This window comes from Prauserella flavalba (assembly GCF_003202235.1).
Classification (GTDB): Bacteria; Actinomycetota; Actinomycetes; order Mycobacteriales; family Pseudonocardiaceae; genus Prauserella_A; species Prauserella_A flavalba.
Genome location: NZ_MASU01000014.1, coordinates 114,688 through 168,213 on the forward strand (window position 1 = coordinate 114,688; position 53,526 = coordinate 168,213).

Below are 53,526 nucleotides of genomic sequence, written 5' to 3' on the forward strand. Positions count from 1 at the left end.
CGCGGCCCTCCGGTGTGGTGAGCGCGTCGTTGACGGCGGCGATGAGCAGGTCCGTGCTGCGCTGCGGGTCGGCGGCCTTCACCAGCTCGATGCCCGCGTCGGGCGCGAGCAGCTCCCGTACCACGAAGCCGAGGTCGAGGCCGGTGTTCCAGGAGCCGGCGAAGTCGTACTCGGCGCACTGGGCCAGCACACCGTCGATGCGGTGCGGGTTGCGCCCCGCCAGCACCGTCGCGATGCCGCCGCCCATCGACATCCCGCTCGACACCGTGGTGCGCGGCGTGCCGATGTTCTCCTCGAACCAGTCCAGCAGCGCGAGCTGGTCCTCGAGGGCCTCCTCGACGGCGAAGCCGACGCGGCCGCGGAAGTCCGACGCCGCGAGCGCGTAGCCGTGGTCCAGCAGCCACCGCTCGGTCGCGGGCACGGTCGACAGCGCGACTCCCGGCGGCAGTTCCAGCCCGGGCGGCAGGTAGCCGTGGCTGTACAGCACGAGCGTGCCGTTCCAGCGCTCCGGCACCTCGACGCGGTACTCCGCGCCGTCGATCCAGCCGTGGTGGCTGCCCTGCCGCGGTTCACTCGCGGCCGTGGTCGCCGGCACGGCGAGCAGCACCGCCAGCACGGCCGCGAGCGCTCCCCAGAGTCTTCGCATCGGTTCGTCCTCTCTGTGTCCGAACGTCCCTTCCGGGAATCAGTCGGAGCGGAGGACGAAACGTCGACACCTACGCCAGCAATGCGTCCAAACGGGCGCGCACGCGGTCGAGGTCCTCGCTGTACTTGAGCACGGCGCCCAGTGTCGCGGCGGCCGACTCGGCGTCCAGTTCGTCGCGGTCGAGGGACAGCAGCGCCCTGGCCCAGTCGAGCGCCTCGGCCACGCCGGGCGGCTTGAGCAGCTCCATCGTGCGCAGCCGCTGCACCGCCTCGGCGACCTGCTCCGAAAGCCGTTCGCCGATGCCGGGGATGCGGCTGCGCAGGATCGCGATCTCGCACGACAGGCCGGGGTGCTCCAGCCAGTGGTAGAGGCAGCGGCGCTTGAGCGCGTCGTGCACCTCGCGCGTGCGGTTGGACGTGAGCACCACCAGCGGCGGCACGGTGGCGCGCACCTCGCCGTACTCGGGGATCGTCACCGTGTTCTCGTCGAGCAGCTGCAGCAGGAACGCCTCGAACTCGTCGTCGGCGCGGTCGATCTCGTCGACGAGCAGCACGCACGGCGAGGACTGCAGCGCCCGCAGCAACGGCCTGGCCAGCAGGAACCGCTCGGTGTACAGCGACTGCTCGGCCACGTTGACGTCGAGCCGCCCGCCCTCGGCCGCCTCCAGCGCGCGCAGGTGCAGCAGCTGGCGGGGGAAGTCCCACTCGTAGAGCGCCTGCGCGGCGTCGATACCCTCGTGGCATTGCAGGCGGATGAGCGGCATGCCGAGGCTCTCGGCGAGCGCGACGGCCAGCGACGTCTTGCCGGTGCCCGGCTCGCCCTCGCAGAACAGCGGCCTGCGCATCCGCAGCGCCAGGAACGCGGCGGTCGCCACGCCCTCGTCGGCGAGATAACCGATGCCTTCGAGCAGCTTCGCCAGTTCCTCCGGTGAGCCGACCGCTGCGGTGCTGTCGTCTGTCACATCTGCAGAGCCTAGAGGGAGCTCACCGAATGCACGGAACTCACCGCGTCCAACCCCGGCTCGCGACCGCAGTGAAGGCCACCTTCACTGCGGTCAACGCAGTGAAGGTGGCCTTCACTGCAGCGGGGCCGACCAGCAGGTCACCGGCTATGATCGCACCTGGATATGGGCATTCCGAGCGCACCGGCATGCCAGTGACCCAGGCAAGGAGCGAGCAGCTCGTGGAGATCGACTTCGAAGCACTACGGCCGAGGCTCGTAGCGTTGTGCGAGGAGTACGGCATCGCCGAGCTCGCCGTCTTCGGGTCGGCGGCACGGGGCGAGCTGGAGCCGGCCAGCGACATCGACATCCTCTATGTGCGGGCCTCCGGCAACGACCTCGGCATGCGCTATTTCGATCTTCAGGACGCTCTGGCCGAGCTGTTCGGCAGGCCGGTCGACCTGGTGCCCAAGGATGGGCTGCACTGGGTCGTGCGCGACGAGGTGCTCGCCGAGGCGAGGGAACTCTATGCCGCGGCGTGAGGCTCTGTTCGTCGCGGATCTGGTCGACACCGTTCGCGATGTCGGGCTCTTTCTCGAAGGAGCCGATCGAGAACGCTGGATGGCCGATGATGCTCATCGGCGAGATCGCCGGCGCCGTCTCACCGGAACTACGCGATCGCTACCCGGACGTGCCGTGGCGCCGGATGAGGGGCTTTCGCAACATCGCTGTCCATCAGTACTTCGCGATCGACTGGGCCGTGGTCTGGCGTATCGCTACTGAAGACGTGCCGAAGCTGGAAGCGCAGGCCATGTCGATCCTGCGCGGAGAGTTCCCGGACATCGCGGCCCGTTACGAGGAACGGCCGGACGCGCCGACCAGCTAGCCGACTCCGTGGCCCGGGGTGTCCACGTCGGCGCCATCACCCAGGTCGCCGCACTCCACCAGGCGGACGTCCGTCCGGCCCGCCAGCCAGCCGCGGGCACCCCGGTCGCCGCTCGCCTGCGCCGCGATGTCCGCCCACCAGCGCCTGCCGAAGAGCACCGGGTGGCCGGGCACGCCGTCGTACGCCGCCCGCGCGACCACCTCCGGGGTTCCCAGCGCGGCCAGCCTCGCGATCACGTCGGCGCCTGCCCACGGCAGGTCCACCAGGTGCACGAGCGCCGCGTCCGGCGCCGGGTCGAGACCGGCCAGCGCGGTCAGGCCGGTTCTCAGCGACGCGCCCATGCCCTCCGCCCAGTCCGGCGCGACGACCGTGCGCACATGCTCCGGCACGTGGGCACGCGCTTCCTCGGCCCGCGCGCCCAGCACGACCAGCACCGGGTCGCAGCCGCCCTCGGCGAGCACGCGCACCGCACGCGTCACCAGCGCCTCGCCGTCCAGCTCGGCCAACGCCTTCGGCTTGCCGAACCGCCTGCCCGCACCGGCCGCGAGCAGCACCCCCGCGACGCTCACGACACGCGCGCCGGCGAGGTCGGCGACGTCGGCGAGGTCGGCGAGGTCACTGCCAGGTCCGCCTCGATCCGCTTCGCGGCGGCCAGCAGCGCGGGCAGCAGCTCGCCGCGCACCGACGCGGGCGTGTTGCGGCTCGCGTGCGTGGAGAGGTTGACCGCCGCCACCACGGCACCGTCCGCGCCGTGGATCGGTGCCGCGACCGAGCGCAGCCCCTCCTCCAGCTCCTGGTCCACGAGCGCGTAACCGTTGGCGCGCACCGTGTCCAGTTCGGCCCGCAGGGCGTCGGCCGAGACGATCGTGTGCGACGTCAGCCGCTCGAACGACGCCTTCTCCAGGTATTCGTCCAGTTCGGACTTCGGCAGCCCGGCGAGCAGCACGTGCCCCATCGACGTCGCGTGCGCCGGGAACCGGGTGCCCACGTTGATCGTCACCGCCATGATCCGCGAGACCGCGACGCGCGCGACGTACACGATGTCGGTGCCCTCCAGCACGGACACCGAACTCGACTCGTGCACCTCCGCGGAGAGGCGTTCCAGGTGCGGCTGCGCCACCTCCGGCAGCGACAGGCTCGACAGGAAGGCGTAGCCGAGTTCCAGCACGCGCGCCGTCAGCGAGAAGTACTTGCCGTCGGTGCGCACATAGCCGAGGTCCACCAGCGTCAGCAGGAACCGCCGCGCCGCCGCGCGCGTGAGCCCGGTGACCTTGGCGACGTCACTGAGCGTCAGCGTCGGTGAGCCCGCGTCGAACGCCTTGATGACCGCGAGCCCGCGCTCCAGCGACTGCACGTGGTGCGCGCCGCGAGTGGCTTCCTCTTCCATGACGTGACTCTAAGGCTCGTCCAGCTCGGCCAGCGTGCGCGACGCGATCCGGTACGCCTCGTTGGCCGCGGGCACACCCGCGTAGACACCCGTGTGGAGCAGTACCTCGGAGATCTCCTCCGGGGTCAGCCCGTTGCCGATCGCGGCCCGCACGTGCATGGCGAGCTCGCCGTGGCAGTGCAGCGCGGTCAGCACGGCGAGGGTGATGCAGCTGCGGGTCTTGCGGTCCAGACCGTCGCGGGTCCAGACCGAGCCCCACGCCGAACGCGTGATGTAGTCCTGGAAGGGCCTGGTGAACTCGGTCGTGTTCGCCACGGCGCGGTCGACGTGCTCGTCGCCGAGCACCTCGCGGCGCACCCTCATGCCCTCGGTGTAGGCCTCGTCGCTCATCGAACCGCCTTCAGGTGCCCGGTGATCAGCTCGGAGAACCGCTCCGGCTGCTCGACGTTGCCCAGATGCGCCGCCTGCTCCACGACCTCCAGCCGGGCGCCGGGGATGCCCTTGGCGATCACCTCGCCGTGCTCCTGCGGCGGCGTCGCCGGATCGTCCGCGCCCGCGATCACCAGCGTCGGCGCGGTGATCTTCGGCAGGTCGGCCACCAGGTCCATCGAACCGATCGCGTGGCAGCACGCCGCGTAGCCGCCCGCAGGGGTCGCCGCGGTCATGTGGTGGTACTCGCGGCCGAGGTCGGGGTGCGCGACGAGCCAGTCGGCGGTGAACCAGCGGCCGATGCTGCCGTCGGCGATCGCCTCCATGCCCTGCGCCCGCGCGTCCCTCGCCCGCTGCTCCCACGACTCCGGCGTGCCGAGCTTGGGCGAGGTGCAGCACAGCACGAGCCCCCCGATCCGCTCCGGCGCGTGCACGCCGAGCCACATGCCGGTCATGCCGCCCAGCGAGAGCCCCACGAAGTGCGCCCGCTCCACGCCGAGGGTGTCGAGCAGCTCCACGACGTCGCCGCCGAGCTCGTCGAGCGTGGCGGGATGGTCGGGGACGGGCGTGCGGCCGTGCCCACGCTGGTCGTAGCGCACCACGCGGTACCCGGCCGCCGTCAGCGGCCCGATCTGCGGGTCCCACATGCTGAGGTTGCTGCCGATCGAGCCGGACAGCACCACGACCTCACCGCCGGGCGGGCCCTCCACCACATGGTTCACCTTCACGACCTCTCCTTCCGCTCCTGATGCGCGGCCAGTGCGCGCTCCACGAACACTCCGGCGCTGCCAAGGTAACCCGAAGGATCGAGCAGCTCCGCGATGCGTTCCCGGGACAGCCGCTCGCCCACCAGCGGATCCTCCGCGAGCAGGTCGGTCAGCTCTCCCTCACCCGCGAGCGCGCGCCGGCAGCACGCGGTGACGGCGTCGTGCGCGGCGAGGCGGCCCGTCTCGGCGGCCAGCTCCGTGGTGACCCGCTCGGTGAGCAGCACTCCCCCGCTGCGGTCCAGGTTCGCCCGCATCGCCTCGGCATCGACGTGCAGCCTTTCGAGGCTCGTGCGCAGCCAGTGGACCGCGGAACCCGTGGTGCGCAGCAGTTCCGTGAGCGGCCGCCACTCCGAGTGCCACGCCCCGGCCGCGCGCTGGTGCTCCTGCTCCATCGCCGCGAGCAGGTCGGCGACCAGTCCCGGCGCCTGCTTGGCCGAGGCGAGCGCCGACACCGCCGCCACGGGGTTGCGCTTGTGCGGCATGGTCGACGAGCCGCCGCTGCCGGGCGGGCCCTGCTCGTGTACCTCGCCGACGTCGGTCTGCGCGAGCAGCACGATGGCCCTCGCGACGCCGGCCACCGCGCCGGCGGCCTCCCCCAGCGCACCGGCCAGCTCCGCGACGGGCGTGCGGTCGGTGTGCCACGGCAGCACCGGTTCGGCCAGCCCGAGCCGGGCGCTCAGCGCGATGAGGACGGCGGGTCCGTGCTCACCGAGGGAGGCGAGCGTCCCGGTGGCGCCGCCGAGCTGGGCGGGCAACCGCAGCGCGGCCAGCCGCTCTCCCGCGTTGCCGAGCGCGGTGAGCCAGCCGGCCGCGGTGAGCCCGAACGTCACCGGGGTCGCGTGCTGCAGCAGCGTCCGTCCCACTTGGACGGTCGCCGCGTGCTCCTCGGCGAGGCGGGCCGCCGCGTCGGCACACGCGCCGAGATCGGCGAGCAGCGGCGCGAGCGAACGCGTGGCGACCAGCATGGCCGCGGTGTCCACCACGTCCTGACTGGTCGCCCCGCGGTGCACGTGCCTGGCCGCCTCACCACCGACGCGGTCGGTGAGCGCCCGCACCAGCGGGCCCGCCGGGTTGCCGATCCCGGTCGCGGCCCTGCCCAGCTCCGCGACCTCGTAGTCCGCGGGACGGCAGGCCGCACCGATCGCGTCGGCGTGCTCGCGGCCGATGAGACCGACGTCGGCCTGCGCGGAGGCCAGTGCGGCCTCGAAGTCCAGCATTCCCTTGAGCCACGCGGCATCGCCGGTCTCCTCGCGCACGGGGCCCGCAGCGAGGACGGGGTCGAACAGCTCAGACATCGAAGAACACTGTCTCGCCCTCGCCCTGCAAGCGCACGTCGAACGTGTAGCCGTCCTCGCTCTTGCGGGCCACGAGCGTGTCCCTGCGCTCCGCGGGTACGGCCGCGAGCACGGGGTCGGCCGCGTTGGCCGCGGTGTTCTCCGGGAAGTAGATGCGGGTGACGACGCGGTGCAGCAGCCCGCGCGCGAACACCGACACGTTGATGTGCGGCGCCTCGCCGGGCAGCGCGCCCGGCACCACGGTGAGGATCCCGTACTCGCCGTCGTCGGTGGTCGGACAGCGGCCGAAGCCGCGGAAGCCCGGCTGGGCGCCGCGCGGGTCGTCGGGGTGGTCGAACCGGCCATGCGCGTCGGCCTGCCACGTCTCGATCAGCCCATCCGGCACCGGGGTGCCCGCGCCGTCGTAGACCACGCCGCGGATCCACACCGCGCCGGGCGTGCCCTCCTCCACCACCGTGGGGCCGTCGGCCCAGGGCAGGCCGAGCGCGAGGTAGGGGCCGACCGTCTGCGAAGGCGTGCTCATCAGTGCTCGTCCTCCTCTGTGTTCCGCGGGACACCCGCACCCGGTCGGACTCCGCGAGCGGAGGGGCGAAGATTGTCGCTCACTCGTCCTCCTCGTTCTCGAACACCGAGGCCTCACGACCCCGCAACACGATGTCGAACTCGAACGCCAGCGCCCACTCGGGCACCGTCCGGCTCAGGTCGAAGCGCGAGATCATGCGGTTGCGCGCCTTCTCGTCCGGCACCGAGTTGAAGATCGGGTCCTGGGAGAACAGCGGGTCGTCCGGGAAGTACATCTGCGTCACGAGCCGCTGCGTGAACGCCGTGCCGAACACCGAGAAGTGGATGTGCGCGGGCCGCCACGCGTTGTCGTGGTTCTTCCACGGGTAGGCGCCGGGCTTGATGGTGGTGAACTCGTACCGGCCCTCGTTGTCGGTGATCGTGCGGCCCACGCCGTCGAAGTGGGGGTCCACCGGGCACGGCCAGTTGTCCCAGACGTGCTTGTACCGGCCGCCCGCGTTGGCCTGCCAGATCTCGACGAGCGAGTTGGGCACGGGCCGCCCGTCACCGTCGAGCAGGCGGCCGTGCACGATGATGCGCTGCCCCTGCGGCTCCTCGGGATGCTGCTTCGTCAGGTCGTTGTCGAGCTCGCCCAGCCTGCCGGGACCGAGCAGGGGCCCGGTGATCTCGGTGAGCTTGTGCGGCAGCAGCACGAGCGGCTGCTTGGGGTGCCGCAGCCCGGTCGACTTGTAGCCGGGCGAGTCGAGCGGGGGATGTGTCCCCTCCGGGTCCCGCCGGTACCTCGGCAGGATGAGCCCGGACTCCGACAACGCGGTCATGAAACCTCCCTGGTTCACGCCTCGAGGACGACGGCCAGCCCTTGGCCGACGCCGATGCAGATGGCGGCGAGACCCCAGCCGCCGCCCCGGCGGCGCAGTTCGTGCGCGAGCGCGCCGAGGATCCGCCCGCCGGAGGCACCCAGCGGGTGCCCGATGGCGATCGCGCCGCCGTTGACGTTCACGATCTCCGGGTCCAGCTTGGGCCAGTCGGCGAGGCACGCGAGCGACTGCGCGGCGAACGCCTCGTTCAGCTCCACCGCCGCCAGGTCCTCCCAGCCGATCCCGGCCCGCTCCAGCGCGATCTCGGCCGCCCGGACCGGGCCGATGCCGAACACGTGCGGGTCGACCCCCGCGGCTCCGCGGCCCGCGATGCGGGCGAGCTGGGTCACGCCGAGCCGGTCGGCACCGGCCTGGTCGGCCAGCAGCACCGCGGAGGCACCGTCGTTGAGCGGCGAGGAGTTCCCGGCCGTCACCGTCCCCTGTGGACGGAAGGCGGGCTTGAGCTTCGCGAGCTTCTCCAGGCTGGAGTCGGGGCGGATGCCCTCGTCGCGGGTCAGCTCCGTCCCGGGCACCGGCACCACGTGGCCGTCGTAGAACCCGGCGTCCCACGCCTTCGCGGCGTTGCGATGGCTGCGCAGCGCGAACTCGTCCTGCGCCTCCCTGCCGATCCCGTAGCGCTCGGCGAGGATCTCGGTGCTCTCGCCGAGCGAGACCGTCCACTGCTCCGGCATCTCCGGGTTCACCATTCGCCAGCCGAGCGTGGTGGAGTACATCGTCTCGTGGCCGTTCGGGAACGCCTTGCCCGGCTTGGGCAGCACCCACGGCGCCCTGCTCATCGACTCGACGCCACCGGCGACCACCACGGACGCGTCGCCGACCGCGATGGTGCGGCTCGCCTGCATGGCGGCGTCGAGGCCCGAGCCGCACAGGCGGTTCACGGTGCTGCCGGGCACGCTCGTCGGCCACCCGGCGAGCAGCGCGGCCATGCGCGCGACGTTGCGGTTGTCCTCGCCGGCCCCGTTCGCGTCGCCGAGGAGTACCTCGTCGACGGCCGAGGGGTCGAGGTCGGCGCGCCGCACGAGCGCGCTCAGCACGTGCGCGGCGAGGTCGTCGGGCCGCACCCCGGACAGGGCGCCGCCGTAGCGGCCGAAGGGCGTGCGGACGGCGTCGAGCACGAAGACGTCGTTCACTTGCCCGCCTCCTTCAGTGCCCGCAGGGTGGCCAGCTCGGCCTCGCTGGGCGGGGCCGTGCGGGAGAGGTCGGGCGAGACCTTCAGGTCCCAGCCGGTCGCCTCCCGCACCTGCTCCACCTCGACGCCCTCGTGCAGCTGGCTCAGCACCAGCTCGGAGGTCTCCGGGTCGGGACGCAGGATGCCGAGGTCGGTGATCACCAGCGTCGGGCCCGCGCCACGCAGGCCGAGCCGCTCGCGGTCGCCCTTGCCGGAGCCGTGGCCAACCGAGGTCACGAAGTCGACCCTGTCCACGAAGCTGCGCTTGCTCTGCCGCACCACCACGAACACCTCGCGGCACGACGCGGCGATCTCCGGGGCGCCGCCCGCACCGGGCAGGCGCACCTTCGGGTTGGCGTAGTCGTCGCCGATCACGGTGGTGTTGATGTTGCCGAACTTGTCCAGCTGGGCGGCGCCGAGGAAGCCGACGTCGATGCGGCCGGGCTGGAGCCAGTAGTTGAACACCTCGGGCACGCTGATCACGGCGTCGGCGGTCTCGGCGAGGATTCCGTCGCCGATCGACGCGGGCAGGCGGTCCGGTTTGGACCCGAGCGTGCCCGACTCGTAGATCAGCACCAGGTCCGGCGCGTGCGTGCGGCGCGCGAGGTTCGCGGCGGTGGACGGCAGGCCGATGCCGACGAAGCAGCGCTGCCCGTCGCCGAGGGCCCTGGCCGCGGCGATGGACATCATCTCGTCGGAGGTGTACGTCTGCTGCGCTTCGGTCGTCGCGGTCACTTCCCCGTCACCTCCGAGTCCGTCCTGTCGAACACCTTCTCGCGAAGCCAGTCCTCGAACGAGTCCCTCTTTCGCCCAATGGAATCCCAATGCTCGTAGTAGGCGTTGTCGCGGTCGTAGTAACCCTGCGCGTACGAGGGGTGGGCGCCGTGCGGCACCTCGGCGACGCAGGTGACCGCCCAGCTCGGCAGGACCAGCTGGCCGGGAACGGGCTCCAGCTCGTCCACGACCTCCTCCACGGTCACCAGGCTGCGCTTGGCGGCGAGCACCGCCTCCTTCTGGACGCCGACCAGGCCCCAGATCTGGACGTTGCCGGCGCGGTCGGCCCGCTGCGCGTGGATGATCGAGACGTCCGGGTTGAGCGCGGGCACGGCGGCGAGCTGCTCCCCCGTGAACGGGCAGGTGATCTGCTTGATCGTGTCGGTGTGCTTGGGCAGGTCGGTGCCGGAGTAGCCGCGCAGCACCGCGAACGGCAGCCCGGAGGCACCGGCGACGTAGCGGTTGGCCATACCGGCGTGGCTGTGCTCCTCGATCTCCAGCGGCACGGGCCAGCCGTTCTGCACGGCGTCGCGGAAGCGGTGCAGCGAGCCGACGCCGGGGTTGCCGCCCCACGAGAAGATCAGCTTCCGCGCGCACCCGGCGCCGATGAGCTGGTCGTAGACGATGTCGGGCGTCATCCGCACGAGCGTGAGGTCCCTGCGCCGCTGCCGGATGATCTCCTGCCCGGCCGCGTGCGGGATCAGGTGCGTGAACCCTTCCAGGGCGACCACGTCGCCGTCATGTACGAGCCTGCCGACCCCCTCGGCAAGCGAAACGATCTCTGCCACGTTGCCACACCTCGTTGTTCGCATTACGCACACAAGTTCTGCATAAGAACATATCCGCCTCCTCCCGCTCTCGTCAACGGCAGTGAAGGCCACCGCAAGTAGGGTGGCCTTCACTGCAGTGATGAACAGGAGTGGTGGATGACGCGGCCACGAATCGTGGTGACCAGGAAGATCCCGGAAGCGGCGATGGAGATCCTGCGGGAGGCCGGGGAGGTGTGGGCTCCGGAACCGGACCGGGCACTGCCGGTCGAGGAGCTGCACCGGGTGGCGGCGGGCGCCGACGCGATCGTCGCCACCCTCCAGGACCGCGTCGACGGCGCGCTCGCCGACGCCGCCGGGCCACAACTCAAGGTCATCTCGACCGTCGCCGTCGGCTACGACAACGCCGACGTGCCCGCGCTCGCCGACCGCGGCGTCGTCTTCACCAACACACCCGGCGTGCTCACGGACGCCACCGCCGACCTCGCGTTCGGCCTGCTGCTCGCGGTCACCCGCAGGCTCGGCGAGGGCGAACGACTGCTGCGCTCGCGCACGCCGTGGTCGTTCCACCTCGGGTTCATGCTCGGATCCGGGTTGCAGGGCAAGACGCTCGGCATCGTCGGCCTCGGGCAGATCGGTCAGGCGATGGCGCGGCGGGCGCTCGCCTTCGGTATGGAGATCGCCTACTCCGGGCGCCGCCGCGCTCCCGAGGAGATCGAGAGCGAGCTGCGAGCGAGGTACCTGGACCGGGACGAGCTGCTGCGCACGGCCGACGTCGTGTCGCTGCACTGCCCGCTCACGCCCGAGACCCGTCACCTCATCGACGCGGGCGCGCTCTCGGCGATGAAGCGCTCGGCGTACTTGATCAACACCACCCGGGGTCCCGTCGTCGACGAGGCCGCGCTGGCCGAGGCCCTCGCGAACGGTGAGATCGCCGGCGCCGGGCTCGACGTCTTCGAGCACGAGCCCGACGTCCACCCCGGCCTGCTGGAGCTGGACAATGTCGCGCTCGCTCCCCACCTGGGCTCGGCGACCGTCGAGACCCGTACCGCCATGGCCGTGCTCGCGGCCCGCAACACCGCCGCCGTGCTCTCCGGTGGCGAGCCGCTGACCCCGGTGAAGGGATGAACGGGATGCGCGTGGTGATCGCACCGGACAAGTTCAAGGGCAGCCTGACGGCCGTCGAGGCGGCCGAGGCCATCGCGCGGGGGGTGCACGACGTGCTGCCCGACGCCGAGGTGACGCAGTGCCCGGTGGCCGACGGCGGCGAGGGCACGCTCGACGTCCTGCTCGCCGCGGGCGGCAAGCGCGTGGACCTGCGCGTGACCGGCCCACTGTCGCAGCAGGTCGACGCCTGGTACGTGGTGCTCGACGGCACCGCCTACCTGGAGTCGGCGCGCGCATGTGGCATCGAGTACGTCGAGCCCTCCCCCGAGGTCGCGCTCGCCGCCCACACCTACGGCGTCGGCGAGCTCGTCGGGCATGCGATCGCGGGCGGCGCGCGCCGCGTGGTGCTCACCGTCGGCGGAACGGCCAGCACCGACGGCGGCTCCGGCATGCTGCGCGCGCTCGGGGCCGTGCTGCTCGACCGTGAGGAGCGACCGTTCGAGTTCGGCGGCGGACCGCTCGGCGCGGTCGTCACCGTGGACCTCACCGCCGTGCGTGAGCAACTCGGCGACGTGGACGTGCGCGTGGCCACCGACGTCACCAACCCGCTGCTCGGCCCCGATGGCGCCGCCGCGGTCTTCGGCCCGCAGAAAGGCGCGGGCCCGCGCGAGGTCGAGGTGCTGGAGATGTCGCTGCGCGCGTGGGCGGACGCGCTCCAGCGGGCGGGCGCCGTCCCGGTCGGCGACGTGCCCAGCGCGGGCGCGGGCGGCGGTGTCTCGGGCGGCGCGATGGCGGCGCTGAACGCGCGGGCGGAGTCTGGCTTCGCGATGGTCGCCGAGCTCACCGGTGTCGCCGACGCCCTGCCGGGCGCCGAGCTGGCGATCACCGGGGAGGGCTCGCTCGACCGGCAGAGCCTCTCGGGCAAGGCCCCGGCGGGCATCGCCGCGATGGCCCGCGAGCACGGCGCCGCCGTGCTCGCGGTCGCCGGGCGCGTCGCGCTGGAACCCGAGGAGCTGGCCGCGGCGGGCATCGCGGGCAGCCGGGCGCTCATCGACCACGCCGAGTCGCTGGAACACGCCCAGCGCGAGGCGTTCCCCCTCCTGCGCGCGCAGAGCGCGGAACTGGTGAGGGAGTGGCTCACCACGCGCGCTTAAGGCCATTGCAGTGAAGGCCACCCTCACTGCGTTGACCGCAGTGAAGGTGGCCTTCACTGCGGTCGGGCATCAGGGCTTGAGGACCACCTTGATCGCGCGGTCCTGCTTCTTCTGGAAGATCTCGTAGGCGTGCGGCGCGTCGTCCAGCGGCAGCTGGTGCGTGGCGAGGTCCTCGACCCCGAGCGGGTCGCTCTCGCCGGTCACGAGCGGCATGACGTCGTCGATCCACGCGCGCACGTTGGCCTGGCCCATGCGCAGCTGGATCTGCTTGTCGAACAACGTCATCATCGGCATCGGGTCCACCATGCCGCCGTACACACCGGACAGTGAGATCGTGCCGCCCCTGCGCACGATGTCGATCGCGAGGTGCAGCGCGCTGAGCCGGTCAACGCCCGCCTTCTCGGTGAGTTTCGCGGCGACGGGGTTCGGCAGCAGGCTCGCGAACTGCTGGGCGAGCGCGCCGAACGGCGCACCGTGCGCCTCCATGCCGACGGCGTCGATCACCGAGTCGGTGCCCCTGCCGTCGGTGCGGTCGCGGATGTAGTCGGCGAGGTGCTTGTGCTCGCGCAGGTCGATCGTGTCGATCCCGTTCCGCCGGGCCATCTCCAGCCGTTCGTCGACGAGGTCGACGCCGAGAACCGTTGCGGCGCCACGGAACTTGGCGATCCGTGCCGACATCTGCCCGATCGGCCCGAGCCCGAGCACCGTCACGCTGCCGCCCTGCGGAATGCCCGCGTATTCCACGGCCTGCCACGCCGTCGGGACCACATCGGACAGATACAGGAAGCGTTCGTCCGGCTGCCCCTCCGGGACCTTGATCGGACCGAACTGCGCCTGCGGCACGCGCAACAGCTCGGCCTGCCCGCCGGGCACGTGCCCGTACAGCTTGGTGTAGCCGAACAGCGCGGCGCCCTTGCCGTGCTCGCGTACCTGCGTGGTCTCGCACTGCGTGTAGAGCTTCTGGTCGCAGTACCAGCAGTGCCCGCACGCGATGTTGAACGGGATCACGACGCGGTCGCCCTTGCTCAGGTTCGGCACGGCGCTGCCGACCTCCTCGACGACGCCCATCGGCTCGTGCCCCAGGATGTCGCCCTGGCTCATGAACGAGCCGAGCACCTCGTACAGGTGCAGGTCGGAGCCGCAGATGCCCGTGGAGGTCACCCTGATGACCGCGTCCGTCGGCTCACGGACCCGCGGATCAGGCACCTCCTCCACCCGGACGTCCCGCTTGCCCTGCCAGGTCACGGCTTTCATCTGGAGTCTCCTTCCGCGTCGGTCTCCCCGTGCGGCGGATACCCCGGGATGCTCAGCCCGACTCATCCGTCACCGTGTGAGAGGCGCCCACGGGCTTCGACTCGGGCGAGCCGCGCTCGCGCAGGTACACGCTCAGGATCGCCATCGACCCGATCGCGAGGAACTCCGACTGCCAGTTCTGCAGGGTGCGGCTCCAGAAGTCGGCGGAGGTCACGTACTGCGGCCAGGTGAGCGGATCGGTGAAGTCGGCGAGCTGCTCGGCGTTGAACGCGCTCATCCCGGCCACCGACTGCGCGAGCCAGGACGAGAGGAACAGCACGCCCATCACCAGGCCCAGCGAACGCGCGAACAGCACCGTGCGCCAGCCGCCGGTGCGCGCCCAGCGCGGAGAGCTCTCGGTGACGTGCCTGCCCACCAGCTGGTCCTCGTCGGATTCCCGGCCGATGCGGCCGAGCTGTTTCGACTCGGGTGAGCCGCGCTGGACGAGCCACACCGTGGCCATCACGTACAGGAAGAACTGCAGGTACTCGGACTGCCAGTTCTCGGCGACGTCGACGGCGAAGTCCGACGACGTCACGTAGGCCCAGAAGCTCACCGGGTCGCCGCCGCGCGCGAGCTGCCGGTTGACGTAGTCGGCGTGTCCCGCGAACGTCTGCCCTACGAGGGAGCCGAGGAACAGCAGCCCGAACACCACCGAGAGCCCGTTGTCCCGCAGGAACCGCCGCATGGCTCATCAACTCCCCGTCACCAGCGCAGCAGGCCGACCACGACGAAGTAGGCACAGCCGCCGAGCACCACGGCCAGGTAGAGCAAGAACATCAGCCGCGCTCTCATGGGCCGCCCACCTCGCAGTCGTAGGGCCGCTCGCCCTGGTGCTCACAGCCGGCACCGGTGATGCGCCAGCCCGACGCGAACTCGTGCAGGAACACGGTGTCGGCCTTGGTGCGGACCTGTGCCTCGGTGCCCCAGACCCGCACCGAGACCACCGGTTCCGCGGGCAGGTGCAGCGCCGGCAGCGCCGCTTCGCAGGACCGGCCGCTCGCCGACTCCAGGTCGGAGCTGACCTGCTCGGCGAGCAGCGCGCAGGCGGCGGCCGCATCGGGATTGCCGAGTGCGTGCAGGAAGTCGTCGGCGACGGACTGGGCGGAGCGCTCGGCCGCGGCACCACAGCCTGCGACGAGCAGTACGGCGAGCATGCCCACGGCGAGCGTGGGCCTACCGCGATGTCCTCCCACGAAGAATCATTCTACGCCGACTGTCCACTTGGGAGCATGCGGAGATTTTCACCGGCAGGCGAGGGCACCGGCGGCCACGGGCTGTGGTCCGCCGGTGACCGGCGCCGGACCTGATCAGGCTTCGGGCTGCTGCATCACCGCGAAGTTCAGCTGGCCCTGCTCGTCCTGCTGGACGTCCAGCACCTTGTCGTCGAGGAAGGAAGCCGCTTGTGGTTCAAGGAAAACCCGGGCACCGCTGTCGGTGCCGAGCACCTCGTCGCCGTCCTCCGGCGCCGGGGCGATCGACAGCGCGAGCTGCGCTCCCGCGTCACTCTCCTCCCGTACCGCGAACCGCAGGCCGGCAGCCTGCTGTCCGTCCTGGGAGGTCAGAGCGCTGATCGCCTCGACGGCAGCGTCAGTCATCGCAAGCATGTTCGACGTGTCCCTTCGGTCGCTGTCGTGCTGCCACCCCCCACCGTAGGGGGACCCGGCCGCGCGCGCCGCCCGGCCACCCCCGCGCGTCACGCCGCTTTCGTCGCTTTTGCCACGACCCGAAGGTCTTTCACGAGCTCCTGGTACGCCTGTTCTCGATCTTCGGCGGGCGCGCGCAGGATCGCCGAAGGGTGCGCCGTGGCGAGCACCCGTGCCTCGCCGCCGGGCAGGTCGAGCAGTTCGCCCCGCTGTTGGCTCACCCGGAAATCCGTGCCCAGCAAGGATTGTGCGGCCGTCGCGCCGAGACACACGACGACGCCGGGCGTGACGGCCTCCAGTTCGGCGACGAGCCACGGCCGGCACGCGACGATCTGCCCGCGCGAGGGTTTCTTGTGAATACGGCGTTTCCCCCGCTCCGCGGGGGTGAAACGGAAATGTTTCACCGCGTTGGTCACGTAGACGCCGCCGCGGTCGATCCCGGCGTCCTTCATCGCCTTGTCGAGCAGGCCGCCCGCGGGCCCGACGAACGGCTTGCCCGTCGCGTCCTCCCGGTCACCGGGCACCTCGCCCACCATGAGCACGCGCGCGTTCTGCGGGCCTGCCCCGAACACGGTCTGCGTGGCATCGGCATACAGGTCGCACCCTCGGCAGCGCCCGGCGGCCTCGCGCAGCTCGGCCAGCCCGCGACCCTCCGGCAGGTAACGTTGCGCGCCCTCGTACTTGACCACCGTCAGTCCGGACCTCCGCTCAACACGTCCGCCCAGAGCAGTACGTGCAGCGCCGCGTCGAGCCTGGCGAGCGGATCGGGGTCGCCGGCCACGAGGCCGAGCTGGAACCCGGCGTCGGCGGGGTCGTCGTTGAGGGAGGCGAGCACCGCGCGCAGCACAGCCCTCAGCGCAGGCTGTACGTCGTCGATGGGCACCGTCGTGTCCTCGTCGTCGAACACGTCGACCACGAAGACGCCCTCCTCGTCGCCGTCGGCGCCCGCCCGCTCGCGCAGGGCGCGCGCGACGATCGCCACGAGCTCGCGCAGCACGAGGTCGTAGAGGTGCCGGTGCGGGGCGGTCCGGCCCAGCAGCCGCGTGAGCAGTGCGGTCAGCTCGTCGAGGTCACCCAGCCTCGCCACGGTCAGCAGCTGGCCCGTGAGCCCGTGAACGCCCAGCCCACCCGTGCTCACCGCTGCTCACTTCCGGGGACCCTGATGGCGTCGGCGACCGAGCCGCCCGCCTGGTCGGCGTTCTGCCCCCGGCGGATCGCGGGCGTGCTCGGTTCGCCGGATTCATCCGCGGGCGCGACCGGTTCGACGTCCTCGGCGACATGGTCGATCGAGTCGTCCAGCTCGGTGGCCGGGGTGGCGGCCACCGGGCGCTCTGGCACCGGCGGCTCGTTCTCCCCGACGTCGGGGCGCTCCTCACTCAGCCGCTCGTCGAGGCTCTCGCCCTGCTGCTGCTCGAACGGCGTCGTTCCGGACCGGTTCGCCTCACTCCACCGCTCAGGGGGCTCGACGCCCTCCTCCAGCGGGTCGACCTTGAGCCGGTCCTCGTCGAGGTCCTCCGCGCTGTTCAGGGCCGCCGGATCGGTTTCGGCGGCGTCCGGCATCCCGGTGTCCTGCGGAGGCGTCGCGGAATCCTTGCCGTCGTCCATGTGGCCTTCCCTCCCAACAGCTCGGGTACGGCTGTACCCGTGGTGCCGAGCGGACAAACTCGAGCCGGGACGGTGTCGTGGCCCTCACTGAGCGAGGTTGCGAAGAACCTGGGAGGATTCCTACGGTTGGAACCACGGTTGAGCACACAGCCGAATACCCCGGGACGGGCCCCGCCACACGACGCGTGCGGCTCCGGCGGCTCCGTCGAGTCCGTGTGATCCCGATCCGAAACCCTGCGGAGGGACAACCGTGCCAAGCACCGAACCGAATGGCCTGACAGCGCAGTCGCCGGCGAACACCCGCACCACCTCACGGGACGCGCACGGCATGCGCATCGAGGCCTCCCACCGGGAGGACGGCGTGGTGCTGGCTCGCGTCTCCGGCGAGGTCGATCTGCTGTCAGCACCTGAACTGCGCAAGTGGATCCAGGACGAGGTCTCGCCGCCCAGCGGCCTCGTCCTCGACCTCGACGGGATCGGCTTCCTCGGCTCCGCCGGGCTGTCCGTGCTCGCCGAGCTCACCGAGCGCTCGCTGGGCGAACGCCTGCGCTGGGCGATCGTCGCCACGAGCCGCGTCGTGCTGCGTCCGCTCGAGGCGACGGGGCTCGCCGCGCAGATGCCGGTGTACGCCGGTATCGAGGAAGCCCTTGGCTCCGTGCGCGCCGCCGACTGAGCCGAACGCCACACGTCAGCAGGGCCTTTGGTAACTTCTGGGCTTGCTGAGGCCCGAGTAGCCTCGACTCCATGTCTTCGGTGTGTGCGTCGGCGGGCGAGCACCTGCTCGCCACGCTGACGCGCCTCCGGCACGAGTTCGGCAGGCACGCCCTGCTCTACGTCGCGGCAGGCACCGTGACCACGCTGCTGCAGGCGCTCGTGTACCTCGCCGTCCGTGCGCCCCTGGGCGCGCAGGCGGCCAACCTCGTGGCGATCGGCCTGACGACGGCGGCCAACACGGAGTTCCACCGGCTGGTCACGTTCGCGGGCAGCACGACACCGCCAGCCCGGCGGCACCTGCAGACCGTGCTGACCTTCGGCTACTACGCGGGCGCCGGTTCCGCCGCGCTCGTCCTGCTGCACGCGCTGAACGCCGCGCCGTCGCCGGAGCTGGAGACGGTGGTGCTCGTGGCGACCAGCCTCGCGGGCGGCATCTGCCGGTTCCTGTTACTCCGTTCGTGGGTGTTCGCGCGACCCGTCAAGATGATCAGGTGACAGAACGCGACGAGCAGCCGGCCGAGACCGAGCCCGACTACCGGTTCACGCTGGCCAACGAACGGACCTTCCTCGCGTGGATCCGGACCGCGCTCGGCCTCGTGGCGGGCGGGGTCGCGGTGCAGCAGCTCGTGCCCGGGCTGGCCACGGCAGGCGCCAGGACCGCGCTCGCGATCCTGTGCATCACGCTGGCCGCCGTGCTCGCCGCGGCCAGCTACCCGCGCTGGCGCACGGTGCAGCTGGCCATGCGCCGCGGCGCCCCGCTGCCGCGCAGCGTGCTGCTGATCGTGCTCGCGTGCGGCATCTCGGCGCTCACGGTCTTCGCCGCCGTGCTGGTGCTCGTCGGATGACGGACGGACTCCAGCCCGAGCGCACGGGACTCGCGTGGCAGCGCACCTCGCTCGCCGCTGGTGCGTGCGCGGTGCTGCTCCTGCACGCGGCCGCCCGCCACGGCTGGGGCACGCTGACCGCGCCGGCCGCCGTCGCGGGTCTGACCGCGATCGCGCTCGCGATTCTGGGCTGGCGGCGGGACCGGGTTCTGCGCCACCACGCGGAGCCACCCGCGGCCGGCCGTGGGCTGTACGTCGCCGTCTCCTCGCTGACGGCCGCCACGGCGCTGACGAGCCTGCTGGTGTTCCTGCGCTAACAGCGGATGGCGTTCGTGCAATCGGGGCAACTTTTGTTGATATCTGGATTACCCGGCTGGAGGCATCTAGCATTACGCTCAGTGGTCACCGAGCAGGCTGGCTCCCCGCACCTCCCGCTCGTGGCTGAAACCCCGACACGAAGCCGTCCTGGACCCCGGCGGCAGCAACCGCATTGTTCATGGTCTGGGAGCCGGCTATGCAAAGCGTCGCCACCACTCTTGCCCCTGTCGCCGCGAAGGCGGACGACGAACCGAACAGGGGCGAGCAGCAACTCACCAAGGCGGAACTCGATCCCGTGGTGCAATCCGCCGCCACAGGGGATCACGCCGCGGTGAGCAGGCTGCTCACGATGATCACCCCGATCGTCACGCGGTACTGCCGCGCGCGCCTCGGCAGACGGGACCTGTCGTACGTGTCCGCGGACGACGTCGCACAGGAGACGTGCGTCGCCGTCCTCAAAGCGCTGCCGAGCTACCAGGACCGGGGTGGTTCGTTTCTCTACCTGGTCCACGCCATCGCGTCCAACAAGGTCTCGGACGCGTTCCGGCTCGTGTCCCGCGAGCGGTCGGATCCGACGCCGGACGTGCCGGAGCCGGGCACCGGCGACAACGAACCGGAGCGGCACGCGCTGAACGCCGACCTGGGCCACCGGCTCAACAGCCTGCTCGGCTGTCTGTCGCACAACCAGCGCGAGATCGTGATCCTCCGCATCGTCGTCGGCCTCTCGGCAGGCGAGACCGCCGAGGCCCTCGGCCTCTCCCCCGCGAACGTGCGCACGTCGCAACATCGTGCGCTGGCAAGGCTTCGCGCGCTCGTCAGCCAGGACGGCGGGTTCTGAACCCGCGCCGGGGTGATCACAGCAAGGGCCGCCGTGCGGCCAGGTGAGCACCCTCTTTACAGTTGACGCAACAAGCGGTTGAGCAAGCAGCCGCAGCGCGCCAGGCGAGCATCCGGCCGGATCCGAGAGCCGCCTGGCGTTCGTGCGAAGCGAGGCGCTGCGTGCTCCGCACCAACCGCGGTCCTTCCCGGTTGGTCTGAACCGTGAGTGTCCTCGCGTCCGTGCCTGTCTTCGCGACTGCCGACCGAGGGAGCCACCATGACACCACAGCCGTTCCAGCCGATCCCGCCGCGCGCCCCGGCGCTCTGAGCCCGGCGGTCCGACGCGTGGGTCACACCCCGGACAACCGACGCTCCGGCTCTCCCGACGACGCGGATCTGCTCGCCCAGGTCACCCACCTGGAGAACGAACTCGAAGGCTTACGTCGCGCGTTGCGCACGCGCGCGACCATCGAGCAGGCGATGGGCGTGCTCGTGGTCTCGCACCGCTGCACGCCGCAGGAGGCCTTCCAGGTCCTCGTCCGGCTGTCGCAGCAGTACAACATCAAGCTGCACCGCATCGCGCAGGCGCTCCTCCAGCTGGCGCAGCGCGTCGAGCAGGCCCAGCTGGAACCGTTGCTCCACGAGGCTGCCGCGACGGGCTCGATCCCGCTCGACGGCGACGGCGCCGGTGCGCCGGCAGGGGGCGACCGGGCCGTGCTCGACCTGGTGCGGACGCTCGCCGAGGCGGACAGCGACGACGACATCGACAAGACCCTCACCGAGCTCTACCAGTCGCTGGTGGAACGCGGCTGGGTGCCGCCGTACGACGTGCTCAGCCGCCTGCGCGTGCGGAGCTGACGGAGCGGCTCAGGACGCTGCTTCCCGCAGCGCGGGCAGCAGCGTCCGCTTGGCGGCGTCGAGGAACTCGGCTTGGTGGTCGCCACCGATCTGCACGAGCGCGAGATCGGTGAAGCCCGCCTCCCAGAACGGGCGCGCGGCCTCGACGACGGTCTGCGGGTCGGACCCGCAGGCCAGCGCCCCCTCGACGTCGTCCTCGCTCACGAACTGCGTGGCGCCCGCGAAGGCGGAGGTGCCCGGCAGCTCCGCGTTGACCTTCCAGCCGCCCGCGAACCACCGGAACTGTTCGTGGGCCCTGCGCACGGCGGCCTTCTTGTCCTGGTCCCAGCACACCGGCAGCTGGCCGATCTTGCGCGAGGTCTCCAGCCCGGCGTCGGAGCGTTCGGTGTCCCACTGCGAGCAGAGCCGGCCGTCTGGCTCCACCGCGATCAGCGCGTCCGACACCGGCGCGAACCTGCCCACCGACTGCGCGCCCGATACGGCCACACCCACCGGGACCCTGCGCTCCGGCAGGTCCCACAGCTTGGCGGAGTCGACGCGGAAGTGCTCACCGGCATAGTTGGTGTAGCCGCCGTCGAAGAGGCCGTTGATGATCTGCAACGCCTCGCCGAGCATCTCGTGCCGGACGTTGGCAGGCGGCCAGCCCCGGCCGATGACGTGCTCGTTGAGGTTCTCGCCCGCGCCGAGCCCGAGCAGGAACCGCCCGCCGGACAGGAGCTGGACCGTCGCGGCCTTCTGCGCCACGACCGCCGGGTGGTACCGCACGATCGGGCACGTCACGAACGTCATGAGCTCGACCCGCTCGGTCGACTGCGTCACCGCCCCCAGCGTGCTCCACGCGTACGGCGCATGGCCCTGCTCGTCGAGCCAGGGCGAGTAGTGGTCGCTCATCACCTCGAAGTCGAAGCCGGCCTGTTCCCCCGCCGCCGCGTCGGCGACGAGCTGCCTCGGGCCGGCCTGTTCGGTGAGCAGGGTGTATCCGAAACGCAAAGCTCCCCCTTCGTCGCATGACTGCGCCGGGTGGTGTCAGTGGGCCGCCGGCTCCAGCTTCTTCCGCCGCGCGATCGCGTCCCGCCGCTCGGTCTCGTCCAGACCACCCCAGACGCCGAACGGCTCCTGGACGGTCAGTGCGTGATGGCGGCACTGGACGATCACCGGGCAGGTCCGGCAGATCTCCTTCGCGCGGGCCACCCGGTCGGCTCGCGCGAACCCGCGCTCTCCGTCAGGATGGAAGAACACGGAGCTGTCGAGATTGCGGCAGTTGCCATGCCGCTGCCATTCCCAGACCTCCGCGACCGGGGTAGGCAGGCGGGACGTATCGGTCATGCGGTCACCTCCGTGAAACGTGCGCTGCGCGCGTCGCGCGCGCGGTGTACCCCGGTTGCCCGGAACTCACACCTCATTCCGGGCCACCCGTGGTGGCCGGGCCGTCCTCCTCGTCGAACGGCACCGATGCGGCCTGCTCAGCGGCGTCGGCGGGATCCGCCTCGAGCGGCACGGCGACCTCCGAGGGCGTGCCCGCGTCGCCTTCGCCGACGGGCCGGCGCTGTTCGTCGGCATCCGCGTGGGGGACCAGGTCGTGGTTGTCGCTCATGATCGGGAGGTACCCCCACCTGTCCGATTCCAATCAGCAACGATCCGGGGTTACCGCCGGTATCCCGTACTTCGGGTAACCTCTACGCCGTGACGAGCAGTGGCAGCGGTCACAGCGACGGCCGCACCGAGCGCTGGCGGGAGCACCGTGCCGCCCGGCGCGCCGAGTTCGTCGACGCGGCGTTCCGTGCGCTCGACCGGCACGGCCCCGGGGTCGGCATGGCCGACATCGCCCGCGAGGCCGGTGTCGCCAAGCCCCGGCTGTACCGGCACTTCGCCGACAAGGCCGAGCTGCACGAGGCGGTCTCGCGGCGGACGTTCGCACTGGTCCGCGACCGGCTCGCCCCGGCGCTCACCGAGCCCGCTCCCCTGCGCGCACGGGTGCGGATGAGCGTGCGTGCCTACGTCGGAGTCCTCGCCGAGCACCCCAACGTCTTTCGCTTCGTGTGCGCGGCGAGGGCCGGCGAGCAGGCCAGCGCGGAGCGCACGGCCGCCGCGGGACCGATCGCCGCGATGCTCGGCGAGTACCTGCGGGCCTTCGGGGTCGAGTCGCGGGGAGCCGCCCCGTGGGCACACGGCCTCGTCGGCGCCGTCGAGGCGGCCGGGACCTGGTGGCTCGACCACCCCGGCCTGCCGGAGGAGGAGCTCGTCGACTACCTCACCACGCTCGTCGGCGGCGCCATCGAGGCCGCGCTGCGGTCCGAGGGCGTCGAGCTCGGGCCCGACGAGCTCGTGGACCTGCACAGGAAGGAAACGCATGGCAGCCAAGCGTGAGCACGACATCGTCCTGTTCGGCGCGACCGGGTTCACCGGCGGCCTGACCGCCGAGTACCTGGCGCGGCACGCGCCGCCGGAGTGCCGGTGGGCGCTCGCGGGCCGCGACCGCGCGAAACTCGAGCGCACGCGGGCCAGACTCGCGGAGATCAACCCGGACTGCGCGGAGCTTCCGCTGCTGCACGCCGACGTGACCGACCCCGGCTCACTGCGTGCCGTCGCCGCCTCGGCCCGCGTCGTGATCACCACCGTCGGCCCGTACCTGCACTACGGCGAGCCGCTGGTCGCCGCGTGTGCGGAGAACGGCACCGACTACGTGGACCTCACCGGCGAGCCCGAGTTCGCCGACCGGACCTACCTCGCCCACCACGCGACCGCGCAGCGCACGGGCGCCCGCATCGTGCACGCGTGCGGGTTCGACTCGATCCCCTACGACCTCGGCGTCTACTACGCCGTGAGCAAGCTGCCCGAGGGCGTGCCGCTCACCGTCACCGGGCAGCTCAGGGCCAGCGCCCAGTTCTCCGGCGGCACGTACTCCTCGGCGCTGACGGCGTTCTCGCGGGCCAGGCAGATGGCACGCACGGCGAAGGAGCGGCGCAGGGCCGAGCCGTGGCCGAAGGACCGCGCGATCCACACCCCGCTCGGCGTGCCCGCCCGCGACCGCGAGACGGGCCGCTGGCTCGTGCCGATGCCCACCATCGACCCGCAGATCGTCGCCCGCTCGGCCGCGGCACTGCCCCGCTACGGCCCCGCGTTCACCTACCGGCACACGGCGGCCGTCAAGCGCCTGCCGACGATCGTGGCTGCCGGGCTCGGCCTCGGCGCGCTCGCCGTGCTCGCCCAGATCCCGCCCGCGCGCACCGCCCTTGGCCGCCTGCGCAAACCCGGCGAGGGGCCGAGCGAGCAGCGGAGGGCGAAGTCGTGGTTCAACGTCCGGTTCACCGGCGAGGGCGGCGGAAAGCGGGTCGTCACCGAGTTCGCGGGCGGCGACCCCGGCTACGACGAGACGGCGAAGATGCTGTCGGAGTCCGCGCTGTGCCTCGCGTTCGACGACCTGCCCGCGACGTCCGGCCAGGTCACCACCGCGGTCGCGATGGGAGACGCGCTGCTGGAGCGGCTGCGCAAGGCGGGGCTGACGATCCGCGAGATCAGCTGACGAGCCTGCGCACGACGGCGTCGGCGAGCAGGCGGCCCCGGTCGGTCAGCACCGCCCTGCCCTCGGCGAGCCCGTCGCCGGTGAGCAGCCCCTCGGCCGCGGCGGCGCGTGCCTCGCGCACGCCGCCGGAGTCGAGCGCGGTCAGCGGCAGCCCCTCGGCAAGGCGCAGCTCCAGCATGACCCGCTCGAGGTGCCGGTCGGCGTCGGTGAGCACCTCGTGCCCCGCGACGGGCACCTCGCCGTCGGCCAGCACGGAGGCATAGCGTGCGGGGTGCTTGACGTTCCACCACCGCACACCGCCGACGTGGCTGTGCGCTCCCGGCCCCGCGCCCCACCAGTCGCCACCGAGCCAGTAGCCGAGATTGTGCCTGCACCTGGCCTGCTCGGACGCCGCCCAGTTCGACACCTCGTACCAGTGCAGGCCGGCCGAGGAGAGCGCGGCGTCGAGCTGCTCGTAGCGCGCCGCGAGCACGTCGTCGTCGGGCGCGGGCAGCTCGCCCTTGCGCACGCGCCGCGCGAGCGCCGTGCCGTCCTCGACGATCAGGGCGTAGGCGGACACGTGGTCGACACCCGTGGCGAGCACGGCGTCCAGCGAGTCCCGCAGGTCCTCCTGCCGCTCCCCCGGCGTGCCGTAGATGAGGTCGAGGTTGACGTGCTCGAAGCCGGCCGCCCTTGCCTCGCGCGCGGCGGCGACGGGGCGGCCCGGCGTGTGCACGCGGTCGAGAATCCGCAGCACGTGCGGCGCCGCCGACTGCATGCCCAGCGACACCCGCGTGTAGCCCGCGTCGCGGAGACCGGCGAAGAACTCCGGCGACGTGGACTCCGGATTCGACTCGGTGGTCACCTCGGCGCCCTCGGCGAGCCCGAACGACCGGCGCACGGCGTCGAGCACGGCCGCGAGCCCCTCGGCGCCGAGCAGCGAGGGCGTGCCGCCACCGACGAACACGGTGTCCGCGGCGGGCGGCGAGCCGAGCATCCCCGCGGCGAGATCGAGCTCGCGGCGCAGACCCTCCAGCCACGACGCAGGCGAGGCGGCCGTGCCGAGCTCACCGGCGGTGTAGGTGTTGAAGTCGCAGTAGCCGCACCGCGTCGCGCAGAACGGGACGTGGACGTACACCCCGAACGGCCGCGTGCCCAGCCCGCGCAGCGCGGAGGAGGGCAGGACAAAGGCATCAGGGGATACGGCGGTGCTCACCCCTCCAGTGTCCCACCGGCCGGGCGCGGCCCCCGATCCTAGCCGCCGAGCAGCGCATATGACCTTGCTCCCACCATGCGGGCGGCTATGGACCACATTCTGAGCAACATGGCACTCTGGGAGAATGACTTACGCAGGTGTCTCGCTCGTGGTCCGGCGCCACGTCGACTATCTGCGTGTCTCCAGCAGTCTCTGCCGGCTCTGACCGCCGCGTCATTTGCCCATTTTTCGGACAAACTGGCGCCGGTGTGCCGCGAACTGCTCCCACCATTGGCTCGTCCAGGGCGTTCCGGCACGCGTGGCGCCGTCCACCGCGAACACCGCCCTGGAGGACAGGACAGATGGCCCCGAACGCAGGCCGCCCCGCACGGACCAAGCAACGTCGCGGTGAGGGTCAGTGGGCCCTGGGCTACCGCGAGCCGCTCAACCCGAACGAGCGCTCCAAGAAGGACGACCACCCGCTCAACGTCCGCGCCCGCATCGAGAACATCTACGCCCGCGGCGGCTTCGACTCCATCGACCCGGGCGACCTGCGCGGCCGTTTCCGCTGGTACGGCCTCTACACGCAGCGCAAGCCGGGAATCGACGGCGGCCGCACCGCGACACTGGAGCCCGAGGAGCTCGACGACAGCTACTTCATGCTGCGGGTGCGGCTCGACGGCGGCGCGCTGACCACCGACCAGCTCGCGCTGCTCGGCGAGATCTCGCAGACCTACGCGCGCGACACGGCCGACATCACCGACCGGCAGAACATCCAGTACCACTGGATCCAGGTCGAGGACATGCCGACGATCTGGAAGAAGCTCGAGGACGCCGGCCTCACCACGATGGAGGCGTGCGGCGACAGCCCGCGCGTCATCCTCGGCTCGCCGGTCGCGGGCATCTCCAAGGACGAGGTCATCGACGGAACGCCCGCGATCGAGGAGATCAGGCGCCGCTATGTCGGTGACCCGCAGTTCGCCAACCTGCCGCGCAAGTTCAAGACCGCGATCTCCGGCCAGCAGGACGTGGCCCACGAGATCCACGACGTCGCGTTCGTCGGCGTCGAGCACCCCGAGCACGGCCCCGGCTTCGACGTCTGGGTCGGCGGCGGTCTGTCCACCAACCCGATGATCGCGCAGCGGCTCGGCGCATGGGTTCCGCTCGACGAGGTGCCGGAGGTCTGGGCCGGGGTCATCGGCATCTTCCGCGACTACGGCTACCGCAGGCTGCGCTCCCGCGCGCGCATCAAGTTCCTCGTCAAGGACTGGGGTGCCGAGAAGTTCCGCGAGGTGCTGGAGACCGAGTACCTCAAGCGCCCGCTGATCGACGGCCCCGCGCCGGAGGTGCCCGAGCGGCCCATCGACCACATCGGCGTCCACCAGCAGAAGGACGGCCTCTACTACGTCGGCGGCGCGCCGGTCGCGGGCCGCTCGTCGGGCTCGATGCTGATCGCGGCGGCGAAGGCCGCGGAGCGGGCCGGTTCCGGCCGCGTCCGCCTCACGCCGCAGCAGAAGCTCGTGGTGCTCGACGTCCCGGAGACCGAAGTGGACGGGCTGAAGGCCGAGCTCGCCGAGGCCGGCCTGCAAACCGAGCCGTCGCCGTGGCGGCGCAACGTCATGGCCTGCACGGGCATCGAGTTCTGCAAGCTCGCGATCGTCGAGACCAAGGCACGCGCCGAGGCGCTCGTCGCCGAGCTGGAGCAGCGCCTCGCCGGGATCCAGGACGGACTGGACAATCCGGTCACCGTGCACCTCAACGGCTGCCCCAACTCCTGCGCGCGCATCCAGGTCGCCGATATCGGCCTCAAGGGCCAGATCGTCACCGACGACGAGGGCAACCAGGTGGAGGGCTTCCAGGTGCACCTGGGCGGAGGCCTCGGCCTCGACGCGGGCTTCGGCCGTAAACTTCGCGGGCACAAGGTGACCAGTGCCGAGCTGACGGACTACGTGGAGCGGGTCGTGCGCAACTACCTCGCCGGGCGAGAGGACGGGGAAAGGTTCGCCCAGTGGGTAACCCGTGCCGAGGAAGCCGAGCTGAAGTGACGGATTCTACTCCCACCCGGGCCACCGCGTTCTACTGTCCGTACTGTGGCGACGAGGATCTCCGACCGGAAGAGAACGGTGCCTGGTTGTGTTCGTCCTGTCGGCGGGTGTTCTCGGTGACATTCATCGGCCTGCAGATACCGGAGGTGACTCGATGACCGCGGCGGCTTCGACCGAAGAGCTGAAGGCACTGGCGGAGGAGGCGTCCGAGCGACTGGCGAACGCGAGCGCCGAGGAGGCGCTGCGCTGGGCGGTCGAGCAGTTCGGCGACGATCTGATCGTCGCCTCGAACATGCAGGACGCGGTGCTGGTCGACCTGGCGACCAAGGTGAAGTCCGATGTGGATGTGCTGTTCCTGGAGACCGGCTACCACTTCGCGGAGACCATCGGCACGCGCGACGCCGTCGCGACCGTGTACCCGGACATCACCGTGGTCAACGCGCAGGCGGAGCAGTCCGTGGCGGAGCAGGACGCGGAGTACGGGCCGAAGCTGCACGACCGCGACCCGAACCAGTGCTGCCACCTGCGCAAGGTGATCCCGCTGCGCAAGACGCTCGCGAACTACTCGTGCTGGGTCACGGGTGTACGCAGAGTAGATGCCCCGACCAGGGCGAATACACCGATCGTGACATGGGACGATCGAAACGGCCTCGTGAAGGTCAACCCCATCGCGGCATGGACCGACGACGAGTTCAACAACTACATCGACGAGCACGGGATCCTGCAGAACCCGCTGGTCGCCGAGGGTTACCCGTCGATCGGCTGCGCCCCGTGCACCGCGAAGGTCGCGCCGGGTGCCGACCCGCGCAGCGGCCGCTGGGCCGGCAAGACCAAGACCGAGTGCGGGCTGCACGCCTGAGGAAGGATGTCATGACCACACTGGAGGCCGCGACCGACGCGGCGCGGGACAACCTCATCGCGCTGGAGTCGGAAGCCATCCACATCTTCCGTGAGGTCGCGGGCGAGTTCGACCGGCCCGTGATCCTCTTCTCCGGTGGCAAGGACTCCACGTTGCTGCTGCACTTGGCGATCAAGGCCTTCTGGCCCGCGCCGGTGCCGTTCCCGCTGCTGCACGTGGACACCGGGCACAACTTCGAGGAGGTCATCGACTTCCGCGACCGCGTGGTGGAGAAGTACGGGCTGCGGCTGGTGGTCGCGCACGTGCAGGACTGGATCGACGACGGGCGGCTCGTCGAGCGCCCCGACGGCACGCGCAACCCGCTGCAGACCCAGCCGCTGCTCGACACCATCACCGAGCACAAGTTCGACGCGGTCTTCGGCGGCGGCCGCAGGGACGAGGAGCGCGCCCGCGCCAAGGAGCGCATCTTCAGCCTGCGCAACGCGTTCGGCCAGTGGGAACCGCGCAGGCAGCGGCCCGAGCTGTGGAACCTCTACAACGGCAGGCACCGCCCCGGCGAGCACGTGCGCGTGTTCCCGCTGTCCAACTGGACGGAGGCGGACGTCTGGAACTACATCGCCCGCGAGGGCGTCGACCTGCCCTCGATCTACTACGCCCACAAGCGCAAGGTGTACCGGCGCGACGGCATGTGGCTCACCGAGGGACCGTGGGGTGGCCCCCGTGAGGGCGAGAAGGTCGAGGAGCTGACGGTGCGCTACCGCACCGTGGGCGACGGCTCGTGCACCGGTGCCGTGGAGTCCACCGCGTCCACCGTGGAGGACGTGATCGCCGAGGTGCAGGCCAGCAGGCTGACCGAGCGCGGCGCCACCAGGGCGGACGACCGGCTCTCCGAGGCCGCCATGGAGGACCGCAAGCGGGAGGGGTACTTCTAGTCATGAGCTCTTTGCTGAGGCTCGCCACGGCAGGCAGCGTCGACGACGGGAAGTCGACGCTGGTCGGCAGGCTGCTCTACGACACCAAGTCGGTACTGGCCGACCAGCTCGACGCCGTGCAGCGCGCCAGCGTCGACCGCGGCCTGTCCACTCCGGACCTTTCGCTGCTGGTGGACGGCCTGCGCTCCGAACGGGAACAGGGCATCACCATCGACGTGGCCTACCGCTACTTCGCCACGCCGAAGCGCAGCTTCGTGCTCGCTGACACGCCCGGCCACGTGCAGTACACCCGCAACACGGTCACCGGCGCGTCCACCGCGCAGCTCGCCGTGCTGCTCGTCGACGCCCGCAAGGGCGTGGTGGAGCAGACCAGGCGGCACGCCGCGGTGCTGGCGCTGCTGGGCGTTCCCCGGCTCGTGCTCGCGGTGAACAAGGTGGACCTCATCGGCTACGACGAGGCCGCGTTCACGGTCATCGCCAAGGAGTTCGCGGCGCATGCGGCGTCGCTGGGCTACTCCGAGGGCTCCGTGCTCGCGATCCCGGTGTCGGCGCTGGTGGGCGACAACGTGGCCACCCGCTCGGACAACACGCCGTGGTACACGGGCCCGACGCTGCTCGAGCACCTGGAGAACGTGCCGGTCGCGCCCGACCCGCACGAGGCGCCGTTCCGGTTCCCCGTGCAGTACGTCATCCGGCCGCGCACCCCGGAGTACCCGGACTACCGCGGCTACGCGGGCCAGATCGCCGCGGGCACCGTGCGGCCGGGCGACGAGGTGGTCGTGCTGCCGCGTGGCCTGCGCACCACCGTCGAGCGCGTCGACACCGCCGACGGCCAGCTGGAGGAGGCGGGCGCGGGCAGCTCGGTCACCGTGCTGCTCGCCGACGACCTGGACATCGCGCGCGGTGACCTGATCGCCTCGGCCGCCGACCGCCCCGAGGTGACCGACGAGTTCACCGCCGCGCTGTGCTGGCTGTCCACGAAGTCGCTGCAGGCCGGTGCGCGCGTGCTCGTGAAGCACGGCGCACGCACGGTGCAGGCGATGGTGGAGGAGCTCAACTCGCGCTTCGACGAGCAGGCCCTGTCCATTGTGGATGGACCGGATTCCCTGGAGCTCAACGAGATCGGCAGCGTCAAGCTGCGCCTCTCCGAGGAGATCCCGGTGGACGACTATGCGACGAGCGCCCGCACCGGCGCGTTCCTCGTGATCGACCCGAAGGACGGGGACACGCTGGCGGCCGGGCTCGTCGGCGAGCGCTTCAGCGCGCTGGGCGGTTCGGAGCAGGAGTGACCTCGGCGCCACTCGTCGTGGTCGCGCACGGTAGCCGCGACCCCAGGTCGGCGGCTACCGTGCGCGCGCTCGGCGACGTGGTGCGTGCGGCGGCCCCGGACGTGGACGTCCGGGTCGCGTTCCTCGACCTCTCCGAGCCTTCCGTCCCCGGCGTGCTCACGGACCTGCACTCCGAGGGTCACCGGCACGTCGTCGCGGTGCCCCTGCTGCTCGGCCGCGCCTACCACGCGCGCGTGGACCTGCCCGGCATCGTCGACGAGGTCGCCACGCGGTTGCCCCGCCTGCGCGTCTCGGTGGCCGACGTGCTGGGCGCCGACCCGCTGCTCGAAGCCGTCGCGCTCGACCGGCTGAGGGCCACGGGCGCCGACCTCGCCGACCACGGCCTCGGCGTCGTGCTCGCAGCGGTGGGCTCCTCCCACGCCCCGGCCAACGCCGTGGTCGCGCGGGTGGCCGAGCGCTGGCAGGCAAGGCACGGCTGCCTCGTCACGCCCGCCTTCGCGAGCGCCACCAAACCCGACGTGCCCGCCGCGATCGCCAAGCTGCGCGCCAAGGGCGCGGGCCACTTCGCCGTCGCGTCCTGGTTCCTCGCCCCCGGCCTGCTGCCGGACCGCATCCGGGACCTGACCGGGCAGGCGGCGCCGGGCTCCCCCATCGCCGCTCCGCTCGGCGCCGAGGCCCGCGTGGCCGACGTGGTGCTCGACCGCTACGTCGCGGCGTTGTCCGCCACGATCCGCTCCGCCTGACCTCGCGCTGTGCGAAGGTGTCGGCATGGCTGACGAACTCGTGCACTACGACGTGACCGGCGGCGTCGCGACGATCACACTGGACTCCCCCCACAACCGCAACGCGCTCTCCGCGCAGCTGCGCAAGGAACTGAGCGCAGGCCTCGAGCAGGCCATCGCCGACGACGGGGTGCGGGTGATCGTGCTCACGCACACCGGCCCGGTGTTCTGCGCCGGAATGGACCTCAAGGAGGCCAGGGGCGCCGGTTCGCAGGACCAGGGCGTCAATGAGTTCCCCGCCATCCTCGAGCGCATCTGGACCAGCCCGAAGCCCGTGGTGGCCCGGCTGGCCGGTCCCGCGCGGGCGGGCGGCGTGGGCATCGTGGCCGCCGCCGACATCGCCGTGGCGGTGGACAGCGCGACGTTCGCGTTCAGCGAGGTCCGCATCGGCGTGATCCCGGCGATCATCTCCGTGACCGTGCTGCCGAGGCTCACCCCGCGCGCGGCCCACGAGCTGTTCCTCACCGGTGACGTCTTCGACGCCGAGCGCGCGGCGTCGATCGGGCTCATCAACGCGGCCGTGCCCGCGGAGCTGCTGGATACCACCGTGGAGCGCTACGTCGGCTCGCTCGCGCTGGGCGGCCCTGCCGCGCTCGCCGCCACCAAGGACCTGCTGCAGGGCGAGAGCGGCAGGGAGATGCCGAAGACATTCGAGACGATGCTGGCCACCTCCGCGCGCTTCTTCGCGAGCGAGGAGGGCCAGGAGGGCATCACGGCTTTCGCGGAGAAGCGCAAGCCCAGCTGGGTGCCCCAGGACTAGCCCGCTGCAGTGAAGGCCACCTTCACTGCGTTGAACGCAGTGAAGGTGGCCTTCACTGCACTCGGGGCAGACGGGGCAGACGGGCCTTCACTGCACTCGGGTGGGGCGGGATCAGTCCGCCAGCACCACGGTGAGGGTGCGGCTGTCGGTGCGTTCGCCGCCCGGCGCGAGTGCGCGCTGGGCGTCGGACAGCACGCTGTGCACCGCGAGATACGCCCTCGGGTCAGCCTGCTTGAGCACGTCGGAGGCCACCCAGATCAGCACGTGCTCACCGGTGGGCAGCCAGCCGAGATCGGTCAGGCAGTCGTAGAGCGCGTCGAGGTTGCGGCCGAAGTAGTCGGGGAACGACAGCGCCGCGGCGATCGCGTCGAGCGTGCCGAGCTTGTCGGGGTGGTTCGTGCCGTCGAGCACGTGCGTGAACGCGCCACGGGCACGCGCCTGCTCCGTGGCCGTCTTCACGTCGGGCCTGGGCGGGACGGTCATCGCCGGGGGTCCACGACGAGGAACGACGCGTAGTGGTCGCCGGTGTAGTACAGCTCGTCGCCATCGCCGGTGACGAGCCTGCGTGCACCGCGGTCGTCGCTGCCCGGCGTCTCGACCGTGTATTCCCGGTAGTAACCGGAGGGCTTCTCAGGCAACACACTCTCCCTATTGCCAAATGTCGTGCCGTCTTTTCCGGGATACGGGAAGGGGCCGCCCTGCTCGATCAGCCGCCACGTCTCCTCCGCCTCGGGAGGCAGGCTGGACAGCGACACCACCTCGAGGCCCGAATCCGCGCCCGGCAGGCTACCCGCCCCGGTTGGCGGAGCGTCAACCGCCATGACGTCCCTGATCAGCCATCCGCCGAGAACCAGCACGATGAGCCCGACCAGCGCCACACTGATGCGCCTACGGGAGAGCACCCACGCCTCCCCTAGGACGTTCTGTCCGGGCGGCGGGTTGCGCCGCGAAATCTGCTGACGCGGTCGGCGACCACGTCGACGACACGGTGGATCAGCCATGCCAGCCCCACGCACAGCGGGATGAGCACGGCCATCACCAGCACGAACTGCACGGGGAACCACTGCTGCGCGAGCCACAGCTCGAGGCTGTCCCACCAGCGGGCCACTCCGTCGAACACAACGAAGAGCGTACGCCAGGTAGGTTGACGCCATGTTCGCCGTCTATGCCAAAGAAGCCAACCCCGACGATCCGCTCGCCTCGCTGGTGGTGGGTGAACGACCGGAGCCGGAGGTCCCCGACGGCTGGGTGAAGGTCTCCGTCAGGGCGGCCAGCCTGAACATGCACGACATCTGGACGCTGCGCGGTGTGGGGATCAAGCAGGAGCAGTTCCCCATGATCCTGGGCTGCGACGGAGCAGGCGTGCTCGACGATGGCACCGAGGTGGTGATCCACTCGGTGGTGAACGACGCCTCGTGGCGCGGGGACGACACACTCGACCCGAAGCGGACCCTGCTCACGGAGAAGCACCAGGGCACGTTCGCCGACTCGGTGGTGGTCCCGGCCCGCAACGTGCTCCCGAAGCCGGCGGGCCTCTCGTTCGCCGAGGCCGCGACGATGGGCACCGCCTGGCTGACCGCCTACCGGATGCTGTTCGTCAAGTCCGGGCTGCGGCCGGGGCAGACGTTCCTCGTGCAGGGCGCGTCCGGCGGCGTGTCGACCGCGCTGGTGCAGCTGGGCCGGGCGGCGGGGTTCCGGGTGTGGGTCACCGGCCGCAGCGAGGAGAAGCGGGCGCTGGCGGAGCAGCTCGGCGCCCACCAGACGTTCGAGTCCGGTGCGCGGCTGCCCGAGCGCGTCGACGCCGTGTTCGAGACCGTGGGCAAGGCCACGTGGGCACACTCGATGAAGTCGCTCAAGCCGGGCGGGACCATCGTGGTGTCGGGTTCCACGAGCGGCCCCGACCCGAGCGCCGACCTGCAGCGGCTGTTCTTCCTCCAGCTGAACGTGGTGGGCTCCACGATGGGCACCCGCGACGAGCTGGCCGACCTGCTCTCCTACACCGACCTGGCCGGAATCCGGCCCCAGATCGGGGCCGAGCTGCCGTTCAAGCAGGCCGAATCCGGCTTTTCGGACATGATGAAAGGCGCCACCGCCGGGAAAATCGTGTTCGTGCGTTAGTTTCCAAGACGTCTCTGACCTGCGTAGACATCAGGTTGACATTGCGCCGATACGGCTTCGTGTCCGGGAAAAGGGGCTTGAGAATCCCGGCTCTGGTTAACCTGAAAGCATGATCGCGGCGCAGCGAGAAGCTCTGCCCGGCCCGGTTGTCCGGGCCGGGTATCGCCGCTTCGCGGGCTATCGCACGCGGGTGCTGGAGGTCGGGCCGCGCGTGGTCGAGGTGGGCAAGCGCACCAGGAGGCGCCGCCAGGGCACCCGGCCGGACCAGCCCCGCATCGTCCTGCTGCACGGCTACTGCGACAGCGCCGACACCTGGCGCCCCGTGCTCGAACAGCTCGCCGACGCCGGTATCGCGGTGCTCGCCGTCGACCTGCCCGGTTTCGGCGAGGCGGCTCCGCTGCGCCCTGGCGCGATGCTCCCCCAGCTCGACGCCTTCACGGCCGCCGTGATCCGGGAACAGGCCGCGCTCGGCAGCGTGGTGCTCGTCGGCAACTCGCTCGGCGGCACGATGAGTCTGCGCGCCGCGCAGAACCCCAAGCTGCCGGTCGCCGGGATCGTCTCGATCGCCGCGCCCGGCTTCGTCGATTCGTGGCTGATCCGGACCGTCGCCAAGTACCCGCTCGCGCTGCGCCTCTGTGCGTCGCTACCGCTGCCGGTACCCGGCTTCGTCGTCCGCTCGATCGCCCAGCAGGTGGTTCCGCGCCTGCTCTACGCCGACATCAAGATGGCAGACGCCGTGCACGTCCGCCGGTTCCTCGACCTGTTCCCCGACTACAGCTCCACCACCAGCAGGCTCGCCGAGGCCAGGCAGCTCGTCGCCGAGCTCGAGTCCGCCTACCAGCTCGACCGCGTCACCGCACCGCTGCTGATCATCGCCTGCGGCAAGGACCGGCTGGTGAGCGCGGCGTCCGGGCGGCAGCTGCACGCGCTCGTGCCGCACAGCAGACTGCTGGAGCGCGAGGACTGGGGCCACTGCCCCCAGCTGGACGACCCCCAGGCGATCGCCGAGGTGCTGACCTACTTCGCACAGGGCAACCGCAGCCGGCCCGAGGCCGCCCCGCTGCCATCCGCCGCCGCGGGCGCCGCGGGCTGAGGCGTCAGCCGAACCTGCGCACGCTCCGCTCCAGCGCGGTACGGGCCTGCGTCCGCAACGTCTCGATGATCTCGGCGGCGGGCGCCTGACCCGCGAGCGCGTAGGTCTGCCCCGCCCACAGCGACATCGCCTCGGGGTCGCCGGCCGCGCTCGCCGCGGCCCTGATCGGCTTGCTGAGGTTGTGCAGCTGTGGGTAGGCCGACGGGGCGTCGCCGGAGTGCTCGCGCAGGAACCGGTTGACCAGACCACGCGCGGGCCGTCCGCTGAAGGCACGGGTGAAGGCGGTCGGCCGGCCCGCGTCGGCGAGCGCGCGCCGCTGCGTCGCGTTGGTGCCCGCCTCGTCGGCCCGCAGGAACGCGGTGCCGAGCTGGGCGGCCACCGCACCCGCGGTGACGACGGCGGCCACGTCCGCGCCGTGGACGAGACCACCGGCGGCGATCAGCGGCAGGTCCGTCTCGGCCGCGACGAGCCGCAGCGCGGCGAGCAGCCCGTACAGCTCGCCGCCCTCGGCCCGGCCGGCGTCGTCGGTGAACAGGCCGCGGTGCCCACCGGCCTCGAACCCCTGCACGCACAGCGCGTCGGCGCCCGCCTCGGCGGCCTGCCGTGCCTCCTCGGGCGAGGTGACGGTGATGACGACGGTGCTACCCGCCTCGTGCAGGCGCTCGATGTCGGGCTCCAGCGGCACGCCGAAGGTGAAGGACACCACCGGGACCCGCCGCTCCACGAGCAGGTCGAGCTTGGCGCCGTAGCCGTCGTCGTCCCACTGCGCGGCACCGGCCGCGACGTCGTAGCGCCGTGCCTCCTCGCGCAGGCGCTCCGTGTAGGGCCGCAGATCCACGGTGGCCCGGATGCCGGGGACGAAGAGGTTCACACCGAACGTGTCGCCGCAGAGCTCCCTGGCCTTGCCGATCTGGTCCGCGAGCGCCGCCGCGCCGAGGTAGCCGCCCGCCAGGAAACCGAAGGCTCCGGCCCGCGCCGCCGCGGCCACGAGCTCCGGCGTGGACGGACCACCGGCCATCGGGGCCACGACCACCGGGACACGCAAGCTGTCGAACATGCGCCAAGCGTACGAAGCCCGCACAGCGGGCGATGACGCGCCCGGTCACCAACCTCGTTACGGGAAGGTGAGAAACACATTCACGAACGTGACCATCAGGTAACGAAGTCCCACCCGGCCGAGCTACCTGCCGTTTCATGATCGAAAACCGTCCGTTAATGGCCTTGTTACGCCGTTTGGCCCAGTGCAGGCTGCCCCCACGACGCGAGCGACGTTCGCGTTCAACGAGAGGAAGAGGACAGCAATGACCGAGAACCAGGTGACCACCCGGAGCACGGCGAAGCGCTGGACCATGCGCGGCATCGCGGTGAGCGCGCTCATGGTGCCGATGCTGGCCGTTGTCGGGGGCCAGGCGTCCGCGGCCGAGCTGACCCCGATCGCCGAGTACCTGGACGAGACCATCGCCGCCACGTCGGCCTCGCTGGTTCAGGCGCTCGCCGCCCTGCTCGGCGTCTGACGGCGACCGCGACGGGCCGCGCGGGACCATCCCCGCGCGGCCCCGTCGTCGCTACGGTGGGGACATGCCAGCCGATCTCGCTCTGGTCCGCGAGCTCGCCGCCGCCGAGCATGGCCTCGCGACGCTCGCCACCACCCGGCCCGACGGCACGGTGCACGCCTCCGTGGTCAACGCGGGCGTGCTCGACGACCCGGTGTCCGGCAGGCCCTCGGTCGCGGCCGTGCTGGTCGGCGGAGCCCGCAAACGCGAGCTCCTGCGCCGCAGCGGGCACGCGACGTTCGTCTTCCGGCGCGGCTGGCGGTGGGTGTCGGTGCAGGGCCCGGCGCGCCTGATCGGCCCCGACGACGAGTGCGAGGGCTTCCCCGCCGAGCGGCTGCCCCAGCTGCTGCGCGACATCTTCACCGCGGCGGGCGGCACCCACGACGACTGGGCCGAGTACGACCGCGTGATGGCGGCCGAGCGCCGCACCGCCCTGTTCGTCGAGGCGGCGCGGATCACCGGCCGCTAGGGCTCACCGCAGGTGGGCGAGCACGTTGACCACCGTGCCGCCAGGGTCCTCCACGAAGAACCGGTGCACACCCCACGGCTCGTCGGTGAGCGGATAGACCACCCGGAGGCCGCGGCGCACAACCTCGTCGTGGGCCGCGTCGACAGCCGACGGCTCGCCGAGATCCACCCCGAAGCGGGGCCGGGGACTCTCCCCTCCGGGCGGGAGAACGAGGACCTGCGCCGCCGGGCCGGCAGGCGACCGCAGCCCCAGCACCGGATCCTCCATCGCGACCTCGAGCCCGAGGACCTCGACGTAGAAGCTCCGGGACGCGCCGAGATCGCCACCGTCGGCGTAAGAGACGATTCTGCTGATCATCCTCACATCGTCCAGCGCGGCTTCCCGGCCGTCTTGGAAGAATGGGAAGCTACTTCTTCCCCTTGCCCTTGTCGCCGCTGTCCTCAGTGGACAATGCCGCGACGAAGGCCTCCTGCGGCACCTCCACGCGGCCGACGGTCTTCATGCGCTTCTTGCCTTCCTTCTGCTTCTCCAGCAGCTTGCGCTTACGGGAGATGTCACCGCCGTAGCACTTGGCGAGCACGTCCTTGCGGATCGCGCGGATGGTCTCGCGCGCGATGATGCGCGAGCCGATCGCGGCCTGGATCGGCACCTCGAACTGCTGGCGCGGGATCAGCTCGCGCAGCCGCGTCGCCATCCGGTTGCCGTAGCTGTAGGCGGCGTCCTTGTGCACGATCGCCGAGAACGCGTCCACCGCCTCGCCCTGCAGCAGGATGTCCACCTTGACCAGGTCGGCGGCCTGCTCCCCCGCCTCCTCGTAGTCGAGTGAGGCGTAGCCGCGGGTGCGCGACTTCAGCGAGTCGAAGAAGTCGAAGATGATCTCGGCGAGCGGGAGCTGGTAGCGCAGCTCCACGCGGTCCTCGGACAGGTAGTCCATGCCGAGCAGCTGGCCGCGCTTGCTCTGGCACAGCTCCATGATCGCGCCGATGAACTCCGATGGCGCGATCACGGTGACCTTGCTGACCGGCTCGTGCACCTCGGCGATCTTGCCGCCGGTGGGCCAGTCGGACGGGTTGGTGACCACAAGCTCCGTGCCGTCCTCCATGAACACCTGGTAGACGACGTTGGGCGCGGTGGAGATCAGCTCGAGGCCGAACTCCCGCTCGAGGCGGTCACGCGTGATCTCCAGGTGCAGCAGGCCGAGGAACCCGCAGCGGAAGCCGAAGCCGAGCGCGACCGACGTCTCCGGCTCGTAGCTCAGCGCCGCGTCGTTGAGGCGCAGCTTGTCGAGCGCCTCGCGCAGGTCCGGGTAGTCGGAACCGTCGACGGGGTACAGGCCCGAGTAGACCATCGGCTGCGGCTCGCGGTACCCGGCGAGCGGCTCCGTGGCGCCGTGGCGCTCCGCGGTCACCGTGTCGCCGACCTTCGACTGGCGGACGTCCTTCACACCCGTGATGAGGTAGCCGACCTCACCGACGCCGAGCCCCTTCGCGGCCTTCGGTTCCGGCGAGATGATGCCGACCTCGAGCAGCTCGTGCGTGGCCCCGGTCGACATCATCTTGATCCGCTCACGCGGGGTGATCTTGCCGTCGACGACGCGGATGTAGGTGACCACGCCACGGTAGGTGTCGTAGACGGAGTCGAAGATCAGCGCCCGCGCCGGGGCGTCGGAGTCGCCCACCGGCGGCGGCACCTGCCGAACGACCTCGTCGATCAGCTCCTTGACGCCCTCGCCCGTCTTCGCCGACACCCGGAGCACGTCGGAGGGCTCGCATCCGATGATGTTCGCCAGCTCGGCCGCGTACTTGTCCGGGTCGGCGGCGGGCAGGTCGATCTTGTTGAGGACCGGGATGATGTGCAGGTCCTTGTCGAGGGCGAGGTAGAGGTTCGCCAGCGTCTGCGCCTCGATGCCCTGCGCGGCGTCGACCAGCAGGATCGCGCCCTCGCACGCCTCCAGCGCCCGGGAGACCTCGTAGGTGAAGTCCACGTGGCCCGGGGTGTCGATGAGGTGCAGCACGTGGTCCTGGCCGTCGAGCCGCCACGGCAGGCGCACGTTCTGCGCCTTGATCGTGATGCCGCGCTCCCGCTCGATGTCCATCCGGTCCAGGTACTGGGCGCGCATGGCCCGCTCCTCGACCACGCCGGTGAGCTGCAGCATCCGGTCGGCCAGGGTGGACTTGCCGTGGTCGATGTGGGCGATGATGCAGAAGTTCCGGATGTGCTCCGGGGGCGTGAACGTGGTGTCGGCGGACGGGCGTGTCTGTGTCACTCGTTACCTCAGGTCGCTCGCGGGTGGCACCCTCCATGTTCCCATGCCGCCACACCGACATTTCCGGGTCATCCCCGATGCGAGCCTCGTTCACTCCGTGCTGACCTCGAAGGATGAGTTCTGTACTTGACGAAGCGCTCGACCGGGCCTTCGGTCACCCCCGCGGACTGCTCGGCCGGATCGGCGCGGCGCTGATGGCGCACGGCAACGCGGCGACCGAGCGGCACGTCGTCGACGTGGCGAAACCCGCTGCCGACGAGACCGTGCTGGTACTCGGCCCCGGTCCCGGCGTCGGGCTCGCCGAGGCCGCCGCCCGCGCCCGCCTGGCCGTCGGCGTCGACCCCTCCGAGGAGATGCTCCAGCTCTGCCGCGAGCGGTGCGCCGCCGCCGTACGCGAGGGCACCGTGGAGCTGCGCGCGGGAACCGCCGCGGCGACCGGGCAGCAAGGGGAGTCGGTGGACGTCGTGCTCAGCGTCAACAACGTGCAGCTGTGGGACGACCGGGAGGCCGCGTTCGCCGAGCTGTTCCGCGTGCTGCGGCCGGGAGGGCGGCTCGTGCTCTCCGCGCACGAGAAATGGCTGCCGGTGCCCCGGCACGACCTCGCCGGCGAGCTGGAGGCGGCCGGGTTCGGCGACCTGCAGACGTGGGTGTGGGACCCGCCCGGCCTCGCCGCCACGCGCGCGGCCCAGCTGCGGGCGTGGCGGCGGGCGTAGGGCCTACTTCTGCTGCTCCTTGGCGAGTTCTTCCTTGCCCTTGTCGTAGTTCTCGTCGGCGTTCGCGATCTCCTTCGACGCCTCGTACGCGGCGACCCGGCCGAGGTTGGCCGCCGACATCGAGTCGGAGAAGCCGTCCTTGGTGAGCTTGGCCATCGCGCCGTCGACGTTGCCGACGAACCTGCCCAGATTGCCGGGCAGCGCGTTCTGCAGCGCTCCGGTCCAGCCGTCGGCCGTGCCCTGCACCTGACGGAACGCCTGTCCGTTGCGGCCGGCGGTCCGGCCGAGCGTCTTGGCGGTGTCCCCGAGTTTGCGCGACGCCTTGGCCAGCGCCTGCACGGCGCCGCGGAGCTTGCTGAACTTGTTCAGCACCGTCGCGAGCTTCATGAGCAGCTTCGAGATCTTGCCCGCGATCTTGCCCGCCGTGGCGGCTCCCCTGGCGACGGCCCAGCCGGTGAACGCGGCGATCGACCCGCCGAGCGTGCACCAGCTGCTCGCCAGCGCCGCGGCGGCGGCGATGACGATCTCGGAGACCACCTGGGCGATCAGGTCGCGGATGATGCCCCGCACCGTCGCCACGAGCACGCCCGAGCCCCGCACCGCGTTCGACACCGCGGTGGAGGCGTTCTCGAGCGAGTGGATCTGCTGCACGATCTGGTCGGCCGTGCCCCGGTACTTCTCGGCAGCATCGCCCTTCCAGCTCTGGATCTCCGACGAGAGCGCCTTCTCGTAGTCGCCCGCCACCTGGGCGACGTCGGCCTTGATCTGCTCGCCCCACTGCGCAGCGACCTTGTTGATCGCCGCCGGGTCGCCGCACAGGTCGTCCAGCGGCTCCTTGAGGAAGTCGAGGTGCTCGATGAGCCAGCCGATGCCCGCGCTCAGCAGACCGCCGAGCGGGTTGGCCACGAGCCCGATCACGTCCAGCCCGAGCGCGACGCCGTCCATCGCCCAGTCGCCGGGGTTGTTGAGGTCCTGCGCGGCCGTGTTGACGGTGTCGATGATCCCCGCGCCCGCCGTGTCCACCATCAGCTACCCCCGAACTTGCCGAGCAGCTCCTGGATCTCCTGCTCGATCAACTGGTACTGCTCGCCCGCCGCCTTCACGCCCTCGCCGAAGTCGCTCAGGCCGGTGCCCATCTCCTTGATGGCGTCGGACGTCTGCTGGATCTCCGCCCTGGCGCCGAGGCTGAAGACCTGGCCGATGATCCCGTAGGTCTCCATGCCGAGGTCCACGTCGGCGCCCGTGGTGCCGATCTGCGTCAGCCGGTCGCCGAGCCGGTCGACCGTCGCCGAGTGCGTCGCCAGGTCCTCCGGCGTCGATTCGAACCCGTTACCCATCACTCACCTCAGCACCGGGCCGCCGAACGGCTCGTCCTCGTCGTCGTCCCGCCCGCGCCGGCGGCGCGGGGCACTGTCCTGGTCTTCGTCGGGTTCGGCCAGCGCCGCGCCGACCTGGTCGCGCAGGAACTCCATCGCGTCGGACTCCCCCACCAGCGGCAAGAGGGCGTCCTGCGTCTGCGTGGCGGCTTCGGCGTGTGCGGCCTGGATGGTCTGCGTGATCGTGGCCGCGAGACGCTGGTGACCGAGCTCGAGCGCGCGAGGCGTCAGATCGAGCGTCTCCAGCCGTCCGCCGGGCGCGAGCACCACGGAGACCGAGCCGTCGGGACTCGCCGCTCTGCCACGCACGTTTCTGATCTGCTCCTGCGTCCGCTCCGCGCGACGCTGGATGTCTCCGACCCTGCGGGTGTAGTCGGCGAGCCACTCCTCGGCCCGCCCCATGCCTGGTGCTGCCACGTGCCGTATCCCCTTTCGGTTGGGGCCTACGACGGGAGCACGCCGCCTTCGGTTCCCTTACTCGCCGAGGTCGTTGCGGACGGCTCGGCGAGCAGGGCTCGCAACCGCTGATGACGGGTCTCGACCGTGCCGAGCCACAACGCCGCGAGCAAGGCGAGCAGCACCGTGTCCCGCAGGCACGCCAGCACCACCGCCAGTGGCGCGTCCGCCGGAATCTCGGCGGCGGCGCGGGCACCGGCCCACGCGGCCAGTGCGAGCAGGGCGAGGCCGACCGCCGCGGCGACCACCCGATTCCGGCGATGGACCGCCGCGATGGCCGCCAGCCTGCGGTTCACCTTCTTCTCGGCCGAGCCCTTGCCCGGCAACCCACGCGCCAGGTAGGCGGCACCGTAGCGGCGCACGCGCGCGGCGTCGGCCTGGGCCACGCGGGTCAATCCGAACAGCAGCACGGCGAGGATGCCGCCGAACAGCACGGCGCCGAACGTGGGCACGTCGACCAGCAGCGCCCGCTGGATCTGCGGCCACGGCGAGACGAACCCGGGCGCCCGCTCGGCGTCGAGCCGGGGAACGCTGGACAGCGCCACGGCGACCGCGGCGACGACGCACCACAGCGACAGCAGCCGCAACCGCAGGACCAGCCGGGAGGCCGGAGCAGCGGCGAGGTCGGCGCTGGTGACGGGCCATTGTTCGGCCTTGCGTCCCCGCGCGGGCCGGGGCCGCTCGTCGGCGTCGGTCTCCGGGCGGAACAGCCGGTAGGTCTGGTACAGCGCCCCGACCCCGAGCACCACGACGAGCAGTCCGAACGCGATCGTCACCAGGATGCCCGTGTCAGCGAACCGGGCGCTGCCGTTGCGGCCCAGCTCGGTGGTGGAACGGTAGCCCTCGCCGAGATCCAGGTACACCGGCACCGGAGTGCCCGCGTCGGCGGGGCTGAGCTGGCCGGCCGGGAACTCGCGCTTCTCGACGGTGCCGTCGGACCAGCGCACCTCGGCGCTGCAGGTATAGGTCGTGCCGAAGCCGTACGTGCTCACCGGTCCGTGCTCGGTGCAGTCGGCGACCTCGGCCGTCCCGAGCAGGTCCGCCTCCGGCCCGCCTCCGTCGGTGATCCTCGCCAACGTGGCCCAGACCAGCAGCCCCAGCACGAGGGCGCCCCACCACACCAGTACGCGGGCGATGCGCCCGCCCGCGCTATTGGGAGCGGACATCGACACGCAGGGGGTGGTCCGCGGGGATCTCCACGAGCACGATCCTCGTGCCGTCCGGGTCGGAGATCCACGCCTCGTCGAGTCCCCACGGCTCCCGCTGCGGGCCCTTCTCCGGCTCGACGCCCTTCGCGCGCAGCTCGGCCACCGTCGCGGCGAGGTCCCTGACCTGCAGCCACAGCGCCATGTCCGGGGTGGGACCGCTGCGGCCCTCGCCCACGACCTCGAGGAAACCGCCACCGAGGAAGAACACGGTGCCGCCGGGGAACTCGCGGTAGACCGCGAGGCCGAGGGTGTCGCGGTAGAAGGCCTTCGTCGCATCGGGATCCCGGGGATGCACCAGCACCCTGCTGCTCAGCACGTCCATGCGCACCACGGTCTCATGCGAACGCGATCGCCGTGATCCCGAACAACACGATCACCGAACCGGTCAGCCGCCGCCCGGGGTGGCGCTCACCCAGCAGCAGCCAGCCGGCGAGACTGCCGAACACGATGCTCAGCTCCCTGGCGGGCGCGACGAGGCTCACCGGTGCGAGCCGCATGGCGAAGAGCACGAGCAGATACGCCACCGGCGACAGCAGCCGCACCAGCAGCACCTCACGCCGGTGCTCCCGCCACAACGTCCTCGTCCGGTCGCCGCGCAGCGCGTACGGCGCGAGGACCACGCTCTGCAGCAGCGCGCCGGTTCCGAAGTAGACCACCGGGGGCACGGCGAGGGTGGTGACGGCGTAGGCATCCCACAGCGTGTAGGCCGCGATGGCGGCACCCGTCAGCAGGCCGTAGCCGACGCCAGCCAGCCGTCGCCGCCGGTCGGCCGAGGTGCCGCGGCCGCTGATCACGAACACGCCGGCGACGACGAGGAAGGCACCCACGAGCCCGGGCCAGCCCGGCCGTTCGCCGAGCAGCAGCACGGCGACGAGCACCGACAACAGGGGCCCGCTGCCCCTGGCCACCGGGTACACCACGGACAGGTCGCCGACGGCGTACCCGCGTTGCAGCACGACGCCGTAGAGCACGTGGCAGACCGCCGTCACCGCGGCGGCCACTAGCCAGCTCCACTCCGGACGGCGCTCGCCGAACAGCACCACCGCCACCACCACGGGCAACAGGGCGACGGCGGAGACCGTGTAGTAGAGGTAGACGAACCGCGCACCGCCGGGGACCCGCTTGGCGACGAGGTTCCAGGCGGCGTGCGCCACCGAGGCGGTGAGGACGAGAGCGAGAGCCGAGCCGTTCACCGAGTACCCTTCCGCCCCGCCGCGGGCGCGGAAGGGCCAGGTACTCCAGGCTTTTGTCCCTTCATATGAACGGCGGTGACCCACACCGCCGCCGGTGCCGCTCGGACCGGACCCGTCCTCCCCTGGTTGTGTACGTGCCGCGCGAGCGGGGAGGCGGCGGAACCCTAGGCACTGCGAGCCCAGGGTAGCCGACCTGGCCGAGGGCCCACGGTGACCCGTTGTTATGCTGTTCAGCCGTTGCCGTGTGGCATTCCGCCAGGGAGGAAGCCCGGTGAGTCACCGGGGCCACGAGAACGCGGCGACGACAATCCCGCCGAACGATGTGAGGAGCGCCCGCGTGGCCAACATCAAGTCCCAGATCAAGCGCATCAAGACCAACGAGAAGGCGCGCCAGCGCAACCAGTCGGTCAAGTCGGCGGTGAAGACCGCGATCCGCAAGTTCCGCGAGGCCGCTGACGCCGGTGACAAGGACAAGGCCATCGAGCTGCAGCGCGAGGCCGCGCGCAAGCTGGACAAGGCTGCCAGCAAGGGCGTGATCCACAAGAACCAGGCCGCGAACAAGAAGTCCGCGATGGCCCAGCGCGCCAACAAGCTCTGAGCCTGCCGACGAGCTCTCGCGAAGCCCCCGGTGACCAACGGTCGCCGGGGGCTTCCGCGTTGTGCCCCCCAGGTCGTGGCTGACAATCCCGCGGAAGACCCGAGTACGTCCGCCTGCGAAGGCCTTCCGCGGCCTTGCGAGGCACCACGCTGATCCCCGCTCGCACGGCAGAGGGTTGTCAGACACGACTTGGACTAGCGGCGTTCCTTCGCGGCGATCAGGTCGAGGATGGCGCGCTCGATGGCGTAGTCCGGATCGGCCGCGGCACCCTTCACCTCGGCGTTCACCCGGGCGACGATGCGCATGGCCTCGGCGAGCGAACCCTGGTTCCAGCCGCGCGACTGGCCCTGCGCCTTGCGGATCTTCCACGGCGGCATCCCCAGCTCGCCTGCCATCTGGTTCGGATTGCCCCGGCCCGCCGCGGACACCCTGGCGATCGTGCGGACCGCGTCGGCCAGCGCGTCGGCCACCAACACGTGCGGCACCCCGATCTGCTGCGCCCACCGCACCGATTCGAGCGCGGCGGCGCGGTCTCCGGCGACGGCCTTCTCGGCGACCATGAAGCCCGTGACGTCGGCCCGGCCGCGGTGGTACTGCCGCACGGCGTCCTCGTCGACGTTGCCGCCGGAGTCGGCCACGAGCTGCGCGGCGGCCGACGCGAGCTCCCGGAGATCGGAGCCGACCGCGTCGATGAGCGCCACGACGCCCGGCGCGTCGATCCGCCCGCCCGCCCTGCGGACCTCGTTGCGCACGAAGGCTTCCCGCTCGGCGGGCTTGGTGATCTTGTCGCATTCGGTGACGGTGGCGCCTGCCTTCTTGAGCGCACCCGGCAGCGCCTTGGCGGCCTTGCTCCGCCCACCACCGGTGTGGACCACGACGAGCACGATGCCGTCGGCGGGCATGCGCACGTACGCCAGGATCGCGTCGGAGACCTCCTGCGAGACGTCCTGCGCCCCCTCCAGGACGATCACACGACCCTCGCTGAACAGCGAAGGGCTGACCAGCTCGGCGAGCTGCGGCGGTGTGAGTTCGGACACCCGCACGCGCGTGAGCTCGGCCGTCGCGTCCGCCAGCCGCGCCGAGTCCAGCGCGGCGCGCACCGCGCGTTCGACGAGCAGTTCCTCGTCCCCGAGCACGAGCTGCAGTGGTGCGGGCGTGGTGGCTGGCGCGGTCACGCTGCCGATCCTGCCACGGTGACGTAACCCGCACAGCCGTGGCACGAACTGATCCCCATGACGTAGGCTTCCTCACGACGTCGGGCGGAATTCCGCCCACGGACAACCGAATACCGCTCATCCAGAGGGGCAGAGGGAACGGCCCGATGAAGCCCCGGCAACCGGCGTCAGCCTGTCATCTCGATTCCGCGAGGTAGCTGACGATCACGGTGCCAATTCCGACCCGCGCCAGCGGGGCAGATGAGGAAAGGAACCTCGCGATGACTGCAGCGCTCGAAACCACGAAGACCGTCGACCTGGGTCCGGCCGTGGAGCTCGTGTCCAAGGAAGAGGGCCACCGCCAGCCGCTGGCGCCGGAGTTCGTCTCCGCCGAGGACTTCTCGCCGCTCGAGGTCGCCTACGACTTCGGCCGCGTGCGCAGGGAGGACATCGAGGCCGGTCCTCGCAACATCTGGCGCTACAAGAAGCTGCTGCCGGTGCCCTCCAACGTCGAGGAGATCCCCAACACCGAGCCGGGCTGTACCAGGCTGGTGCGCGCCGACCGTCTCGCGAAGGCCCTCGGGGTCAAGCGCATCTGGGTCAAGGACGACACCGGCAACCCCACCCACTCGTTCAAGGACCGCGTGGTCGCCGTCGCGCTCGCCGCGGCCCGCGAGTTCGGCTTCGACACGCTGGCCTGCCCCTCGACGGGGAACCTCGCGAACGCCGTCGCCGCGGCCGCTGCCCGTGCGGGCTGGCAGTCCGTCGTGCTGATTCCCTCCTCCCTAGAGCGCGCCAAGATCCTCACCACGGCCGTCTACGACGGCGCCCTGATCGCCGTCGACGGCAACTACGACGACGTCAACCGCCTGGCCACGCAGCTCGCCGCCGAGCACGAGACGTGGGCCTTCGTGAACGTCAACGTGCGCCCGTACTACTCCGAGGGCTCCAAGACCCTCGCCTTCGAAGTCGCCGAGCAGCTGGGCTGGCGCCTTCCCGAGCAGATCGTCGTGCCGATCGCCTCCGGTTCGCAGCTGACCAAGGTGGACAAGGGCTTCCGCGAGCTGGGCCAGCTCGGCCTCGTCGACGAGACGCCGTACAAGGTGTTCGGGGCGCAGGCCACCGGCTGCTCACCGGTCTCGGCCGCGTTCCGCAACGGGCACGACGTGGTACAGCCGGTGAAGCCGGACACCATCGCCCGCTCGCTCGCGATCGGCAACCCCGCCGACGGCCCGTACGTGCTGGACACCGTCAACCGCACCGGCGGCGCTATCGAGGACGTCAGCGACGAGGAGGTCGTCGAGGGCATTCGCCTGCTGGCCCGCACCGAGGGCATCTTCACGGAGACCGCCGGCGGCGTCACGGTCGCGACCGCGAAGAAGCTCATCGAGACCGGCAAGCTGGACCCCGACGCCGAGACCGTGCTGCTCATCACCGGCGACGGCCTCAAGACGCTCGACGCCGTCGAGGGCAAGATCGGCCCGAAGGCCACCGTGCCCCCGTCAGCCGACGCCGTGAACGAGGTCCTCGGCCGATAGGTCGCCACGGGCCGGGACCGGCCGCGGTTCACAAGGCGTGCCCGCCGGCGACCTGCAGCACCTGGCCGGTGATCCAGCGGGCCTGGTCCGAGGCCAGGAACACGACCGCGTCGGCGATGTCGTCCGGCTCCCCAGGACGGCCGAGCGGCACGATCTCCCGGACCTTCGCGACCAGGTCCTCGTCCATCCAGCCCGTCTGCACGGGCCCCGGCGCCACGGCGTTGACCCTGATCCCGGCCGCGCCGAGGTCCAGCGCCGTGCCGCGTGTGAGCCCCTCCAGCGCGGCCTTGGACGAGCCGTAGCCGAGCTGGCCGGGAAACGCGCGCGCCGCGTCGGTCGAGATGTTCACGACGCACGGCGTCGGCCGGCCCCGCTGCTGGCGCCGAGCCAGCTCGCTGATCAGCAGCGCGGGCGCGATCGCGTTGACCCGGTAGTGCCGTTCGAGACCACCCGCAGTCAGCGCGTCCACCGTGTCGGGGCTTTCGCAGTGCGCGGCGTTGTTCACGAGCACGTCCACCGGCCCCAGCCGCGCCTCGACGTCGTCGATCAACCGCGTCGCCGCGTCCGGCTCCGCCAGGTCGGCCGCCACCGCGACCGCACCGTCCAGTTCCCCGGCCAGCCGGTGCGCCGCCTCGACGGGCGGGGTGACGTGCGTCCACCGCGCCTCGTCCTCCCCGGGATGGTGGTGCACGGCCACGCGGGCACCCTGCGCCGCGAACGCCCGGCTGATCGCCTCGCCGATGCCGCCGCTGCCACCAGTCACCAGCACGACCTTCTGGCTGAGCCCGGTATCGATCATGGCGCGAGCCTGCCGGGATCGTCCGGTTCCGGCAATCGGATTACGAAGCTGTCATCGCGACACTCCTCTCCTCACCACGGCCGGCCCGTCCCCGCCCGGCACCACGGCGGTGTCGCCGCCGGTGTCCGTCCGGGCCACGAGTGCCCCTCCTCTCGTCAGCACGCTCAGCGTCGTGCGGTTCGGGTGTCCGTACGTGTTCTCCGCGCCCACGCTCACGAGCGCGACCCTTGGTGCCACAGCGCCCATGAACTGCGGCAGCGTGAAGCGACTGCCGTGGTGCGGCACCTTCAGGATCTCGGCCCGCAGGTCGGCCCCGGCGCTGAGCAGATCGCCCTGCGCGGCCAGCTCGACGTCACCGGTGAGCAGTGCTCGCCCTGCGGCCGTGTCCGCGCGCAGGACCACGGAACTGTTGTTGATCCCCGTGCCGTCGTCCTCCTCTCCCTGTTCTCGTGGGACATAACGTGGTCCCACCACATCCAGCCGCAGCGCCGGCCAGTCGAGCCGGTCCCCGAGGCTCAGTTCGAGCAGGGGAACGCCCCGGGCCGACGTCTCGGCCGCGACCTCCCGCCATGCCCAGCCCGGCGTCCGGCCGGGACCGACCGCCACCGCGCCGACCGAACGCCCGTCGAGCACCGATGCGAGCCCGCCCACGTGGTCGGCGTGGAGATGGCTCAGCACCACCAACGGCACCCGGTCGACATCGAGCCGGTCGAGACAGCGGTCCAGCGGTCCCGGCTCGGGTCCCGCGTCGACCACCACCGCACGCCCGGGCTCACCGGTGGCCAGCACGAGCCCGTCGCCCTGCCCGACGTCGCACGCGACCACCGCCCAGTTCCTCGGCGGCCACCCCGGCGAGACGACCTGTACCGGCACCAGCACGACCAGCAGCGACGCGAGTGCCAGCGCGAGGGCGACGCGCGCCGACCGATGTCGCAGCGCCAGCACGACCAGTCCGGCGATCCCGGCCGCGAGCAGCCCTCCCCACCAGCCCGACGGCCACGCCACCACGGCTCCCGGCACCCCGGACGCCTCCCTGGCGACGAACACCAGCCAGCTGACCCCCGGCCCCGCGACCTGCACCAGTACCTCGGCACCGGCGGCCCACGGCCCCGCCAGCACGGCGGCGAGCACCCCGAGCACCGTCACCGGCGCGACCACCGGTGCCGCCAGCAGGTTCGCTACCACGGACACGAGGCTGACCTCACCGGCCATCCCGGCGATGATCGGCGCGGTGACCAGGAACGCGGCCACCGGCACGGCGAGCCCTTCGGCCAGCCCCGGAGGCACCCGGCGGCGGCTCAGCGCCTCGGCCCACTTCGGGGCCAGCAGCACCAGACCGGCGGTGGCCACGACGGACAGCGCGAAGCCCATGCTCGCCGCCATCGCCGGGTCGTACAGCACCAACGCGCAGACCGCTGCCGCCAGCGCCGGCATCGCGGAACCCTGGCGCCCCAGCACCAGTGCGAGCAGCCCGACCGCTCCCATGACGCCGGCTCTCAGCACGCTCGGCTCGTAGCCGACCAGCACCACGAACCCGACCAGCACCGCACCGGCGGCGAACGCCGACAGTCGCGGCCCCAGCCGCAACACCCGGGCCAGCAGCAACACGGCACCGCAGACGATCGCCACGTTCGCGCCGCTGACGGCGGTCAGGTGCGACATCCCCGCGTCGAGGAACTCCTGCTCCACCCGTGCGGGTAGAGCGCTCGTGTCACCCACGACGAGGCCGGGTAGCAGGCCCGCCGGTTCCTCGGCCAGCACCGAGCAGACGGCCCTCAGCGCGGCCCGGATCGACTCGGCTTTCCGCTGCCACCACGGAGCCGGGCCGGACTGCTCCGGCGGCCCGCGCACGTACGCAGCCGCGACGGTCAGCTCGCCGGTCCGGGCCGGGGCGAGCGCACCGGACGCCATGACCTGCTGCCCGGGCAGCAGCCGCGACCACTCCGCAAACGGGGCGATGAGCACCACCCGGCCCGTCGACCCGACAGGGCGGCCACGCACGGTCGCACTGACCACGTCGACCGGGACCACCACCGAGCGCGCCCCGCCCTGCCGTCCCGCGTACCCGGCGGACCGCACCGGCTTCGGCCGTTCCGCGACGGTCGCCCGCAGCGTGACCTCGCTGCCGTCCCGCGCCGGCTCCCGCAGCGGATCGTCCTCGGAGCCCGCCAGCCGCGCGGCCACAGGTCCCGCCGCGAGCAGCCCGCACACCACGAGCGCACCGGCAGCGGGTAACCGGCGGGCCGCTTCGGGACCGGCCCGCGCGTCGCGCCAGCCGACGGCGACCGCGATCAGCGCACCCAGCGCCCCGATGGCGAGACAGGCCCACCATCCCCACAGCAACCCGAGCAACGCGGCCGACCACACCGTCACCGCGGCGGGTACCAGACGGGGGTCGTGCTGGCGCTCCACAGTGACCGGCTCGCGGGACAGCAGCGAGCTCATCCGATCCGCACCTGCTCCCGCAGCTGCTCGAACCGCTTCTCGCCGATGCCGTCGACGTCGCGCAGTTGCTCGACCGCCGTGAACCGGCCGTGCTCCGCGCGCCACTCCAGGATGCGCTGTGCGGTGACCTCACCGATGCCGTCCAGGCTCTCCAGCTGTTCCTGGTCCGCTGTGTTGAGGTCGACCATCGGGCTCGCCGTACCACCCGGGGCCGTGCCGGGTGCTCCGGCGGCGGGCCCCGGAGCGGGTGTCTGCATGCCCGGCGGCACCGGGATACCGATGTACAGCTGCTCACCGTCGACCAGACGGCGCGCGAGGTTGACGCTCAGGAGGTCGGCACCGGGCTGCGGACCGCCCGCGGCCTTGACGGCGTCGGCGACCCGCGAGCCCGCCGGCACCGTGATGAGACCGGGCTCCTCGACCTTGCCGACCACGCTCACGACCAACGGCTCGGCCGCGGCCGAGCTTGTCGCCGGGGCCCCGCTCGCGCTTTCGGCGCGTGCGACCGGCAATGGCGGCGGCTGTTCGGCCTCGGGACGGCCGCCCAGCACGAAGACCGTCAGCCCGATCGCCAGCACAATCCCCGCGACAGCCGTGATCAGCGCGATCCGGCGCTGACGTCCCGCCGAGGCACCGGCGACACCGGGTGGAAGCCAGCGTTCGACGAACCTCCCGGCCTTACCCAGCTGCGCGGGTGCGGGGTCTGGGGGCCCGCTCTCCTCACCGGTGACCTGCGCGGCCAGCTGCGCCAGCCTTACGCGCGACGCTCCCGGCTGCGGTCGCAGCTCCGGTTCTGGTCGTGGTTCCGCGTCGCTGGAACCGAGCTTCGCTTGGTCGAACACACATTCGACGCTAGGGCCGGGTCGCGAGGCGTGGCAGACGGAATCGCGGGGGCTGTGGATTGACCGGGTGATGTGGACAACTCCCGGCCACGCGGGTCACTCCGGCCGCTGAACGACCACGCCGAGCACGCCGGGACCGGTATGCGCACCGATCACCGCACCCAGCTCGGAGACCACGCAGCCGCGCGACCGGGGCAGGCGCTCGTCGAGCCGCGTCGCCAGCTCGGCCGCCCGCTCCGGGGAGGCCAGGTGGTGGACGGCGAGCTTGATGTCCTTGTCTTCGGCCGCCTGAACCGCGAGGTCGACGAGCCTGCCCACCGCCCGGTTCATCGTGCGCACCTTCTCCAGCGGGGTGATCTCCCCGCCGTCCATGTGCAGCACCGGCTTCACCGCGAGCGCCGTGCCGAGCAGCGCGGCGGCGTGTCCGATCCGTCCGCCCCGCCGCAGGTACTCCAGCGTCTCCACGACGAACAACGTCTCCGAGCGCGCGGCCGCGCCGACGGCGGCAGCCTCGACCTCCTCGCCTGACGCACCTCCCGCCGCCGCGTCAGCCGCGTGCAGGGCGGCGAAACCGAGGCCCATCGCGGTGGTGCGTGAGTCCACGACGCGCACCCGGTCCGGACCCACCTCTTGCGCGGCGAGCACCGCGGACTCCCACGTGCCGGAAAGCCGCTTCGACAGGTGCACGGACACGACGGTGTCGGCTCCCTCGTCGAGCGCGGCCCGGAACGTCGCGGCGAACGCGGACGGGGTCGGCCGCGACGTCGTCACGATGCGGCGCTGGCCGAGTGCCTCGGCGAGCGCCACCGGCCCGACGTCGATGCCGTCGAGTGAGGCGACGCCGTCGATCAGCACGTGCAACGGGACCACGCGGATCCCGTGCCTCTCGGCGAAACCCTCCGGCAGGTGGGCGGTGGAGTCCGTGACAACGGCGACCGGCACGGTCGCCAGCCTACGTTCCCGCCCGGCCGCGGGCGGGGGTCGCCGCGCCCGCGTCGGCCAACAGGGGTGCGATCAGGCTCGCCATCGCCCTGCCGACCGCCTCGTGGCCCTCCCATCCCCAGTGCATGCCGTCGGCGTTGCCGTGGCCGCCGAGCACGTGTGCGCCCACGACGGCGGGCAGGTCGAGCAACGGCACACCCGCCTTCCTCCCCCATGCGGCGATCCCGGCCGCCGTCTCCTCGCGTGCCGTGTGGACGTAGCCGTAGGACGCCGCGCGATGGACCGACGGCAGCCAGCCGACGATCGGCAACGACGGGCGCAGTGTGCGCAGCGCTGAAGCCGAGGTGTCCAGGTACCGCGCGGTCAGCCGGGGCGGGAGCACGGCGGGACGCCCCCTGAACGCGACCGAGAGCCTCGGCTGCGCGGCGAGGTAGGCCTTGCGGACCACGCGGCGCAGCCCGTCGGGCCGCAGGTACCGCAGGCCGGTGCGCAGGTAGGTCGGCAGCGGCGAGGGCAAGGTGTCCATGCTGCCGACCGCCAGCACCACGACATCGGCCCGGTGCAGTTCGGCCCACACCCTCGGATCGCCGGTGAGCGACCAC

At 71.6% G+C, this 53,526-nt stretch carries 67 protein-coding genes and 1 riboswitch (2 of these 68 cut by a window edge); of the genes, 26 read left to right on the plus strand and 41 right to left on the minus strand.

Going from position 1 to position 53,526, the window contains the following annotated elements:
- Both BA062_RS31435 and BA062_RS31440 read right to left on the minus strand, forming a co-directional pair.
- On the minus strand, positions 1–646 hold the beginning of the coding sequence (locus BA062_RS31435) for an alpha/beta hydrolase family protein (protein ID WP_110342752.1). 740 nt of this gene lie to the left of the window's left edge; 646 of the gene's 1,386 nt are visible here — the first part of the coding sequence; its start codon is at positions 644–646; its stop codon lies beyond the left edge, outside the window.
- A gap of 70 nt (positions 647–716) precedes the next feature.
- On the minus strand, positions 717–1,607 hold the full coding sequence (locus tag BA062_RS31440; protein ID WP_110342753.1) for an AAA family ATPase: 891 nt from the start codon (positions 1,605–1,607) through the stop codon (positions 717–719).
- A gap of 221 nt (positions 1,608–1,828) precedes the next feature.
- Between BA062_RS31440 and BA062_RS31445 the strand changes: the two genes are divergently transcribed.
- Together BA062_RS31445 and BA062_RS31450 are read left to right on the plus strand one after the other, a co-directional pair.
- Complete coding sequence (locus tag BA062_RS31445; RefSeq protein WP_245960098.1) at positions 1,829–2,128, plus strand: nucleotidyltransferase family protein; 300 nt, start codon at positions 1,829–1,831, stop codon at positions 2,126–2,128.
- An 86-nt stretch (positions 2,129–2,214) separates the two neighbouring features.
- A complete protein-coding gene (locus BA062_RS31450; RefSeq protein ID WP_168214147.1) occupies positions 2,215–2,472 on the plus strand; it encodes a HepT-like ribonuclease domain-containing protein in 258 nt (85 codons plus the stop codon).
- On the opposite strand, the gene BA062_RS31455 is transcribed toward BA062_RS31450, so the two are convergent.
- The 10 genes from BA062_RS31455 to BA062_RS31500 all read right to left on the minus strand — a co-directional run bounded on the left by BA062_RS31455 (position 2,469) and on the right by BA062_RS31500 (position 10,480).
- Positions 2,469–3,041 (minus strand): nucleotidyltransferase family protein, encoded by a 573-nt coding sequence (locus BA062_RS31455; protein WP_110342756.1) that lies wholly within the window; start codon positions 3,039–3,041, stop codon positions 2,469–2,471. The genes BA062_RS31450 and BA062_RS31455 overlap by 4 nt on opposite strands.
- Positions 3,038–3,859: an IclR family transcriptional regulator domain-containing protein gene (locus BA062_RS31460; protein WP_110342757.1), complete on the minus strand. Its 822-nt coding sequence runs from the start codon at positions 3,857–3,859 to the stop codon at positions 3,038–3,040. Before BA062_RS31460 ends, BA062_RS31455 begins: the two co-directional genes overlap by 4 nt.
- 9 nt (positions 3,860–3,868) lie before the next feature.
- The gene (gene pcaC / locus BA062_RS31465) at positions 3,869–4,249 is read right to left on the minus strand and encodes a 4-carboxymuconolactone decarboxylase (RefSeq protein WP_110342758.1); all 381 of its coding nucleotides are present in this window, start codon (positions 4,247–4,249) and stop codon (positions 3,869–3,871) included.
- A complete protein-coding gene (pcaD, locus tag BA062_RS31470; RefSeq protein WP_110342759.1) occupies positions 4,246–5,016 on the minus strand; it encodes a 3-oxoadipate enol-lactonase in 771 nt (256 codons plus the stop codon). The genes pcaC and pcaD overlap by 4 nt, the downstream gene beginning before the upstream one ends.
- On the minus strand, positions 5,013–6,350 hold the full coding sequence (gene pcaB, locus BA062_RS31475) for a 3-carboxy-cis,cis-muconate cycloisomerase (RefSeq protein ID WP_110342760.1): 1,338 nt from the start codon (positions 6,348–6,350) through the stop codon (positions 5,013–5,015). Before pcaB ends, pcaD begins: the two co-directional genes overlap by 4 nt.
- Positions 6,343–6,873 (minus strand): protocatechuate 3,4-dioxygenase subunit alpha, encoded by a 531-nt coding sequence (pcaG, locus tag BA062_RS31480; RefSeq protein ID WP_110342761.1) that lies wholly within the window; start codon positions 6,871–6,873, stop codon positions 6,343–6,345. The genes pcaB and pcaG overlap by 8 nt, the downstream gene beginning before the upstream one ends.
- 79 nt (positions 6,874–6,952) lie before the next feature.
- Positions 6,953–7,690 carry a protocatechuate 3,4-dioxygenase subunit beta gene (pcaH, locus tag BA062_RS31485; RefSeq protein WP_110342762.1) on the minus strand — a complete coding sequence of 246 codons (738 nt, stop codon included), beginning with the start codon at positions 7,688–7,690 and terminating at the stop codon, positions 6,953–6,955.
- A 14-nt stretch (positions 7,691–7,704) separates the two neighbouring features.
- Positions 7,705–8,880, minus strand: a complete 1,176-nt coding sequence (locus BA062_RS31490; protein WP_110342763.1) for a thiolase family protein — start codon at positions 8,878–8,880, stop codon at positions 7,705–7,707.
- Positions 8,877–9,608 (minus strand): CoA-transferase subunit beta, encoded by a 732-nt coding sequence (locus BA062_RS31495; protein ID WP_110342902.1) that lies wholly within the window; start codon positions 9,606–9,608, stop codon positions 8,877–8,879. Before BA062_RS31495 ends, BA062_RS31490 begins: the two co-directional genes overlap by 4 nt.
- A 41-nt stretch (positions 9,609–9,649) precedes the next feature.
- Positions 9,650–10,480 carry a CoA transferase subunit A gene (locus BA062_RS31500; RefSeq protein WP_110342764.1) on the minus strand — a complete coding sequence of 277 codons (831 nt, stop codon included), beginning with the start codon at positions 10,478–10,480 and terminating at the stop codon, positions 9,650–9,652.
- Between the two features lie 138 nt (positions 10,481–10,618).
- On the opposite strand from BA062_RS31500, the gene BA062_RS31505 reads away from it, so the two are divergent.
- Together BA062_RS31505 and BA062_RS31510 are read left to right on the plus strand one after the other, a co-directional pair.
- Positions 10,619–11,587, plus strand: coding sequence for a 2-hydroxyacid dehydrogenase (locus BA062_RS31505; protein ID WP_110342765.1), 969 nt, complete (start codon positions 10,619–10,621; stop codon positions 11,585–11,587).
- 5 nt (positions 11,588–11,592) lie between these two features.
- Positions 11,593–12,720, plus strand: coding sequence for a glycerate kinase (locus tag BA062_RS31510; protein ID WP_110342766.1), 1,128 nt, complete (start codon positions 11,593–11,595; stop codon positions 12,718–12,720).
- A 69-nt stretch (positions 12,721–12,789) separates the two neighbouring features.
- On the opposite strand, the gene BA062_RS31515 is transcribed toward BA062_RS31510, so the two are convergent.
- The 7 genes from BA062_RS31515 to BA062_RS31545 all read right to left on the minus strand — a co-directional run bounded on the left by BA062_RS31515 (position 12,790) and on the right by BA062_RS31545 (position 17,264).
- Positions 12,790–13,974: a zinc-dependent alcohol dehydrogenase gene (locus BA062_RS31515; protein ID WP_110342767.1), complete on the minus strand. Its 1,185-nt coding sequence runs from the start codon at positions 13,972–13,974 to the stop codon at positions 12,790–12,792.
- Positions 13,975–14,026: 52 nt separating this feature from the next.
- Positions 14,027–14,701 (minus strand): DUF6766 family protein, encoded by a 675-nt coding sequence (locus BA062_RS31520; protein ID WP_110342768.1) that lies wholly within the window; start codon positions 14,699–14,701, stop codon positions 14,027–14,029.
- A gap of 103 nt (positions 14,702–14,804) precedes the next feature.
- Positions 14,805–15,209, minus strand: a complete 405-nt coding sequence (locus BA062_RS31525) for a hypothetical protein (protein WP_146240108.1) — start codon at positions 15,207–15,209, stop codon at positions 14,805–14,807.
- A 114-nt stretch (positions 15,210–15,323) separates the two neighbouring features.
- Positions 15,324–15,620 carry a HesB/IscA family protein gene (locus tag BA062_RS31530; protein ID WP_110342903.1) on the minus strand — a complete coding sequence of 99 codons (297 nt, stop codon included), beginning with the start codon at positions 15,618–15,620 and terminating at the stop codon, positions 15,324–15,326.
- Positions 15,621–15,709: 89 nt separating this feature from the next.
- The gene (locus BA062_RS31535; protein WP_110342770.1) at positions 15,710–16,348 is read right to left on the minus strand and encodes a UdgX family uracil-DNA binding protein; all 639 of its coding nucleotides are present in this window, start codon (positions 16,346–16,348) and stop codon (positions 15,710–15,712) included.
- 2 nt (positions 16,349–16,350) lie between these two features.
- The gene (locus BA062_RS31540) at positions 16,351–16,797 is read right to left on the minus strand and encodes a hypothetical protein (protein ID WP_110342771.1); all 447 of its coding nucleotides are present in this window, start codon (positions 16,795–16,797) and stop codon (positions 16,351–16,353) included.
- A complete protein-coding gene (locus tag BA062_RS31545; protein WP_110342772.1) occupies positions 16,794–17,264 on the minus strand; it encodes a hypothetical protein in 471 nt (156 codons plus the stop codon). Before BA062_RS31545 ends, BA062_RS31540 begins: the two co-directional genes overlap by 4 nt.
- A 250-nt stretch (positions 17,265–17,514) precedes the next feature.
- On the opposite strand from BA062_RS31545, the gene BA062_RS31550 reads away from it, so the two are divergent.
- The 6 genes from BA062_RS31550 (at position 17,515) to BA062_RS31575 (ending at position 20,797) form a co-directional block, all read left to right on the plus strand.
- The gene (locus tag BA062_RS31550; protein ID WP_110342773.1) at positions 17,515–17,937 is read left to right on the plus strand and encodes an anti-sigma factor antagonist; all 423 of its coding nucleotides are present in this window, start codon (positions 17,515–17,517) and stop codon (positions 17,935–17,937) included.
- A 71-nt stretch (positions 17,938–18,008) separates the two neighbouring features.
- Positions 18,009–18,473: a GtrA family protein gene (locus BA062_RS31555; RefSeq protein ID WP_110342774.1), complete on the plus strand. Its 465-nt coding sequence runs from the start codon at positions 18,009–18,011 to the stop codon at positions 18,471–18,473.
- On the plus strand, positions 18,470–18,823 hold the full coding sequence (locus BA062_RS31560) for a YidH family protein (RefSeq protein ID WP_110342775.1): 354 nt from the start codon (positions 18,470–18,472) through the stop codon (positions 18,821–18,823). Before BA062_RS31555 ends, BA062_RS31560 begins: the two co-directional genes overlap by 4 nt.
- On the plus strand, positions 18,820–19,119 hold the full coding sequence (locus BA062_RS31565; RefSeq protein ID WP_110342776.1) for a DUF202 domain-containing protein: 300 nt from the start codon (positions 18,820–18,822) through the stop codon (positions 19,117–19,119). The genes BA062_RS31560 and BA062_RS31565 overlap by 4 nt, the downstream gene beginning before the upstream one ends.
- 197 nt (positions 19,120–19,316) lie before the next feature.
- Positions 19,317–19,958, plus strand: a complete 642-nt coding sequence (gene shbA, locus BA062_RS31570) for an RNA polymerase sigma factor ShbA (RefSeq protein WP_110342777.1) — start codon at positions 19,317–19,319, stop codon at positions 19,956–19,958.
- Between the two features lie 326 nt (positions 19,959–20,284).
- The gene (locus BA062_RS31575; protein ID WP_110342778.1) at positions 20,285–20,797 is read left to right on the plus strand and encodes an ANTAR domain-containing protein; all 513 of its coding nucleotides are present in this window, start codon (positions 20,285–20,287) and stop codon (positions 20,795–20,797) included.
- Positions 20,798–20,806: 9 nt separating this feature from the next.
- Here BA062_RS31575 and BA062_RS31580 read toward each other — a convergent pair whose 3' ends face one another.
- From BA062_RS31580 to BA062_RS31590, 3 genes are all read right to left on the minus strand, one after another.
- Positions 20,807–21,787, minus strand: coding sequence for a TIGR03557 family F420-dependent LLM class oxidoreductase (locus tag BA062_RS31580; RefSeq protein ID WP_110342779.1), 981 nt, complete (start codon positions 21,785–21,787; stop codon positions 20,807–20,809).
- Positions 21,788–21,823: 36 nt separating this feature from the next.
- Positions 21,824–22,123 carry a WhiB family transcriptional regulator gene (locus tag BA062_RS31585; protein WP_110342780.1) on the minus strand — a complete coding sequence of 100 codons (300 nt, stop codon included), beginning with the start codon at positions 22,121–22,123 and terminating at the stop codon, positions 21,824–21,826.
- A gap of 73 nt (positions 22,124–22,196) precedes the next feature.
- Entirely contained in the window at positions 22,197–22,391 is a 195-nt protein-coding gene (locus tag BA062_RS31590) for a hypothetical protein (protein ID WP_110342781.1), read from the minus strand.
- 89 nt (positions 22,392–22,480) lie between these two features.
- On the opposite strand from BA062_RS31590, the gene BA062_RS31595 reads away from it, so the two are divergent.
- Together BA062_RS31595 and BA062_RS31600 are read left to right on the plus strand one after the other, a co-directional pair.
- Positions 22,481–23,164: a TetR/AcrR family transcriptional regulator gene (locus BA062_RS31595; RefSeq protein WP_168214148.1), complete on the plus strand. Its 684-nt coding sequence runs from the start codon at positions 22,481–22,483 to the stop codon at positions 23,162–23,164.
- Complete coding sequence (locus tag BA062_RS31600) at positions 23,148–24,320, plus strand: saccharopine dehydrogenase family protein (RefSeq protein WP_110342783.1); 1,173 nt, start codon at positions 23,148–23,150, stop codon at positions 24,318–24,320. The genes BA062_RS31595 and BA062_RS31600 overlap by 17 nt, the downstream gene beginning before the upstream one ends.
- Here the strand turns inward: BA062_RS31600 and hemW are convergent.
- On the minus strand, positions 24,313–25,515 hold the full coding sequence (gene hemW / locus BA062_RS31605; RefSeq protein ID WP_110342784.1) for a radical SAM family heme chaperone HemW: 1,203 nt from the start codon (positions 25,513–25,515) through the stop codon (positions 24,313–24,315). The two genes, BA062_RS31600 and hemW, sit on opposite strands and share 8 nt — an antisense overlap.
- A gap of 341 nt (positions 25,516–25,856) precedes the next feature.
- Here hemW and BA062_RS31610 point away from each other — a divergent pair, with 341 nt between their 5' ends.
- The 7 genes from BA062_RS31610 to BA062_RS31640 are packed head-to-tail and all read left to right on the plus strand — an operon-like array spanning position 25,857 to position 32,161.
- Positions 25,857–27,539 (plus strand): nitrite/sulfite reductase, encoded by a 1,683-nt coding sequence (locus BA062_RS31610; RefSeq protein WP_110342785.1) that lies wholly within the window; start codon positions 25,857–25,859, stop codon positions 27,537–27,539.
- Positions 27,536–27,697: an Insertion element protein gene (locus tag BA062_RS40730; RefSeq protein WP_110342786.1), complete on the plus strand. Its 162-nt coding sequence runs from the start codon at positions 27,536–27,538 to the stop codon at positions 27,695–27,697. Before BA062_RS31610 ends, BA062_RS40730 begins: the two co-directional genes overlap by 4 nt.
- Positions 27,694–28,398, plus strand: coding sequence for a phosphoadenylyl-sulfate reductase (locus tag BA062_RS31620; protein WP_110342787.1), 705 nt, complete (start codon positions 27,694–27,696; stop codon positions 28,396–28,398). The genes BA062_RS40730 and BA062_RS31620 overlap by 4 nt, the downstream gene beginning before the upstream one ends.
- An 11-nt stretch (positions 28,399–28,409) precedes the next feature.
- Complete coding sequence (gene cysD / locus BA062_RS31625) at positions 28,410–29,330, plus strand: sulfate adenylyltransferase subunit CysD (RefSeq protein WP_110342788.1); 921 nt, start codon at positions 28,410–28,412, stop codon at positions 29,328–29,330.
- Positions 29,331–29,332: 2 nt separating this feature from the next.
- Complete coding sequence (locus BA062_RS31630; protein ID WP_110342789.1) at positions 29,333–30,619, plus strand: sulfate adenylyltransferase subunit 1; 1,287 nt, start codon at positions 29,333–29,335, stop codon at positions 30,617–30,619.
- On the plus strand, positions 30,616–31,362 hold the full coding sequence (locus BA062_RS31635; RefSeq protein ID WP_110342790.1) for a sirohydrochlorin chelatase: 747 nt from the start codon (positions 30,616–30,618) through the stop codon (positions 31,360–31,362). Before BA062_RS31630 ends, BA062_RS31635 begins: the two co-directional genes overlap by 4 nt.
- A gap of 25 nt (positions 31,363–31,387) precedes the next feature.
- Positions 31,388–32,161: an enoyl-CoA hydratase family protein gene (locus BA062_RS31640; protein ID WP_110342791.1), complete on the plus strand. Its 774-nt coding sequence runs from the start codon at positions 31,388–31,390 to the stop codon at positions 32,159–32,161.
- 111 nt (positions 32,162–32,272) lie between these two features.
- Here the strand turns inward: BA062_RS31640 and BA062_RS31645 are convergent, their stop codons facing one another.
- From BA062_RS31645 to BA062_RS31655, 3 genes are read right to left on the minus strand one after another with little or no spacing between them, the layout of a single operon-like run.
- A complete protein-coding gene (locus BA062_RS31645) occupies positions 32,273–32,644 on the minus strand; it encodes a barstar family protein (RefSeq protein WP_110342792.1) in 372 nt (123 codons plus the stop codon).
- Positions 32,641–33,063 (minus strand): guanyl-specific ribonuclease, encoded by a 423-nt coding sequence (locus BA062_RS31650; RefSeq protein WP_110342793.1) that lies wholly within the window; start codon positions 33,061–33,063, stop codon positions 32,641–32,643. The genes BA062_RS31645 and BA062_RS31650 overlap by 4 nt, the downstream gene beginning before the upstream one ends.
- A gap of 11 nt (positions 33,064–33,074) precedes the next feature.
- Positions 33,075–33,281: a hypothetical protein gene (locus BA062_RS31655; RefSeq protein WP_110342794.1), complete on the minus strand. Its 207-nt coding sequence runs from the start codon at positions 33,279–33,281 to the stop codon at positions 33,075–33,077.
- Between the two features lie 32 nt (positions 33,282–33,313).
- Between BA062_RS31655 and BA062_RS31660 the strand changes: the two genes are divergently transcribed.
- Positions 33,314–34,279, plus strand: coding sequence for a zinc-binding dehydrogenase (locus BA062_RS31660; RefSeq protein WP_110342795.1), 966 nt, complete (start codon positions 33,314–33,316; stop codon positions 34,277–34,279).
- 109 nt (positions 34,280–34,388) lie between these two features.
- Positions 34,389–35,372, plus strand: a complete 984-nt coding sequence (locus BA062_RS31665) for an alpha/beta fold hydrolase (protein WP_110342796.1) — start codon at positions 34,389–34,391, stop codon at positions 35,370–35,372.
- 4 nt (positions 35,373–35,376) lie between these two features.
- On the opposite strand, the gene BA062_RS31670 is transcribed toward BA062_RS31665, so the two are convergent.
- Complete coding sequence (locus tag BA062_RS31670; protein ID WP_110342797.1) at positions 35,377–36,429, minus strand: NAD(P)H-dependent flavin oxidoreductase; 1,053 nt, start codon at positions 36,427–36,429, stop codon at positions 35,377–35,379.
- Between the two features lie 244 nt (positions 36,430–36,673).
- Between BA062_RS31670 and BA062_RS31675 the strand changes: the two genes are divergently transcribed.
- Together BA062_RS31675 and BA062_RS31680 are read left to right on the plus strand one after the other, a co-directional pair.
- Complete coding sequence (locus BA062_RS31675) at positions 36,674–36,886, plus strand: hypothetical protein (RefSeq protein ID WP_110342798.1); 213 nt, start codon at positions 36,674–36,676, stop codon at positions 36,884–36,886.
- Positions 36,887–36,950: 64 nt separating this feature from the next.
- Complete coding sequence (locus tag BA062_RS31680; RefSeq protein ID WP_110342799.1) at positions 36,951–37,394, plus strand: pyridoxamine 5'-phosphate oxidase family protein; 444 nt, start codon at positions 36,951–36,953, stop codon at positions 37,392–37,394.
- Between the two features lie 3 nt (positions 37,395–37,397).
- Here the strand turns inward: BA062_RS31680 and BA062_RS31685 are convergent, their stop codons facing one another.
- Positions 37,398–37,751, minus strand: coding sequence for a VOC family protein (locus tag BA062_RS31685; protein ID WP_110342800.1), 354 nt, complete (start codon positions 37,749–37,751; stop codon positions 37,398–37,400).
- Between the two features lie 49 nt (positions 37,752–37,800).
- Positions 37,801–39,660: a translation elongation factor 4 gene (gene lepA, locus BA062_RS31690; RefSeq protein WP_110342801.1), complete on the minus strand. Its 1,860-nt coding sequence runs from the start codon at positions 39,658–39,660 to the stop codon at positions 37,801–37,803.
- A gap of 113 nt (positions 39,661–39,773) precedes the next feature.
- Here lepA and BA062_RS31695 point away from each other — a divergent pair, with 113 nt between their 5' ends.
- On the plus strand, positions 39,774–40,373 hold the full coding sequence (locus BA062_RS31695) for a class I SAM-dependent methyltransferase (RefSeq protein WP_110342802.1): 600 nt from the start codon (positions 39,774–39,776) through the stop codon (positions 40,371–40,373).
- A gap of 3 nt (positions 40,374–40,376) precedes the next feature.
- Here the strand turns inward: BA062_RS31695 and BA062_RS31700 are convergent, their stop codons facing one another.
- Genes BA062_RS31700 through BA062_RS31725 form a run of 6 tightly spaced genes read right to left on the minus strand, consistent with a single transcriptional unit; the run spans position 40,377 to position 44,606 of the window.
- Positions 40,377–41,399 (minus strand): WXG100 family type VII secretion target, encoded by a 1,023-nt coding sequence (locus tag BA062_RS31700; protein WP_110342803.1) that lies wholly within the window; start codon positions 41,397–41,399, stop codon positions 40,377–40,379.
- A complete protein-coding gene (locus BA062_RS31705) occupies positions 41,399–41,710 on the minus strand; it encodes a hypothetical protein (protein WP_110342804.1) in 312 nt (103 codons plus the stop codon). The genes BA062_RS31700 and BA062_RS31705 overlap by 1 nt, the downstream gene beginning before the upstream one ends.
- Positions 41,711–41,713: 3 nt before the next feature.
- Positions 41,714–42,166, minus strand: coding sequence for a YbaB/EbfC family nucleoid-associated protein (locus BA062_RS31710; protein ID WP_245960099.1), 453 nt, complete (start codon positions 42,164–42,166; stop codon positions 41,714–41,716).
- Positions 42,167–42,192: 26 nt separating this feature from the next.
- Positions 42,193–43,371, minus strand: a complete 1,179-nt coding sequence (locus BA062_RS31715) for a DUF6346 domain-containing protein (RefSeq protein ID WP_146240109.1) — start codon at positions 43,369–43,371, stop codon at positions 42,193–42,195.
- On the minus strand, positions 43,355–43,735 hold the full coding sequence (locus tag BA062_RS31720; protein ID WP_110342904.1) for a VOC family protein: 381 nt from the start codon (positions 43,733–43,735) through the stop codon (positions 43,355–43,357). Before BA062_RS31720 ends, BA062_RS31715 begins: the two co-directional genes overlap by 17 nt.
- A gap of 13 nt (positions 43,736–43,748) precedes the next feature.
- Positions 43,749–44,606, minus strand: coding sequence for a DMT family transporter (locus tag BA062_RS31725; protein ID WP_110342807.1), 858 nt, complete (start codon positions 44,604–44,606; stop codon positions 43,749–43,751).
- Between the two features lie 337 nt (positions 44,607–44,943).
- On the opposite strand from BA062_RS31725, the gene rpsT reads away from it, so the two are divergent.
- Positions 44,944–45,204, plus strand: coding sequence for a 30S ribosomal protein S20 (gene rpsT / locus BA062_RS31730; protein WP_110342808.1), 261 nt, complete (start codon positions 44,944–44,946; stop codon positions 45,202–45,204).
- A 194-nt stretch (positions 45,205–45,398) separates the two neighbouring features.
- Here the strand turns inward: rpsT and holA are convergent, their stop codons facing one another.
- Positions 45,399–46,379, minus strand: a complete 981-nt coding sequence (gene holA, locus BA062_RS31735; RefSeq protein ID WP_110342809.1) for a DNA polymerase III subunit delta — start codon at positions 46,377–46,379, stop codon at positions 45,399–45,401.
- Positions 46,380–46,493: 114 nt separating this feature from the next.
- A riboswitch (SAM riboswitch) is annotated at positions 46,494–46,626 on the plus strand.
- Positions 46,627–46,639: 13 nt separating this feature from the next.
- Here holA and thrC point away from each other — a divergent pair.
- The gene (gene thrC / locus BA062_RS31740; RefSeq protein ID WP_110342810.1) at positions 46,640–47,896 is read left to right on the plus strand and encodes a threonine synthase; all 1,257 of its coding nucleotides are present in this window, start codon (positions 46,640–46,642) and stop codon (positions 47,894–47,896) included.
- 28 nt (positions 47,897–47,924) lie between these two features.
- Here the strand turns inward: thrC and BA062_RS31745 are convergent, their stop codons facing one another.
- The 5 genes from BA062_RS31745 to octT all read right to left on the minus strand — a co-directional run.
- Positions 47,925–48,695: an SDR family NAD(P)-dependent oxidoreductase gene (locus BA062_RS31745; protein ID WP_110342811.1), complete on the minus strand. Its 771-nt coding sequence runs from the start codon at positions 48,693–48,695 to the stop codon at positions 47,925–47,927.
- Positions 48,696–48,746: 51 nt separating this feature from the next.
- Positions 48,747–51,140 carry a ComEC/Rec2 family competence protein gene (locus BA062_RS31750; RefSeq protein ID WP_110342812.1) on the minus strand — a complete coding sequence of 798 codons (2,394 nt, stop codon included), beginning with the start codon at positions 51,138–51,140 and terminating at the stop codon, positions 48,747–48,749.
- Complete coding sequence (locus BA062_RS31755) at positions 51,137–51,982, minus strand: ComEA family DNA-binding protein (RefSeq protein ID WP_245960100.1); 846 nt, start codon at positions 51,980–51,982, stop codon at positions 51,137–51,139. Before BA062_RS31755 ends, BA062_RS31750 begins: the two co-directional genes overlap by 4 nt.
- A 96-nt stretch (positions 51,983–52,078) precedes the next feature.
- Positions 52,079–52,924, minus strand: a complete 846-nt coding sequence (locus BA062_RS31760; RefSeq protein ID WP_110342813.1) for a DegV family protein — start codon at positions 52,922–52,924, stop codon at positions 52,079–52,081.
- A 10-nt stretch (positions 52,925–52,934) separates the two neighbouring features.
- Positions 52,935–53,526, minus strand: the 3' portion of a protein-coding gene (octT, locus tag BA062_RS31765) for a diglucosylglycerate octanoyltransferase (protein WP_110342814.1). Its footprint extends 167 nt past the window's final position; the window shows 592 of its 759 coding nt (coding positions 168–759); the start codon falls outside the window, past its right edge; the stop codon is at positions 52,935–52,937.

Bases quoted from the DNA above. Each gene is read 5' to 3' on its own strand.
- BA062_RS31450 (WP_168214147.1), top strand. From the start codon at position 2,215: ATGATGCTCATCGGCGAGATCGCCGGCGCCGTCTCACCGGAACTACGC.
- BA062_RS31460 (WP_110342757.1), bottom strand. From the start codon at position 3,859: ATGGAAGAGGAAGCCACTCGCGGCGCGCACCACGTGCAGTCGCTGGAG.
- pcaC (WP_110342758.1), bottom strand. From the start codon at position 4,249: ATGAGCGACGAGGCCTACACCGAGGGCATGAGGGTGCGCCGCGAGGTG.
- pcaB (WP_110342760.1), bottom strand. From the start codon at position 6,350: ATGTCTGAGCTGTTCGACCCCGTCCTCGCTGCGGGCCCCGTGCGCGAG.
- pcaG (WP_110342761.1), bottom strand. From the start codon at position 6,873: ATGAGCACGCCTTCGCAGACGGTCGGCCCCTACCTCGCGCTCGGCCTG.
- pcaH (WP_110342762.1), bottom strand. From the start codon at position 7,690: ATGACCGCGTTGTCGGAGTCCGGGCTCATCCTGCCGAGGTACCGGCGG.
- BA062_RS31495 (WP_110342902.1), bottom strand. From the start codon at position 9,608: ATGATGTCCATCGCCGCGGCCAGGGCCCTCGGCGACGGGCAGCGCTGC.
- BA062_RS31505 (WP_110342765.1), top strand. From the start codon at position 10,619: ATGACGCGGCCACGAATCGTGGTGACCAGGAAGATCCCGGAAGCGGCG.
- BA062_RS31510 (WP_110342766.1), top strand. From the start codon at position 11,593: ATGCGCGTGGTGATCGCACCGGACAAGTTCAAGGGCAGCCTGACGGCC.
- BA062_RS31515 (WP_110342767.1), bottom strand. From the start codon at position 13,974: ATGAAAGCCGTGACCTGGCAGGGCAAGCGGGACGTCCGGGTGGAGGAG.
- BA062_RS31520 (WP_110342768.1), bottom strand. From the start codon at position 14,701: ATGCGGCGGTTCCTGCGGGACAACGGGCTCTCGGTGGTGTTCGGGCTG.
- BA062_RS31530 (WP_110342903.1), bottom strand. From the start codon at position 15,620: ATGCTTGCGATGACTGACGCTGCCGTCGAGGCGATCAGCGCTCTGACC.
- BA062_RS31545 (WP_110342772.1), bottom strand. From the start codon at position 17,264: ATGGACGACGGCAAGGATTCCGCGACGCCTCCGCAGGACACCGGGATG.
- BA062_RS31555 (WP_110342774.1), top strand. From the start codon at position 18,009: ATGTCTTCGGTGTGTGCGTCGGCGGGCGAGCACCTGCTCGCCACGCTG.
- BA062_RS31565 (WP_110342776.1), top strand. From the start codon at position 18,820: ATGACGGACGGACTCCAGCCCGAGCGCACGGGACTCGCGTGGCAGCGC.
- shbA (WP_110342777.1), top strand. From the start codon at position 19,317: ATGCAAAGCGTCGCCACCACTCTTGCCCCTGTCGCCGCGAAGGCGGAC.
- BA062_RS31585 (WP_110342780.1), bottom strand. From the start codon at position 22,123: ATGACCGATACGTCCCGCCTGCCTACCCCGGTCGCGGAGGTCTGGGAA.
- BA062_RS31590 (WP_110342781.1), bottom strand. From the start codon at position 22,391: ATGAGCGACAACCACGACCTGGTCCCCCACGCGGATGCCGACGAACAG.
- BA062_RS31600 (WP_110342783.1), top strand. From the start codon at position 23,148: ATGGCAGCCAAGCGTGAGCACGACATCGTCCTGTTCGGCGCGACCGGG.
- BA062_RS31610 (WP_110342785.1), top strand. From the start codon at position 25,857: ATGGCCCCGAACGCAGGCCGCCCCGCACGGACCAAGCAACGTCGCGGT.
- BA062_RS31620 (WP_110342787.1), top strand. From the start codon at position 27,694: ATGACCGCGGCGGCTTCGACCGAAGAGCTGAAGGCACTGGCGGAGGAG.
- cysD (WP_110342788.1), top strand. From the start codon at position 28,410: ATGACCACACTGGAGGCCGCGACCGACGCGGCGCGGGACAACCTCATC.
- BA062_RS31630 (WP_110342789.1), top strand. From the start codon at position 29,333: ATGAGCTCTTTGCTGAGGCTCGCCACGGCAGGCAGCGTCGACGACGGG.
- BA062_RS31640 (WP_110342791.1), top strand. From the start codon at position 31,388: ATGGCTGACGAACTCGTGCACTACGACGTGACCGGCGGCGTCGCGACG.
- BA062_RS31645 (WP_110342792.1), bottom strand. From the start codon at position 32,644: ATGACCGTCCCGCCCAGGCCCGACGTGAAGACGGCCACGGAGCAGGCG.
- BA062_RS31660 (WP_110342795.1), top strand. From the start codon at position 33,314: ATGTTCGCCGTCTATGCCAAAGAAGCCAACCCCGACGATCCGCTCGCC.
- BA062_RS31665 (WP_110342796.1), top strand. From the start codon at position 34,389: ATGATCGCGGCGCAGCGAGAAGCTCTGCCCGGCCCGGTTGTCCGGGCC.
- BA062_RS31670 (WP_110342797.1), bottom strand. From the start codon at position 36,429: ATGTTCGACAGCTTGCGTGTCCCGGTGGTCGTGGCCCCGATGGCCGGT.
- BA062_RS31675 (WP_110342798.1), top strand. From the start codon at position 36,674: ATGACCGAGAACCAGGTGACCACCCGGAGCACGGCGAAGCGCTGGACC.
- BA062_RS31680 (WP_110342799.1), top strand. From the start codon at position 36,951: ATGCCAGCCGATCTCGCTCTGGTCCGCGAGCTCGCCGCCGCCGAGCAT.
- BA062_RS31685 (WP_110342800.1), bottom strand. From the start codon at position 37,751: ATGATCAGCAGAATCGTCTCTTACGCCGACGGTGGCGATCTCGGCGCG.
- BA062_RS31695 (WP_110342802.1), top strand. From the start codon at position 39,774: ATGAGTTCTGTACTTGACGAAGCGCTCGACCGGGCCTTCGGTCACCCC.
- BA062_RS31700 (WP_110342803.1), bottom strand. From the start codon at position 41,399: ATGGTGGACACGGCGGGCGCGGGGATCATCGACACCGTCAACACGGCC.
- BA062_RS31705 (WP_110342804.1), bottom strand. From the start codon at position 41,710: ATGGGTAACGGGTTCGAATCGACGCCGGAGGACCTGGCGACGCACTCG.
- BA062_RS31715 (WP_146240109.1), bottom strand. From the start codon at position 43,371: ATGTCCGCTCCCAATAGCGCGGGCGGGCGCATCGCCCGCGTACTGGTG.
- BA062_RS31720 (WP_110342904.1), bottom strand. From the start codon at position 43,735: ATGGACGTGCTGAGCAGCAGGGTGCTGGTGCATCCCCGGGATCCCGAT.
- thrC (WP_110342810.1), top strand. From the start codon at position 46,640: ATGACTGCAGCGCTCGAAACCACGAAGACCGTCGACCTGGGTCCGGCC.
- BA062_RS31745 (WP_110342811.1), bottom strand. From the start codon at position 48,695: ATGATCGATACCGGGCTCAGCCAGAAGGTCGTGCTGGTGACTGGTGGC.
- BA062_RS31750 (WP_110342812.1), bottom strand. From the start codon at position 51,140: ATGAGCTCGCTGCTGTCCCGCGAGCCGGTCACTGTGGAGCGCCAGCAC.